Annotated in this window: 48 protein-coding genes, 1 tRNA gene, 5 pseudogenes and 1 riboswitch (2 of these 55 only partly in view); of the genes and pseudogenes, 30 read left to right on the top strand and 24 right to left on the bottom strand. The window is 65.1% G+C overall.

Features of this window, described 5'->3' with window-relative positions; all coding sequences use genetic code 11:
• Together ALC15_RS25310 and ALC15_RS25305 are read right to left on the bottom strand one after the other, a co-directional pair.
• Positions 1-691 carry the 5' portion of an alpha/beta fold hydrolase gene (locus tag ALC15_RS25310; protein ID WP_430649189.1) on the bottom strand. The gene continues 458 nt to the left of window position 1, outside the view, so 691 of the gene's 1,149 nt are visible here — the first part of the coding sequence; the start codon lies at positions 689-691; its stop codon lies beyond the left edge, outside the window.
• Between the two features lie 195 nt (positions 692-886).
• Entirely contained in the window at positions 887-1,951 is a 1,065-nt protein-coding gene (locus tag ALC15_RS25305) for an aromatic ring-hydroxylating dioxygenase subunit alpha (protein WP_050629607.1), read from the bottom strand.
• A gap of 88 nt (positions 1,952-2,039) precedes the next feature.
• Here ALC15_RS25305 and ALC15_RS25300 point away from each other — a divergent pair, with 88 nt between their 5' ends.
• The 9 genes and pseudogenes from ALC15_RS25300 to ALC15_RS25255 all read left to right on the top strand — a co-directional run bounded on the left by ALC15_RS25300 (position 2,040) and on the right by ALC15_RS25255 (position 11,287).
• A complete protein-coding gene (locus ALC15_RS25300) occupies positions 2,040-2,966 on the top strand; it encodes a LysR family transcriptional regulator (protein ID WP_244486251.1) in 927 nt (308 codons plus the stop codon).
• Between the two features lie 108 nt (positions 2,967-3,074).
• On the top strand, positions 3,075-3,437 hold the full coding sequence (locus tag ALC15_RS25295) for a nuclear transport factor 2 family protein (protein WP_050629621.1): 363 nt from the start codon (positions 3,075-3,077) through the stop codon (positions 3,435-3,437).
• 211 nt (positions 3,438-3,648) lie between these two features.
• Entirely contained in the window at positions 3,649-4,440 is a 792-nt protein-coding gene (locus ALC15_RS25290) for a helix-turn-helix transcriptional regulator (protein WP_050629605.1), read from the top strand.
• A 104-nt stretch (positions 4,441-4,544) separates the two neighbouring features.
• Complete coding sequence (locus ALC15_RS25285; protein WP_050629604.1) at positions 4,545-5,714, top strand: cytochrome P450; 1,170 nt, start codon at positions 4,545-4,547, stop codon at positions 5,712-5,714.
• 245 nt (positions 5,715-5,959) lie between these two features.
• The gene (locus ALC15_RS25280; protein ID WP_050629603.1) at positions 5,960-6,352 is read left to right on the top strand and encodes a DUF5132 domain-containing protein; all 393 of its coding nucleotides are present in this window, start codon (positions 5,960-5,962) and stop codon (positions 6,350-6,352) included.
• A gap of 135 nt (positions 6,353-6,487) precedes the next feature.
• Positions 6,488-7,045, top strand: coding sequence for an HMA2 domain-containing protein (locus ALC15_RS25275; protein WP_050629602.1), 558 nt, complete (start codon positions 6,488-6,490; stop codon positions 7,043-7,045).
• 50 nt (positions 7,046-7,095) lie between these two features.
• On the top strand, positions 7,096-9,189 hold the full coding sequence (locus ALC15_RS25270; protein ID WP_244486250.1) for a heavy metal translocating P-type ATPase: 2,094 nt from the start codon (positions 7,096-7,098) through the stop codon (positions 9,187-9,189).
• On the top strand, positions 9,186-10,025 hold the full coding sequence (locus ALC15_RS25265) for an EcsC family protein (RefSeq protein WP_050629600.1): 840 nt from the start codon (positions 9,186-9,188) through the stop codon (positions 10,023-10,025). The genes ALC15_RS25270 and ALC15_RS25265 overlap by 4 nt, the downstream gene beginning before the upstream one ends.
• A gap of 72 nt (positions 10,026-10,097) precedes the next feature.
• Positions 10,098-11,287 (top strand): annotated as a pseudogene (locus ALC15_RS25255) (DUF445 domain-containing protein).
• A 70-nt stretch (positions 11,288-11,357) separates the two neighbouring features.
• Here the strand turns inward: ALC15_RS25255 and ALC15_RS25250 are convergent.
• Positions 11,358-11,558 carry a hypothetical protein gene (locus ALC15_RS25250; RefSeq protein WP_050629597.1) on the bottom strand — a complete coding sequence of 67 codons (201 nt, stop codon included), beginning with the start codon at positions 11,556-11,558 and terminating at the stop codon, positions 11,358-11,360.
• Complete coding sequence (locus tag ALC15_RS25245) at positions 11,558-12,283, bottom strand: hypothetical protein (protein ID WP_050629596.1); 726 nt, start codon at positions 12,281-12,283, stop codon at positions 11,558-11,560. The genes ALC15_RS25250 and ALC15_RS25245 overlap by 1 nt, the downstream gene beginning before the upstream one ends.
• Positions 12,284-12,378: 95 nt before the next feature.
• Between ALC15_RS25245 and ALC15_RS44265 the strand changes: the two genes are divergently transcribed.
• Positions 12,379-12,549 (top strand): hypothetical protein, encoded by a 171-nt coding sequence (locus ALC15_RS44265; protein WP_157860940.1) that lies wholly within the window; start codon positions 12,379-12,381, stop codon positions 12,547-12,549.
• Between the two features lie 258 nt (positions 12,550-12,807).
• Here ALC15_RS44265 and ALC15_RS25240 read toward each other — a convergent pair whose 3' ends face one another.
• A complete protein-coding gene (locus tag ALC15_RS25240; protein WP_050629595.1) occupies positions 12,808-13,737 on the bottom strand; it encodes a dihydrodipicolinate synthase family protein in 930 nt (309 codons plus the stop codon).
• Between the two features lie 38 nt (positions 13,738-13,775).
• On the bottom strand, positions 13,776-14,942 hold the full coding sequence (locus tag ALC15_RS25235) for an NADH:flavin oxidoreductase/NADH oxidase (RefSeq protein WP_050629594.1): 1,167 nt from the start codon (positions 14,940-14,942) through the stop codon (positions 13,776-13,778).
• Positions 14,943-15,231: 289 nt separating this feature from the next.
• On the opposite strand from ALC15_RS25235, the gene ALC15_RS25230 reads away from it, so the two are divergent.
• On the top strand, positions 15,232-16,251 hold the full coding sequence (locus ALC15_RS25230; protein ID WP_050629593.1) for an LLM class flavin-dependent oxidoreductase: 1,020 nt from the start codon (positions 15,232-15,234) through the stop codon (positions 16,249-16,251).
• A 286-nt stretch (positions 16,252-16,537) separates the two neighbouring features.
• Here the strand turns inward: ALC15_RS25230 and ALC15_RS44880 are convergent, their stop codons facing one another.
• The 4 genes from ALC15_RS44880 to ALC15_RS25220 all read right to left on the bottom strand — a co-directional run bounded on the left by ALC15_RS44880 (position 16,538) and on the right by ALC15_RS25220 (position 18,779).
• A complete protein-coding gene (locus ALC15_RS44880) occupies positions 16,538-16,708 on the bottom strand; it encodes a hypothetical protein (RefSeq protein ID WP_167350165.1) in 171 nt (56 codons plus the stop codon).
• Between the two features lie 43 nt (positions 16,709-16,751).
• Positions 16,752-17,003, bottom strand: coding sequence for a DUF3551 domain-containing protein (locus tag ALC15_RS42150; protein ID WP_094194079.1), 252 nt, complete (start codon positions 17,001-17,003; stop codon positions 16,752-16,754).
• Between the two features lie 41 nt (positions 17,004-17,044).
• Positions 17,045-17,117: transfer RNA gene (locus ALC15_RS25225), tRNA-Gly, on the bottom strand.
• 111 nt (positions 17,118-17,228) lie between these two features.
• Positions 17,229-18,779 carry a glycosyltransferase family protein gene (locus tag ALC15_RS25220; RefSeq protein WP_094194078.1) on the bottom strand — a complete coding sequence of 517 codons (1,551 nt, stop codon included), beginning with the start codon at positions 18,777-18,779 and terminating at the stop codon, positions 17,229-17,231.
• A gap of 171 nt (positions 18,780-18,950) precedes the next feature.
• Between ALC15_RS25220 and ALC15_RS25215 the strand changes: the two genes are divergently transcribed.
• The 4 genes from ALC15_RS25215 to ALC15_RS25200 are packed head-to-tail and all read left to right on the top strand — an operon-like array spanning position 18,951 to position 21,238.
• Positions 18,951-19,529, top strand: a complete 579-nt coding sequence (locus tag ALC15_RS25215) for a methylated-DNA--[protein]-cysteine S-methyltransferase (protein WP_050629592.1) — start codon at positions 18,951-18,953, stop codon at positions 19,527-19,529.
• A gap of 9 nt (positions 19,530-19,538) precedes the next feature.
• Positions 19,539-20,378, top strand: coding sequence for a helix-turn-helix transcriptional regulator (locus ALC15_RS25210; protein WP_050629591.1), 840 nt, complete (start codon positions 19,539-19,541; stop codon positions 20,376-20,378).
• A gap of 55 nt (positions 20,379-20,433) precedes the next feature.
• Complete coding sequence (locus tag ALC15_RS25205; protein WP_050629590.1) at positions 20,434-20,793, top strand: VOC family protein; 360 nt, start codon at positions 20,434-20,436, stop codon at positions 20,791-20,793.
• A gap of 28 nt (positions 20,794-20,821) precedes the next feature.
• On the top strand, positions 20,822-21,238 hold the full coding sequence (locus tag ALC15_RS25200) for an SRPBCC family protein (RefSeq protein WP_050629589.1): 417 nt from the start codon (positions 20,822-20,824) through the stop codon (positions 21,236-21,238).
• Between the two features lie 18 nt (positions 21,239-21,256).
• Here the strand turns inward: ALC15_RS25200 and ALC15_RS25195 are convergent, their stop codons facing one another.
• From ALC15_RS25195 to ALC15_RS25185, 3 genes are all read right to left on the bottom strand, one after another.
• A complete protein-coding gene (locus tag ALC15_RS25195; protein WP_050629588.1) occupies positions 21,257-22,699 on the bottom strand; it encodes an MATE family efflux transporter in 1,443 nt (480 codons plus the stop codon).
• A gap of 129 nt (positions 22,700-22,828) precedes the next feature.
• Entirely contained in the window at positions 22,829-23,878 is a 1,050-nt protein-coding gene (locus tag ALC15_RS25190) for a hypothetical protein (RefSeq protein ID WP_050629587.1), read from the bottom strand.
• A 207-nt stretch (positions 23,879-24,085) separates the two neighbouring features.
• A complete protein-coding gene (locus tag ALC15_RS25185; protein ID WP_050629586.1) occupies positions 24,086-25,192 on the bottom strand; it encodes a 2'-deoxycytidine 5'-triphosphate deaminase in 1,107 nt (368 codons plus the stop codon).
• Positions 25,193-25,314: 122 nt separating this feature from the next.
• A riboswitch (SAM riboswitch) is annotated at positions 25,315-25,394 on the top strand.
• A 75-nt stretch (positions 25,395-25,469) separates the two neighbouring features.
• Between ALC15_RS25185 and ALC15_RS25180 the strand changes: the two genes are divergently transcribed.
• Positions 25,470-26,663 (top strand): O-succinylhomoserine sulfhydrylase, encoded by a 1,194-nt coding sequence (locus tag ALC15_RS25180; RefSeq protein WP_050629585.1) that lies wholly within the window; start codon positions 25,470-25,472, stop codon positions 26,661-26,663.
• Positions 26,664-26,730: 67 nt separating this feature from the next.
• Here the strand turns inward: ALC15_RS25180 and ALC15_RS25175 are convergent, their stop codons facing one another.
• The 6 genes and pseudogenes from ALC15_RS25175 to ALC15_RS25150 form a co-directional block, all read right to left on the bottom strand.
• Entirely contained in the window at positions 26,731-27,504 is a 774-nt protein-coding gene (locus tag ALC15_RS25175) for an SDR family NAD(P)-dependent oxidoreductase (RefSeq protein WP_050629584.1), read from the bottom strand.
• A 136-nt stretch (positions 27,505-27,640) separates the two neighbouring features.
• Positions 27,641-28,786 carry a pimeloyl-CoA dehydrogenase small subunit gene (pimD, locus tag ALC15_RS25170; protein ID WP_050629583.1) on the bottom strand — a complete coding sequence of 382 codons (1,146 nt, stop codon included), beginning with the start codon at positions 28,784-28,786 and terminating at the stop codon, positions 27,641-27,643.
• A gap of 83 nt (positions 28,787-28,869) precedes the next feature.
• Positions 28,870-30,059 (bottom strand): annotated as a pseudogene (pimC, locus tag ALC15_RS25165) (pimeloyl-CoA dehydrogenase large subunit).
• A 178-nt stretch (positions 30,060-30,237) separates the two neighbouring features.
• Complete coding sequence (locus tag ALC15_RS25160; RefSeq protein ID WP_050629582.1) at positions 30,238-31,425, bottom strand: acetyl-CoA C-acyltransferase; 1,188 nt, start codon at positions 31,423-31,425, stop codon at positions 30,238-30,240.
• Positions 31,422-33,107 carry a dicarboxylate--CoA ligase PimA gene (gene pimA / locus ALC15_RS25155; protein WP_050629581.1) on the bottom strand — a complete coding sequence of 562 codons (1,686 nt, stop codon included), beginning with the start codon at positions 33,105-33,107 and terminating at the stop codon, positions 31,422-31,424. Before pimA ends, ALC15_RS25160 begins: the two co-directional genes overlap by 4 nt.
• A gap of 249 nt (positions 33,108-33,356) precedes the next feature.
• A complete protein-coding gene (locus tag ALC15_RS25150) occupies positions 33,357-35,453 on the bottom strand; it encodes a 3-hydroxyacyl-CoA dehydrogenase NAD-binding domain-containing protein (RefSeq protein WP_050629580.1) in 2,097 nt (698 codons plus the stop codon).
• A gap of 180 nt (positions 35,454-35,633) precedes the next feature.
• Between ALC15_RS25150 and ALC15_RS25145 the strand changes: the two genes are divergently transcribed.
• From ALC15_RS25145 to ALC15_RS25095, 11 genes and pseudogenes are all read left to right on the top strand, one after another.
• Positions 35,634-36,500, top strand: a complete 867-nt coding sequence (locus ALC15_RS25145) for an IclR family transcriptional regulator (protein WP_050629579.1) — start codon at positions 35,634-35,636, stop codon at positions 36,498-36,500.
• A 69-nt stretch (positions 36,501-36,569) separates the two neighbouring features.
• Positions 36,570-37,364, top strand: a complete 795-nt coding sequence (locus tag ALC15_RS25140; protein ID WP_050629578.1) for an ABC transporter ATP-binding protein — start codon at positions 36,570-36,572, stop codon at positions 37,362-37,364.
• A pseudogene (locus ALC15_RS25135) lies at positions 37,361-38,073 on the top strand (ABC transporter ATP-binding protein). The gene ALC15_RS25140 and the pseudogene ALC15_RS25135 overlap by 4 nt, the downstream one beginning before the upstream one ends.
• Positions 38,074-38,085: 12 nt before the next feature.
• The gene (locus ALC15_RS25130; protein ID WP_021076976.1) at positions 38,086-38,964 is read left to right on the top strand and encodes a branched-chain amino acid ABC transporter permease; all 879 of its coding nucleotides are present in this window, start codon (positions 38,086-38,088) and stop codon (positions 38,962-38,964) included.
• A gap of 2 nt (positions 38,965-38,966) precedes the next feature.
• Positions 38,967-39,983 (top strand): branched-chain amino acid ABC transporter permease, encoded by a 1,017-nt coding sequence (locus tag ALC15_RS25125; protein ID WP_050629577.1) that lies wholly within the window; start codon positions 38,967-38,969, stop codon positions 39,981-39,983.
• Positions 39,984-40,012: 29 nt separating this feature from the next.
• A pseudogene (locus ALC15_RS25120) lies at positions 40,013-41,240 on the top strand (ABC transporter substrate-binding protein).
• Positions 41,241-41,358: 118 nt separating this feature from the next.
• Positions 41,359-42,585 (top strand): ABC transporter substrate-binding protein, encoded by a 1,227-nt coding sequence (locus ALC15_RS25115; RefSeq protein ID WP_050629576.1) that lies wholly within the window; start codon positions 41,359-41,361, stop codon positions 42,583-42,585.
• 241 nt (positions 42,586-42,826) lie between these two features.
• Positions 42,827-44,053, top strand: coding sequence for an ABC transporter substrate-binding protein (locus tag ALC15_RS25110; RefSeq protein WP_050629575.1), 1,227 nt, complete (start codon positions 42,827-42,829; stop codon positions 44,051-44,053).
• Positions 44,054-44,211: 158 nt separating this feature from the next.
• Positions 44,212-45,438, top strand: coding sequence for an ABC transporter substrate-binding protein (locus tag ALC15_RS25105; protein WP_050629574.1), 1,227 nt, complete (start codon positions 44,212-44,214; stop codon positions 45,436-45,438).
• 213 nt (positions 45,439-45,651) lie between these two features.
• Complete coding sequence (locus ALC15_RS25100) at positions 45,652-46,878, top strand: ABC transporter substrate-binding protein (protein WP_050629573.1); 1,227 nt, start codon at positions 45,652-45,654, stop codon at positions 46,876-46,878.
• A 22-nt stretch (positions 46,879-46,900) separates the two neighbouring features.
• On the top strand, positions 46,901-48,184 hold the full coding sequence (locus ALC15_RS25095) for a glycerate kinase type-2 family protein (RefSeq protein ID WP_050629572.1): 1,284 nt from the start codon (positions 46,901-46,903) through the stop codon (positions 48,182-48,184).
• Between the two features lie 154 nt (positions 48,185-48,338).
• On the opposite strand, the gene ALC15_RS25090 is transcribed toward ALC15_RS25095, so the two are convergent.
• Positions 48,339-48,857 (bottom strand): MarR family winged helix-turn-helix transcriptional regulator, encoded by a 519-nt coding sequence (locus ALC15_RS25090; RefSeq protein WP_050629571.1) that lies wholly within the window; start codon positions 48,855-48,857, stop codon positions 48,339-48,341.
• A 178-nt stretch (positions 48,858-49,035) separates the two neighbouring features.
• Between ALC15_RS25090 and ALC15_RS25085 the strand changes: the two genes are divergently transcribed.
• Genes ALC15_RS25085 through ALC15_RS25075 form a run of 3 tightly spaced genes read left to right on the top strand, consistent with a single transcriptional unit; the run spans position 49,036 to position 52,579 of the window.
• Entirely contained in the window at positions 49,036-50,076 is a 1,041-nt protein-coding gene (locus ALC15_RS25085; protein WP_050629570.1) for a branched-chain amino acid ABC transporter permease, read from the top strand.
• A 5-nt stretch (positions 50,077-50,081) separates the two neighbouring features.
• Positions 50,082-51,851, top strand: coding sequence for a branched-chain amino acid ABC transporter ATP-binding protein/permease (locus tag ALC15_RS25080; RefSeq protein ID WP_050629569.1), 1,770 nt, complete (start codon positions 50,082-50,084; stop codon positions 51,849-51,851).
• The gene (locus tag ALC15_RS25075; protein WP_050629568.1) at positions 51,848-52,579 is read left to right on the top strand and encodes an ABC transporter ATP-binding protein; all 732 of its coding nucleotides are present in this window, start codon (positions 51,848-51,850) and stop codon (positions 52,577-52,579) included. The genes ALC15_RS25080 and ALC15_RS25075 overlap by 4 nt, the downstream gene beginning before the upstream one ends.
• Positions 52,580-52,658: 79 nt before the next feature.
• Here the strand turns inward: ALC15_RS25075 and ALC15_RS25070 are convergent, their stop codons facing one another.
• The 4 genes and pseudogenes from ALC15_RS25070 to ALC15_RS25055 form a co-directional block, all read right to left on the bottom strand.
• Positions 52,659-53,810: an ABC transporter substrate-binding protein gene (locus ALC15_RS25070; RefSeq protein WP_050629567.1), complete on the bottom strand. Its 1,152-nt coding sequence runs from the start codon at positions 53,808-53,810 to the stop codon at positions 52,659-52,661.
• A 145-nt stretch (positions 53,811-53,955) separates the two neighbouring features.
• Positions 53,956-54,375, bottom strand: coding sequence for an acyl-CoA thioesterase (locus tag ALC15_RS25065; protein ID WP_050629566.1), 420 nt, complete (start codon positions 54,373-54,375; stop codon positions 53,956-53,958).
• A gap of 63 nt (positions 54,376-54,438) precedes the next feature.
• On the bottom strand, positions 54,439-55,200 hold the full coding sequence (locus tag ALC15_RS25060) for an SDR family NAD(P)-dependent oxidoreductase (protein WP_050629565.1): 762 nt from the start codon (positions 55,198-55,200) through the stop codon (positions 54,439-54,441).
• A gap of 20 nt (positions 55,201-55,220) precedes the next feature.
• Positions 55,221-56,981: pseudogene (locus ALC15_RS25055) on the bottom strand (feruloyl-CoA synthase); it runs 110 nt beyond the window's last position.

Below are 56,981 nucleotides of genomic sequence, written 5' to 3'. Positions count from 1 at the left end.
TGAACGGGGCGCTCCAGACCTGCAACATGTGCTCGCCACTGACGATCCCATGTCCCTGACGCACCATTGCCTCGAAGCCTTGCTGCGGAAGCGAGGCAACCATCCTGGACAGATATGACGGTTCCGAGACGTCGACCGGGCTGCCTGCAAGCACGAGCCGCCGCACCTTGCCGGGAAAACGCGCAGCATAGAGCAGCGACAGCCAGCCGCCCTGACAGAGACCTGCGAGGTCGACGGGTGGCCTGATGGTGTCAATGGCCACGTTGAGATCGGACAGAAAGGTGTCGATCGAGAAATACCGCATCTCCGGCGTCGCCGAGCGCCAATCGGTGAGATAGAGACGTGCAATGCCGGCCTCTTGCAACGCCTCCATCAGGCTGTGGCCGTGTGCAAGATCCGCAATCTTCGCACGGTGCAGCGCATAGGGCGCGCAAACTAACAGCGGTCGACCCTCGACCGCTGTCGAGAAGTCGAGCAAGCGCATCGTCGGTAATTGCAGCGCGACGGAACTAGCCGTCGTCCAGGGCAGCTCCACTTCGTCCGACGCATCCATGGGCTCGGCCGGGCGATCCGGGTACCATTGTGAGGAGATGTCCAGCGCCAATCGCATGGCTTCAAACGGCCATAGCCAAGGGTGCTGCACCCAGTTGGTGCTGCCACTCCGTTCAGAGGGATTCGCCTTTTCGCGCAAGCTCACTCACCGATTGATCGCCGGCGAAGATAGTCAGGCCGGCGCAGGTCGAAACCTTGACCCCGATCAAGAACCGACGAATTAAGGTCGATCACCTTACGTCAACCCGCTGGAACGGCAGCCATGCCGGGAGGTCACGATCTCGCGATCCCGGCGCGACTTGTGGCTAGGCGCGGACGACCATCGTTGCCGCGATCATGCGGCCCGTGCCGTTGCCTTTTCCGCCTCGAGCCTGCGGGCGAACAGCCAGCGGAAATAGGTCAGCGGCGCATCGGCGCCGATCGCGAGCAGCTGATAGTCCGGATCGGCGTCGAGCACCTTCTGCTGCGCCTCGATGAAGTCCTTGTCCTCGTTGAAGGCCTCCTCGAGGGAATGCCGCAGCGACAGCGAAATGTTCGGATTGTCGATGTCGAAATCGTGCAGATAGTTCCAGAAGAAGTGCGTGGACGAGCGCGTCTCCGGTGTCATGAACTGCGCATTGCGATATTGCCGGGTGCCCGGAACCTGAACGCCCTTCTCCGCGCCCTGCCCGGCCGGCGCAAACATCGTGTCGAGCGTGAAGATCCCCGGCACGATCATGCGGCCGACATTGCGGCGATCGACCATGTCGTCGCGGTTGGAGATCACCTTCTTGTGGTAGGGCGGCGCATCGGCGCCCATGTGCCAGCGCTCGACGCGGAAGCCGTCGTCCAGCTTTTCGATCGCGACCGGCTTGGTCTTGTAGGCATATTCCTCGGAGCCGCCGAGCGTGTTGGTGTGCACGAAGGCGAGATGGGCGAAGTCGCTGAGATTGTCGACGATCAGGAGCCAGTTGGCCTTGTAGTGCATGTAGCCCGGCAGGCCGCGCCATTTGGGGTCCTCGAGCGGCGGATAGTCGAGGACCAGCTTCGGATCGGCCTTCTCGGGATCGCCGGTCCAGATGAAGATCATGTTGTAGCGCTCGACCACGGGATAGCTGCGCACGCCGAGCCTGGCTGGGATCGCGTCCTGGCCGGGGATCTGGATGCATTTGCCGTCGGCCGCGAACTTCATGCCGTGATACATGCACCTGATGTCGTCGCCCTCGACCCGCCCCATCGAGAGCGGCGCGGCGCGATGGCAGCAACGGTCGTCGAGCGCGACGACTTTTCCGCTGGCGCCGCGATAGATCACGATCGGCCGCTCCAGGATGGTGCGCGCCAGCTTCTTGCCGTCGATCAGCTCGTGATTCAGCGCCGCCACATACCACGCGTTGCGCAGGAAAATTTCGCCGTCAGCCATCTCACCCTCCCGATGCACTATTGCTTGCAATCAGGTTAGGTGATCCCGGCGATCGGGATAATCCGATTTGGCTGGACACACTGTACCGGTGGATGGACAATCGGCCATGGAGTGGCGCGACTGGGAGCTGTTTTGCGAGGTTGTCGAGCATGGCGGCTTCACCGCGGCTGCGCGCGTGCTCGGGCACCCCAAATCGAGCCTCAGTGCTGCGGTGCAGCGGCTCGAGGCCAATCTCGGGCTGCGGCTGATCGAGCGGACCACGCGGCACCTGCGGCTGACCGATTCCGGCGAGACCATCTATCGCAAGGTCCGCCCGCTGTTCGCGGCGCTGCACGACACCCACAGCGAGGCGCTGGCGATGTCGAGCTCGGTCGCGGGCACGCTGCGCATCAAGGCGCCGTACGAATTCGGCGCGCATCACGCGGGGCCGGTCGCCTGCGCGGTGATGGGCCGCTATCCCGAGCTCGCGATCCGGATCGACGTCGAGCACGACATCGTCAATCCGATCGCGGAGAATTACGACATCGTGTTCGCGATGCTGGAGGCCCCGCTGCCGTCGGCCGGCATCGTGATCCGCCGCGTCTTCACGCTGGAGCGCGGCCTGTTCGCGGCACCGGCGCTGCTGGAGAAGTTCGGCGAACCGCGCACGCTGGACGAGCTGAGACAGCTGCCGCTTCTGACCGGTCCCAGCGATCCGAGATGGGCGATCACCACGCCGGGCGGCGCCGTCGAGCATCTCGCCGTCGACTGCGCGCGTCTCACCTCTTCGAACGCGCATGTCCGCCTGCAGGCGGCGCTCGCCGGCCATGGCGTGCTGCGGGTCACCGCGAGCTACACCCGCGCCGCGGTCGCGGCCGGCCAGTTGCGGCGGCTGCTGCCGGACCATGGCTGCGAGCCGCTCAATGTGCATGCGCTGCTGCCGGCGCGGCAATTCGTCCCGGCCAAGGTGCGCTGCTTCCTCGATGCGATGGAGGCGCACGCGCGCGGCGATCCCGAGGCCTACATCAAACCGTGACCGGCGCATTAGCGACGCGCGATGACCTCGGAGGTAATCGATCGGCGCACGCGAACCTTCGATAGTCCGGACAGCCGCTCAAGTCCGGCACATCAGAAGGAGAGCACCATGACCGACCACGCCACCGTCGCCCGCAACTACATCGCGCTCTGGAACGAGCGGACGCCGAGCCGGCGCCGCGAGATGCTGAGCCAGAACTGGACCGCCGACGCGCGCTATGTCGATCCGCTGATGAGCGGCGACGGCCATGAGGGCGTCGACGCGCTGATCGCCGGCGTGCAGCAGAAGTTTCCGGACTTCACCTTCAAGCTGATCGGCGACCCGAACGGCTTCGGCGACCACGTCCGGTTCTCCTGGGGCCTCGGGCCCGACGGCGTCGACAGCCCGATCAAGGGCACTGACTTCGCCCTGCTGAAGGATGGCCGGATCAGGAGCATCACCGGCTTCCTCGACCAGGTGCCGGGGGCCTGAGGCGATTTCCCCACGGCCGTCATTCCGGGGCAGCCCGACGGGCTGAGCCCGGAATCCATCGGGCCGCGAACTTTGTGGTGGAATGAATTCCGGGCTCGACGCTGCGCGTCGCCCCGGAATGACGCGGGGAAGGTTCAGAACGCCGACGCGTCAGCCGCTTCCACCCCCGTGAAGCCGCTGCTAGTCTTCCCGAAACACAGGGGAGGACACCATGAAGGCAGATCGCGCCTTCAAGACTTCGGTCGTCAGCGACATCACGCCGGCGCTGCTGGCGATCGGCCGCGAGGGCTTTGCGCAGGCCCTGATCGGCGCGCTGCGCCGCGTCGCCGGGGTCGGCCACTGCATGGTGTTCTCGTTCACCGGGCCGCGGTCCGCTGCGTGCCTGCTCGACGTCGGCAACATCCCGACCGGGCGCGACCTCGGGATCGCCTATTCCGAACATTTCCACCAGGCCGACCCGAACCGCGATGCGGTGTTCGAGGGCAAGACGCAGGCGGTGCCGATCGTGCTGCCGACCTTTGCCCGGCGGATGTACAGCGATGGCTACCGCAAGATCTTCTTCGACGATTCCGACATCGTCGACAAATTCGCGTCCGCGATCTGGACCGGCGACACCTGCTTCTACGTCAATTTCTACCAGATCACCGCGCAGGGCCGCTTCAGCCGCGCGCAGATCGCGCGCCTCGCCGCGGTGGCGCCGGCGTTGACCGCAGCCGTGGCGCGGCACTTCCAGCGCGAACCGGACGCCGATCCGATCGCGCGGCTAAAGACCCTGTTTGCGACCGCCGAACCATTGTCCAGGCTGACCGGACGCGAGAGGGAGGTCTGCCTGCGCATCCTTTCGGGCCTCAGCTCCGAAGCGATCGCCGCCGAACTCGGCATCGGGCTGCACTCCGCCCTCACCTATCGCAAGCGCGCCTATGACAAGCTCGGCATCTCCTCGCAGAACGAGCTGTTCGCGATCGCACTGCGGCTGATGGCGTCGGCACGGCAGCTGAACTGAAGCGTCGAAGCGGCCGCTTCCCTTGTCCCCAACGGTAGGGACAGACCGGGCGCGCCTGCCGGCCTATGCTCGGTTCGAAACCCGAGGCAACCCGAGATCACGTCGTGAGCACCGCCCCCCATTTCGACATCGACGTCCCCGCCTTCTGGCAGGACCCCTATCCGACGCTGGCGCGCATGCGCAAGCAGGCGCCGATCGCCTTCGTGCCGCAACTTGGCAGCACGCTGCTGTGCAACCGCGACGACATCTTCGTCTCCGAGAAGCAGATCGACGTGTTCTCGTCGCACCAGCCCGAGGGGCTGATGAACAGGCTGATGGGCCACAACATGATGCGCAAGGACGGCGATGCGCACATGAACGAGCGCAAGGCGATCTTCCCGGCGATCTCGCCGAAGACGGTCAGGTCGCACTGGACTGCGCAGTTCGCGGGACATGCGGCGCGCATCCTCGACGGATTGTCGCCGGACGGCGTGGTCGATTTCGTGCAGGCCTTCGCGCTGCCGTTCTCGGCCGAATGCCTGAAATCGATCACCGGCCTCACCAACATGCGGTTCGAGGACATGAATGCCTGGTCGCAGGGCATGATCGATGGCATCGCCAATTATGTCGGCGACCCCGCGATCGAGGCGCGCTGCCATGCCGCGACCTCGGGCATCGACGCCGCGATCGACGACATGGTGCCGGTGTTGCGCAAGACGCCCGACCTCAGCCTGCTCGGCGTGCTGTTGCAGACCGACATGCCGATGGACAGCGTGCGCGCCAACATCAAGCTCGCGATCTCGGGCGGCCAGAACGAGCCGCGCGACGCGATCGCCGGCACGGTGTGGGCGCTCTTGACCCACCCGGACCAGCTCGCATTGGCAACCAGCGGCGCGATCCCGTGGCTGCAGGTGTTCGAGGAATATGCGCGCTGGATCTCGCCGATCGGGATGTCGCCGCGGCGGATCGCCAAGCCGTGGACGATCCGCGATATCGCGTTTGAGACCAATGAACGCGTGTTCCTGATGTTCGGCTCGGCGAACCGCGACGAGAAGCATTTCGACCGGCCTGACGCGTTCGACGTGCGCCGCGACGCCAGCAAGAGCATCGCGTTCGGCGCCGGTCCGCATTTCTGCGCCGGCGCCTGGGCCTCGCGCGCCATGGTCGCCGACGTCGCGCTGCCCGCGATCTTCGCAAGGCTCAGCAATCTGCGCCTGATCGAAGACCGGTCGCCGCGGATCGGTGGCTGGGCGTTCCGCGGCCTGCTGGACTTGCCGGTGACGTGGGACCGGTAGGGCGCAACGCGCCCCTGCCCTCGGATTTATCTGAGCGCAGACACATCGAGACATAAAGATCGCCCGCCGAGGCTTGCCGCGCCCGATGCGGGCACTCCCACGGTGGGTAGATGCGCGCCCCGTTGCGCCGCGACACCATGCCGCCGCAACCGGTCGGACGACTGTAATCAAACTGTCACGAATCCATTTCAATCCGCCGTTATTGATGAAACTGCAGTTAGTTGTGCGGTCACAAGGGATTTCCGATGAACCCGAACACCAATGGTAGCAGTCACGATACCGCCTTCCACCATGACGCGCCCGAACAGGATTCCGAAGAAGGCGGCGGCATCAACAAGACGGTCGCGGTCGTTGCGGTGGTGGCTGTCGGTGCGGCCGTGTTCGAAGCTGCCTTGCTGCCGGGACTTGCGCTTGGCGTTGCCGCAGTCGCGGCGCCGAAATATCTGCCGAAGCTGGCGGGCGCACTCAATCCGCTGTTCAAGTCCACCGTTCGCGGCACCTACAAGTTCGCGCAGAGGTCGCGCGAGATGTTTGCCGAAGCCCACGAGCAGGTGAACGACATCGTTGCGGAAGTGAAGGCCGAGAGCCAAGCCCAGGAAGGCAAGGCGGCCGACAGCCGGGCTTCGTCCGCGGCCTGAACGGGATCGGACGGGCGGCAAGGCGGCGACGTGCGCCGCCGATCGGCCTTGCGACGCCGGCACGGCGCGCAATCGGATTGACGACGGCATCATTCGCGTCCCGCGCCGGCGTTGGAACGCTGTGAGAGGAATACGATGACCAAGATGAAGCTGCAGATCGCGCATCAGGTGCCGGGCCGGATCCGCATGAAAGTGCCGTCGGCCAAGGAAAACCCCGAGCTTCTCGAACAGATCAAGCAGACCTTCAGCGTCATTCCCGGCATCGAGGACGTCACCGTCAATCCGACCACGGGAAGCGTCGTGCTGCACTACGATGCCGACCGGCACGACGAGTTTCATGGCCGGCTGCAGCATCACACCGGCGGTCACTACAAGCCGCCGGCCAACGAAATCGACGCGCTGGCGACCAAGATCGAGCAGGAGGCCGAGTACCTTGCCGAGCATTCGCATACGGCCAGGATGATCGTCGACTTCTTCAAGGACTTCGACAACGGCATCAAGGTCGCCACCGGAAATGTGGTCGATCTGAAGATCCTGCTCGCCACCGGCATCGCCGGCTTCACCATCTTCGAGGTCGGCGCCAACGCCGCGACGCCGGTCTGGGTCACGCTGGCGATCTTCGCACTCAACCACATGATTCAAGCCAACATGCGCGACGCGGAGCAGGCGGAGCCGGAAGGCGCGGCGGCCTGACCCGCCAGGGGCGAGAGTGCGAATTCATGGACTTCCGCTTCTGCCACTCCATGCCAGGACGCATTCGTCTGAGCATTCCCGCGCTCGGACAAAATCGCAACCTGGGCGAGATCTGCCTCGGCTGGCTGCGAGCGCAGGAAGGCATCAGGACCGCACGGATTAACTACGACTGCGCGAGCCTCGTGCTGGAATACGATCCGGCGCACGAGCAGCGGCTGCTCGCGCTGCTGAACGGCTTCAAGGCCATGAGCCTCGCCGACCTCAAGGCGCTGTGCGCGAGCACCGCACCGGACGCGGCCTCGCCGCGCGCCAGCGTTCCGGAAGTCTCCAAGCGCTCGCCCTTGGCACTGCCGACCCTGTCTTTGTTCATGGCGTTCAGCGCCAATCCGGTGATCACGGCGATCAACATGCCGCTGATGCTCTGGAACGCGATCCCGATCGCCAGGCGCGCCTGGAAGGTCTGGGCCAACGAGAGCCGGCTGAACATCGACGTGCTCGATACGCTCGCGATCAGCGCCTCCGTGCTCCAGGGCAATCCGCTGGCCGGCTGCATCGTCACCTGGCTGATCAAGCTCGGCGACTGGATTCGCGACCTGACCGCGGCGGGCTCGCGGAAAGCGATCAATGAGCTGCTCGAATTCCAGTCGAAGACGGCCTGGCTGCTGCGCGACGGCGAGGTGGTGTCGATCCCGGCCGCCGAGCTCAAGAACGGCGACATCGTCGTGGTGTATCCCGGCGAGATGATCCCGGTCGACGGCGAGATCATCGACGGCTCCGCCACCATCGACCAGAAGACGATCACCGGCGAGGGCCTGCCGGTGCATCGCGGCAAGGGCGAAGCGGCATTCGCCGCCACCGTGATCCGCGAGGGCCAGATCACGCTGCGTGCGCTGCGCGTCGGAACGGCGACCACCGCCGGCCAGATCGTCCGCTTGATCGAGTCCGCGCCGATCGGCGACACGCGCATGCAGAACCATGCCGAACGCTTCGCCGACCGGCTGGTGACCCCGACGCTCGCGCTTGCTACCGGCACCGCGATGGTCTCGGGCGACTTCAATCGCTTCCTCTCGCTCGTCATCGTCGACTACGGCACCGGCATCCGCGTCGCGGCCCCCACCTCGGTGCTGTCCTCGATGACGCTCGCGGCGCGCACCGGCATGATCATCAAGAGCGGCGGTCATATGGAGAAGCTCGCCGGGATCGACACCATGGTGTTCGACAAGACCGGCACCCTCACCCACGGCACGCCCGCCGTGATCGACGTGATCTCCTACCAGAAGCAGATCACGCCGAACCATTTACTCGGGCTCGCCGCCGCCGCCGAAACCAAGCTGCAGCATCCGGTCGCCGAGGCGTTGCGCACGCGGGCCCGGCAGCTCGCGGTGAACATTCCGCCGTGCAACGAGACCACCTACCGCCTCGGCCTCGGCGTCGAGGGCCAGGTCAACGGCTATTACGTCCATGTCGGCAACCAGCGCTTCATGCGCCAGAGCGAAATCGCCGTCGACGCCTCGGCCCTCGATCGCGCGGCGCTCGACCAGCGCGGCTATTCGAGCCTCTATATCGCCGTCGACGGCAAGCTCGCGGGCCTCGTGCCGTATTCCGACGAGATCCGCGAGGAGAGCCGTTCGGTGATCCAGCGGCTGCATACGCTGGGCGTCAAGAACAGCATCATGCTGACCGGCGACAACGGCGTCGTGGCGCGCGCCGTCTGCGAGAATCTGGGCCTCACCGAGCACTTCGCGGACATGTTGCCGGCCGACAAGGCCGGCGTGATCCAGGAACTGCAGCGCCAGGGCCGCAGGGTCGCCATGGTCGGCGACGGCATCAACGATTCGCCTGCGCTCAGCTTCGCCGATGTCGGGATCGCCATGAAGCATGGCGCCGAGGTCACGCACGAATCCGCCGACGTCATCCTGATGGAAGATTCGCTCTGGAAGCTCGTCAAGGCGGTAGAGATTTCGCAAGGCGCCGTCAGCCTGATCAAGCAGAACTACGCCATCGTTGCGGCGCTGAACACACTGGCGCTGGGACTAGCCCTGCCCGGCGGGCTGATCACGCCCGAGGTCACCGCGCTGATCAGCAACGGCTCGGCGATCCTGGCGAGCTTCAACGGCATACGGCCAATTCTCAGGTATCAATGAGCCAGGATGTCGCCCAGCTCGTTGTCCTTCCTCCCGGCGATCACGCCGCGCTCCAAGCCGCAGTCAAGACGCTGGAAAGCTCCAATCTCGCGGCAAGGATCGCCGACTATGCGGGCGTCCCCGTCAACCGGGCCCTCAACCTGCTGCCGAAGGCCGCCAACCGCCAGCTCAGCGGGCTGGTGCGCACCGCAGTCATGAAAGGGCTGGAGGTTGCCGTCGACACGCTCGACGAGAAGCCGCCGCCGTCACCCGCGGTGACCTTCTCGTCGTTTCTCGCAGGCGTAACCGGAGGCGTCAGCGGCCTGTTCGGCTTCGGCGCGCTGGCGATCGAACTTCCCCTGACCACGACATTGATGCTGCGCGCGATCGCCGAAATCGCAAGGCACCAGGGCGAGGATCTCTCCAAGATCGAGGCAAGGCTCGCCTGTCTCGAGGTCTTCGCCTACGGCACCAAGCGAACCGACGACAGCATCGATGTCGGCTACTACGCTGCCCGCGCGCTGATCAGCAAATACACCAGCGACGCAGCCGCCTATATCCTGGAGCGCGGCGCGGTCGATGCCTCGGCTCCCGTGATCTCCAACCTGGTCAGCGAGATCGTCTCGCGGTTCGGGCTGGTGGTCTCGGACAAGGCCGCGGCCGGCGCGGTGCCGATCATCGGCGCGGCGTTCGGCGCGAGCGTCAACGTCATCTTCATGGACCATTTCCAGAAGATCGCGAAGGGGCACTTCACCGTGCGCCGGCTGGAGCGGGCCTATGGCAGCGCGGGCGTCAGGCGACATTATGCGGCGATCGCGGCCCGGCTCGGACTGCGGCGCGGCGTTGCGACGGCATGAGGCGTTTGGCAGCAATTGGACATCGGCGCCGCACATCCGCCTGAGGACACCAGGCTGCGCGACCTTCGTCGCATGCGGGCGCTCGCCACGGCCCTGCTCGTGTTCATGCTGCTGGTGTTCCTGGCGACCTCGATGGCGCAGCCGCACTGGCCGTGGCTGGCCTATCCGCGTGCCTTCGCCGAAGCCGGCATGATCGGCGCATGCGCCGACTGGTTCGCGGTGGTCGCGCTGTTTCGTCATCCGCTCGGCATCCCGATTCCGCACACCGCGATCGTTCCGCAGAGCAAGCAGCGCATCGCGGTCGCGCTCGGCCGCTTCATCGCCAATAACTTCCTGTCGCCCCGCGTGGTCGGCGACCGGATCCGCGACGTCGACATCGCCGGCTGGACGGCGCATTGGATCGAGCGGCCGGCGCACGCCCGCAGCGCCGCCCAGCGCACCGTCTCCGCGGTCCATCAGCCTTGCAGGCGACGCCGAGCGCCGAGATCAACGCCTTTCTGACCCGCCGGACAAGGCAGGGAATCGCCGCGGTTCCCGCAGCCCCGCTCGCTTCGCGCGTGCTGGCGCTGCTATGGGCGCACGGCAACGCCCAAGTGGCGATCGAGCGGTTGATCACGTCAGCGAGCGTTGCACTCGCCAACAACAAGGAAACCATCCGCAAGAAGGTCTCGCAGCGCTCCTACCGGTTCGTGCCGAAATGGGTCGACGGCATGGTGGCCGACCGCGTCATCTCCGGCGTCAGCCAGACGCTCGACGAGATGCGCGAGCCTGATCATCCCTGGCGCGTCGAGCTCAAGGCCGAGATCGAGCGCCTGATCGACCGCCTCGCCACCGATCCCGACTACCTCGCCAGGGGCGAGGAGCTGAAGCAGCAGATGCTCGACAATCCCGCCGTGATCCGGCAGATCGATGCGATGTGGCACGCCATCGAGGCGCGGCTGAACTCGGCGGCGACCTCGGCCGCGATCGCCGACGCGATCGAAACCGCCCTGATCTCGGTCGCTACACGGGTCCGTGACGATGCCGAGATGCGCGACCGCATCAACCGCTGGCTGCGCGTCGCCGCGCTGCGCGCCGTTGCATCGCGACGCCAGGAGATCGCCGCCTTCATCCGCAAGGTGGTCGAGAACTGGGATACCGAAACCCTGATAATGCGGATCGAATTGCAGGTCGGCCGCGATCTGCAATTCATCCGGATCAACGGCACGGTCGTCGGCGGGCTCGTCGGCCTCTTGATCTTCTCCGTCTCGCGCTGGCTGTAACGCCCGGATTCTTTTTTGACGCGTCTTCTTCACGCGAACAGGTGTGCACTTCGCTCGAAAACGCTTTGGATCAGGGAAAACGAATGCGCAGCAGCGGCAACTGCTGCAGCTTGTCGAGCAGGCGCACCACCTGGCTTGCGGCCATGCCGAGGCAGCCGAGGATGAAGCCGCGGCGGGTCAAGCCGCGCTCGCGGTCCGCGAATTCCAGGCGCTGGAGACGCGGTTCGGGAGCAGTGTTCGCACGCAGGGCGGGGAGCGTCGTCATCTGCATCAGCCGATCGGAATCCGGATTTCCGGAGCGGTGGTCATCTGTTCGATCGTCCCGTCGAACGACAGGCAATCCGGATTCTCGCCCGGCATACGGCGCAGTGTCTCCGCCAGTTGCTGCTGCTCCAGCAGGAACGTGCGGCCGTCACGCAGCCGGGCATAGGCCGCCCAGGGCACGAATTTGGTGAACGGAAACGGGAATCCCTCGCGCGGCGACACATCGATGTTGAGGCCGGAAACGAACAGCACGTTCTTGGTCGCAAACGCGGGCTCGCGCAGGATGCTGCGGTAGGTGCGGTCGAACTCGGCCTGGGTGACGTAGCGGGCGGCATCCAGCGCAGGATGCGGCGACGTCACCAAGGCCGGCATGACCGGAGCGAGCGCCGCCTCGAGAAGGTCATGACCCTCGGCACCTTCAGCCAGCGCACGGCGGAAGTGAAACAGGTCGGGTGACAGCGCCGCACCGATCGGCGCCGCCGTCTCGCGAAAGCAGGCGTCGCCGAGCCGTTCGCGGATCGCTGCGCCCGCGCGAAAGACCTTGGACGTGCTCAGCACGGTCAGCGGCTGCAGCGGTGTCTCGACCATGCGGTCGAGTCGCAGAAAGACACCTTCGCTGCGGCCCTCGTCGAGATACTGATTGTCGATCTGGAACACCGGCTCGCCATTGAGCCGGCCGCATTGCACCTGCCGGCAGGCATGGGCGTACTCGTCCTCGTACCAGCGCAGCACGCCGCAGAGCTTGCCGCAGCAATCGCCGAACCGGCAGCCGTCGGTGCGGTGGCGCTGGTAGACGCCGAAACGGCCGTCATCGGGATTGTAGCGACATGGCTGGCCTGGATCAGCACCAGGTCCTCGCCGTGATGGGCATAAGGCCCATGGCGGTTGATCGCGACCTTGCCGCCGACCCGTCCATGGTCGAACGGAAACGTTCCGAAATGCTGGGCCAGCAGCATGACCGGATAGCCCTGGCTCTCATCGGAGCAAAAGGCGCGTGACGGCAGCATATGCTGCCGCTCGAAGCCGAGCGACCGGCAGTAATTGTAGAGCCGCGGCACGAAATGGCCGTAGCGCATCGCAAAACCGCCAACCCGGAAGGTTTCGATCATCCTCTGCCCGAGCGGTCAGACCTATCCAGAGTGCACATTGGGGCAAAATTCCCCGCTCCCCGTACCGGATCGGAACGGTAGATACCGTTGTTGACGGTTATGTGAATGCAGCCGGGAGCGACGATCCGGACGGGCAGCCTGTGACGCTCAGCGCCCCCAGCGCAGCACGACCGGATCGAGCGTGCGCGCGATCTCGATCAGCCCGGCGCGGGTCGCCGGATGCAGCGGCTGCAGCGGGTGCCGTACGGCGTCCGACTTGATGACGCCACCCTCGCGCATCAGCACCTTGCAGGCTTGCAGCCCGCATTGCCGGTTCTCGTAGTTGATCAGCGGCAGCCAGCGCGCATAGGCCTGCACGGCCTCGTCGCGGCGACCGGCGAAGAACGGATCCATGATCTGGCGGATGCCGTCGGGATAGCCGCCGCCGGTCATCGCGCCGGTGGCGCCGGCATCGAGGTCGGCCATCAGCGTGATCGCCTCCTCGCCGTCCCACGGCCCCTCGATCTCGCTGCCGCCCTTCTCGATCAGGCCGCGCAGCTTGTTCGCGGCCATCGGCACCTCGATCTTGAAGTATCTGATGTTGGCCAGCTCCTTCGCCATCCGCGCCAGGAAATCGACCGAGAGCGGCGTGCCCGCGACCGGCGCGTCCTGGATCATGATCGGAATGCTGATAGCATCCGAGACCACACGATAGAACTCATAGATCGCCGGCTCGCCGACGCGGAAGGTCGCGCCGTGATAGGGCGGCATGATCATCACCATCGCGGCGCCGGCGGCCTGCGCCTCGCGGCTGCGCGCGGCGCACACCGCCGAGGAGAAATGCGTGGTGGTGACGATCACCGGGATGCGGCCCGCGACGTGCTCGAGCACGGCATGCATCACGGTCTCGCGCTCGGCATCGGTCAGCACGAACTGCTCGGAGAAGTTGGCGAGAATGCAGATGCCGTGCGACCCGGCATCGATCATGAAATCGATGCAGCGCCGCTGTCCGTCGAGGTCGAGGTTGCCGTTGGCGTCGAAGATGGTCGGCGCGACCGGAAAGACGCCGCGATAGGGGCGCTGGGCCGAACTCGTCATGTCAATCCTCCCTCATGATTCTGTCGCAGCTTGTCGTGTCACGCGCTGCGGAACGGCAACGGCGGGCCTTCGAGCCTGCGCAGGCCAGGCTCGCGGCGCTCCAGCCACCAGCCATACTGCTTCGGCCAGGACGCGAACACTTCGCCGCTCCCGCCGCCCAGCGCAAGCTCCGCGTGCAGCGGCCAGTTCGGATCGAACAGCGCCTCACGCCCGATTGCGACCAGATCGGCCTGGCCGTTGGCGAGAACATCCTCGGCCTGCTGCGGATGCAGGATCAAGCCGACCGCGATGGTGGCGACCTCGGCGGCGCGTCGGATCTCGTCCGCATAGGGCACCTGGAAGCCATAGCCGCGCGGAATCCGCGCCGCGGTTGCCGAACCGAGCAGGCCGCCCGACGAGCAATCAATCAAATCGGCGCCGCGCGCCTTGGCTTCGCGCGCGAACGCGATCTGGTCCTCGAGCGTCAGGCCGCCCTCGACGCCATCGACCGAGGAGATCCGCACCGCCAGCGGCCGCTCGGCGGGCCACGCGGCGCGCACGGTCTCGATGATCTCGAGCGGATAGCGCATCCGCCCGGCGCGGTCGCCGCCATAGGCGTCGCTGCGGCGGTTCGACAATGGCGAGAGGAATTCGTGCAGCAGATAGCCGTGCGCGCAATGCACCTCGACGAATTCGAAGCCGGCCTCCACCGCGCGCAAGGTGGCGCGCCGCCATTGCTCGCGCAGCGCGGCGAGCTCGGCGACATCGAGCGCGTGCGGCATCAGCCAGCCTTCCTCCATCGGGATCGCGCTCGGCGCCACCGTCCGCCACGGCAGATCGCCGCGGGCGCGGTCGGCCTCGTCGAGCGCGGCATTGCCATACCATGGCCGCTGCATGCTGGCCTTGCGGCCGGCATGCGCGAGCTGGATCGAGGGCACCGCGCCGTTGTCCTTCAGGAAGGCCGCGATGCGTTCGAGCGGCGCGATCTGCTCATCATTCCAGATCCCGACGTCGCCATGGGTGATGCGGCCCTCGGCGGCGACCGCCGCGGCCTCGACCATCACGAGCCCGGCGCCGCCCTGGGCAAACTTGCCAAGATGAACAAGGTGCCAGTCATTAGCGAGGCCGTCGGTCGCCGAATACTGGCACATCGGTGAAACCAGGATGCGGTTTCGGGAGGTCACGCCGCGAAGCGTGATCGGCTGAAACAGAAGCGGCTGCGACATCGGGACCTGCGGACACGTGGTGGCGGAAAGAATGGCGGCCGAAAGCTAGGCGGCGCGTCCGGCAATCGCAAGTCGCGCGATGGCGCAGGCGGCAGGACCTGCACGCATGCAGCACCCGGGCAAAGGCACGATCCGCAAAACCCGCGACATTTGCCGCAGGATATTCACGCGGCTGGTAAACACATTCCACTATCCTTTGATGACTTTCAGTCATGCCCGGCTGACTTTCAGTCATGCCGGGATCACCCCACGGATCGCAATTCGGGTCGGACATGCCTACATTGCCGACATGAAAAAAATCGGTTTCCTCTCGTTCGGGCACTGGACGCCCTCCCCGCAATCCCAGGCCCGCTCCGCCGCGGATGTGCTGCTGCAATCCATCGACCTTGCGGTCGCCGCCGAAGAGCTCGGCGCGGACGGCGCGTATTTTCGCGTCCATCACTTCGCGCGCCAGCTCGCTTCGCCTTTCCCATTGCTGGCGGCGGTCGGCGCCAGGACCAGCCGGATCGAGATCGGCACCGCCGTGATCGACATGCGCTACGAAAATCCGATGTACATGATCGAGGACGCCGGCGCGGCCGACCTGATCGCGAAAGGACGCCTGCAGCTCGGCATCAGCCGCGGCTCGCCTGAGCAGGTGATCGATGGCTGGCGCTATTTCGGCTACCAGCCGGGCGAGGGCCAGAGCGATGCCGACATGGGCCGGCGTCATGCCGAGATCTTCCTCGAGCTGCTGCGCGGCGAAGGCTTTGCGCAGCCGAATCCACGGCCGATGTTTCCCAACCCGCCGGGGCTGCTGCGGCTCGAGCCGCTCTCGCAAGGCTTGCGCGAGCGCATCTGGTGGGGCGCCGGCTCGAACGCGACAGCGGTCTGGGCGGCGAAGCTCGGCATGAACCTGCAAAGCTCGACGCTGAAAAGCGACGAGACCGGCGAGGCCTTCCACATCCAGCAGGCCGCGCAGATCCGGGCCTACCGCACCGCGTGGAAGGAGGCCGGCCATACTCGCGAGCCGCGGGTCTCGGTGAGCCGCAGCATCTTCGCGCTGGTCGACGATCGCGACCGTGCCTATTTCGGCAACGGGCAGGAGGAAGACCAGATCGGCTTCATCGACGAGCGGACGCGCGCGATCTTCGGTCGCGGCTACGCCGCTGAGCCGGACAAACTGATCGAGCAGCTCAAGACGGATGAGGCGATCGCGGAGGCCGACACGTTGCTGCTGACCGTCCCCAATCAACTCGGCGTTGCCTACAACGCGCATGTGATCGAGAGCATTTTGACCCACGTCGCGCCCGCGATGGGATGGCGATGAGTGCTCGCGGTCGGGACCCGCGGCGGCCGTCCTCTAGGGGATGTGGTTGAGAGCGGACGACCGGCCGCGGGCTTGAACCGACCATTCTCTGCCGGAGGGTGGCCGGTTCTACATGGCCAATGCCGGAACCCGCTGAAGCGTTCCGGCGGAACTCCGTTCTCAAACGCGGAGAACTACGGAAACATAACTGCGCGTTGTGAGAAGAACAGGTTGAGTACGGTTCGTTAGCCGCGGACGTTGCGTGAACAGATCGCCGTAATATCCCGGGACCATCGCGTGAGACCGCTCAGGAATCCCGGTCGGGATTGCGGCGCGTGAGATCGAGGCGATCGACACGCTCGTCGATCCGCCGGTTCAGTTCCTCGTCTTCGTTCGAATCCCTGCCGCGACGGGCGCGAACGACGTATGCGCATCCCAGCACAGCAATCGCAATGAGCACGTAGAACCACCAGTCCATGCATTGATCTCGAATAAATGCCCGCGCATACGAGCGGAAAAGGTCATCGTCCGGGCCTGTTAGAACGCACCGGTCTTGGCGCGTAGAACGGGTTGACCAGGCAGGTTGCCGGATTCCCCGCTATGCTGGCCTGGCACTGCTGCAACGACGTGAAGATACAATCCATTCGCTCGCCGAGCAGTTCCCCGTAAACATGCATGCAGACGGGATAGCGAGGGTCATACATTTGGGCCGACGCCGGGGTCGCCATGCAAAGCGCGCCGAGCGAGAGCAGCAGCGCTCCAAGCAACCTCACGTCTCGTCTCCTGCTATTGCCGGCGCGAATTTGCCTGAGGCTGGAGCGGGCGAAGGGAATCGAACCCTCGTATGCAGCTTGGGAAGCTGCCGTTCTACCATTGAACTCGCCCGCGATCTCAATTGCTTGAGGTCGAACCCCATGGGGGCGACCGGCCGGACCATAGCCCGGGCGGCGGCCGAGGATCAAGCGTGCATTGACGGAAGGCCGCGGCACCGCGGCCCGCTACTGGCCCATCCTCACGAGCACGTCATTGATGACAAAGGCCGTCGCGGCCGACGCATCACAGTTGCCGCCGCGCGCATAGATACAGGCATCGCTGAAGCCGACGCGGGCACAGCTTTGCTGCGAAAAATCCGCCGGCAGATCGCCTGCGGCCTCGGGCCGCGCAAGGATGCGATTGAAGGCCGGCCTGGTCGCCTGCAGCAGCAGCGGCGGCAGGATCATCTCGGCAACCGGATCGGCGGGCTGCAACGCATAGAGCGGCACCGGGCCGACCAATCGTTCGCGCCCCGGCAGCTGCTGGAAGCGAACGTTGTAAAGCGCAAGGCCGCACATCTGCGGATCGCTGCGCAGTTCGGCGGCGAGCCGCGCAGCGCCGACGCCGCGCGTCCAGTATTCGCGCATGCCTTCGCTGGCACCGGCCAGCGCCACGGACAGCAGCGCCCAGCCGCCGAGGACGGTCGGCAATGCAAAGCGGCGCCACGTGGCTTTCGCGCGCAGCCATTGCACCCAATCGGCCGACCCCATCGCCGCGACGATGGTGAACAGCACCACCGACAGGAAGACGAAGCGGTATTCCTTGTGCACGATCAGGCTGTGGAAGACGAGGTTGACCAGCGCGACGCTCAGCAGCAGCGGCGCGTGCCGCCAGCCGCGCCAGATCGCGGCGAGCGGCAGCAGGATCGCCACCGACCACACGGTCAGGAAGTCGATCAGATAGGCCGAGGGCGGCGAGACGCCGAATTCGACGGCCCGATCGTGGACGAGGTTTTCCTTGATGTTCGCGATCAGCCAGGCGAACGGCACGGCGCCATGTGCAAGATCGATCGCAGCGGCAAGCAACAGCGCAACGAGCCCGCCGGCGACCAGCGGGACGAGGTTTCGCCAGCGCATCCAGCACGCCCCGAGGGTCAGCACGGCGATCGCCGGCGCATACTGGAAGCGGCAGACAAAGGCGAAGGCGAGCAAGGCACCGCCGATCGCGAGACGCCGCTGTGACGGACCATCGGTGATCAAGAGCGCCGCCGGCAGGATCAGCGCCGTCGCCAGCGGCTCGCCCAATGTGTGTGGCGCGAGCATGACCAGTTCGAACCAGGTCGCGGTGGTAAACGCCGCCACGACGGCGTGCGTTCGCGAGACCCGCGCGCCAAAGAACCAGGCGCTGACCACGATCGACAGCGAGGCGCATGCGGCGATCAGACGCGGCACCAGGAAGGCGCCCGCGCCACCAGGCGCGATCGCGTCACCCAGCGCAACCGGCCCTGCCATCAATGTCGGCAGGAACCAGCCGCGAATGCCCTCGCGCCATTCCCACGTCAAAACGCCGTCATGGCCGAGCATCCGCCACGCCGGCTCGAGATACTGAAACACCTCGTCGGGATAGATCACGTTGGGCCAGACGGCGGCCGCGAGGCGGATCGCCAGCGCCAGCAGCAGCAACGCAAACAGCGGATGCAAGCGCCCGCTCGCGCGCCCGACCATGCCCGCACTGCCGGGCGCGGCCTCGGCGCTCGTGCTGGTCATCGTTCCGTCGATCGTCTTCTGGAGCAGCATGCCGGCGACCAGATAGCGGGCAAAGCCTTTAAGATGCGTGACCGGAAGATGCGTGACTGGACGTTGCCGAGGTCACACAGCGCCGGCCGCAACATGCTTAACTAAACCTTAAGATTCCGGATGCGCCGGACCGCGACGATGGTATGCTCGCTCGTGGGGGTTGGTGGCGTCATGGCGGGGCGTGGGTACACCATTTTCGACACGGCAGTCGGCCGATGCGGCATCGCATGGGGCGAAGCCGGCGTCGCCGGTGTCCAGCTTCCCGAGCTCCGCGAGATCGAAACCCGCAAGCGGCTGTTCCAGCTCTATCCCGATGCGCGCGAGATGCGGCCGCCCGAGGAGATCGAGGCCGTGATCGAGGGGATCGCAGCGACCCTGCGTGGCGGCGATGGTGACCTTGCAGGGGTTGCGCTCGACATGAGCGGCATCCCCGCCTTCAACCAGCGCGTCTACCAGACCGTGCGCTCCATTCCCCGCGGCGAGACCCGGACCTATGACGAGGTCGCCAGCGCGCTGCGTGCAACCGGCGCGGTCTACTCGGTGGCGCAGGCGCTCGGCCGCAATCCCTTCATGATCATCGTGCCCTGCCATCGCGTGCTCGAGGCAGGCCACTATCCGGACCGGATCTCGCCGAACGGCGGCAGCGTCTCCAAGCGGCGGCTGCTCTCGATCGAAGGCGCCCAGCCGGCCGCGAGCAAGACCCTGTTCGACGTGCTGCTGCCCGTTGCGCGGCCCCGGCCGCAAGCCTAAATCTGGGATATGACCCGGACCACACTGCTGCAGCGCGATCGCATCACCGTGAACGAGTTTCGCTGCACGGCGGAGCCCGGCGACAAGCCGTTCGTCGAGCAATTCGCCTGCCACTCGGTGTCCTATGTGCGCAGCGGCAGCTTCGGCTGCCATTGCCGCGGCCGCTTCCATGAACTGGTGGCAGGCTCGATCCTGGTCGGCCATCCCGGCGATGAATATACCTGCACGCACGACCATGTGGTCGGCGACGAATGCCTGTCGTTCTTCCTCGACCCGGAGCTGGTCGAGACGATCGGCGACCGCACGGATGTCTGGCAGGTCGGCTCGGTGCCGCCGCTGCCGGAATTGATGGTGATCGGCGAGCTCGCCCAAACGGCGGCAGGTGGCAACAGCGATGTCGGCCTCGACGAGGTCGGCCACATCCTCGCCAGCCGCCTTGTCGAGCTGGTGTCCGACCGCAAGGCAAAGCCGCTCACCGCCGGCCTGCGCGATCGCCGCCGCGCCGTCGAGGCGGCGCTGTGGATCGACGCTAATTCGCGTCACCAGATCGATCTCGACGATGCCGCCGAACAGGCCGGGCTGAGCAGCTTCCATTTCCTGCGGCTGTTTTCCGCCGTGCTCGGCGTGACGCCGCATCAATATCTGGTGCGCTCGCGGCTGCGTCATGCGGCGCGACGGCTGGTCGACGACGACAGCCCGGTCACCGACATCGCCTACGACGTCGGCTTCGGCGATCTCTCAAATTTCGTGCGCAGCTTTCACCGCGCGGCCGGCGCCTCGCCGCTGAAGTTCCGGCAGGCCTCCCGCGGCGACCGCAAGATTCTCCAAGAACGCCTTGCGCTGCAATAGCTAGGTTGCTCCGGTCCGCGCGTCCGTCGACGCGCGCAATGACTGGAGCCTCATCATGTACGACCACATCGGATTGCGCGTCGCCGACCTCGACGCCAGCGTGCGCTTCTACACCGCGGTGCTGGCGCCGCTCGGCTTCGTGCTGTGCTCGCGCGACGACAGCGGCGCCGGCTTCGGCCCGAAGGGTGAACCCGCGCTCTGGCTGCATCTGCACAAGGGCAAGGCGCAAGGCGGCGCGCACATCGCGTTCCGCGCGCCGAGCCACGAGGCGATCAAGACATTCCACGGCGAAGGCCTGAAGGCCGGCGGCAAGGACAACGGCGCGGCAGGCCACCGCAAGGACTACAGCCCGACCTATTACGCTGCATTCCTGCTCGACCCCGACGGCAACAATGTCGAAGCGGTGTCGACCTGAGATCAATTCATAAAAGGACCCAATCCCCATGGCTTCGATTCACAAGGACATTCCGATCGACGCGCCGGCAGATCACGTCTGGGACGCGCTGCGCGATTTCGGCGCGTTGCATACGCGGCTGGTGCCGGGCTTCGTCACCGACACGCAGCTCGACGGCGACGTCCGCACCGTCACTTTCAGTAACGGCACCGTGGCGCGCGAGACGCTGGTCGATTGCGACGACAAGCGGCAACGGCTGGTCTATGCGATCACGAGCGAACGGCTGAAGCAGCATTCCGCCTCGGTTCAGGTGTTCGCCGAGGGCGATGCGCGATGCCTTGTGGTGTGGATCGCCGACGTGCTGCCGCACGAGATCGCGCCCTACATGTCCGCGCAGATGGACCTCGGCGCAGCAGCGATGCAGGCCGCGCAGGCGAAATCTGCCAGGGAGAAGAGCGCGGCATGACGCTGCCGTTCGCGCGTTCTACGACAGCGCCGGCTGCGCCTCGGCGACCGGCGCGGACTTGCCCCAGCGCGTCAGGATCACGCTGAGGCAGGAGAGCACGCCGAGCACACCCATCGAGGCGGCGGCGAGTGCGAAGAAGTTTTGCGCACTCGCCTCGTGGGTCGACAGCCACCAGCCGCCGGTGCCGATGAAGATCAGCCGCGCGGTCTGTGCCAGCACCGGGCCCAGCACTTTGGCGGCGCCCTGCGAAGAGAAATACATCGACATCGCCAGACCAATGAAGGCGTACATCGGCGCGGCGGTCGACAGATATTGATGGCTGGTCGCCCGCACATGCGGATCGCTGGTGAACAGGTTGACCCAGAGGTCGGGGAACACGGCGATGAAGCTGCCGACCACACCGACCGAAAGGAACGACACCGTGCCCGCGGTCCAGGCGATGCGCCGGGCGCGCGCGACGCGCTCGGCGCCGACCGCCATGCCGATCATCGGCACCGAGGCGATGCCGACCGCAAACGCGACCGAGGTCAGCATGAATTCGAGCCGCGCACCGATGCCGTAGCCCGCCAGCACCGCGGTGCCGAACTGCGCCAGCATGTGGGTGAAGATCGAGATCGTCAGGACCGATTGCAGCGGCGAGAAGCAGGAGACCGCGCCGACCTTGAGGATGTCGATGAACATCGCCCACTGCACGCGCAACCCCTTGAGCTTCGGCTTGACGCGGGCGCGGCCCGAGAACAGGTACCAGCCCATCACGCTGATGCTGATCGAATAGGCGATCAGCGAGCCTGCGGCGACGCCGCGCATGCCGAATTGCGGCACCGGGCCGAGGCCGAGCCCGAGCGTGCCGCCGAGGATGATCTGACACACCGCCGAGGACAGGATCATGGTCGACGGCAGCTTCATGTTGCCGGTGCCGCGCAGGATGCCGGCCATCGTGTTCATCAGCCAGGGCAGGATCGCACCACCGAAGAAGACCTGCGTATAGGCGATCGCCTGGGCCAGCACATTGCCGCGGCCGCCGAGCAGTTCGAGCAGGCGCGGACCGAAGATCAGCATGCCCAGCATGAAGGTGACGCCGAAGGTGAGGCCGATCAGCAGCGCATGCATCGCCAGCGTCGAGGCGCGCTCGATCTGGCCGGCGCCGAGCGCACGCGCGATCGCGGATGCGACGCCGCCGCCCATCGCGCCGCCGGACATCGTCATGGTCAGGATCACGCAGGGAAACACCAGCGCCATCGCCGCCAGCGACTCGACGCCGAGCCGGCCGATATAGGAGGTCTCGGCAATGACGACGCAGGTGCCCGCGGAGAGCGCGATCACGTTCGGCCAGGCCAGCCACAACAGCGTGCGCAGAATCGGCCCGTCGAGCAGCGCGTTGCGCGCAGGCTTGGTCACCGGCGGCGGCAGCGGCCGTTCTTGTTCGTCGACAGGTATTTCGGCGAGGCCGAGGTCGGACATTTCAACTCCCACGCGCGATCTGGGGAGCCGCGCCATGGTGTTTCCCTACCATGGCAGCGGCGGATTCCACGTGCGCAGGACGCAAGGGGGGCCTGCGCGATTGCAGGTGAAGCTTGATGAACCTCTGAGCTAGCCGATCGACCAGACGAACGGCGCGCCGGCGGCGCTGTTCGGCTTCAGATGCACCGGAATGTGCCGTCCGCAGCCGGCCGCCAGCCCCTCGAACAGCCCGGTCAGCACGCTGGCGCAGGCCGGATGATAATCGGCGACATCGGCCATCAGCTTCCAGCCCTGCTGGCGGATCTCGAACTGGCCTTCGGACGCGCTGATCTCGGCGACATCATCCTGCGACGCGAAGAGCGTGCGCAGGAATGCGGCAAATTCCGTGGCACGGCCACGGCTGCCGCCGAGCGCCTGCGCGACCTCGTCGAAATACTGCATGCCGATCAGCTTGCCGGTCAGATGCAGCAGATAGCTCGCATCCTCGGGGCCGAACACCTGCACGATGACCGGCGCAGCCGTCTTCACATATTCCATCGCGTAGTTGCGATAGGCCTTCTCCAGCCGCTGACGCGGCCAGCTGTCGACCGGCAGCGCCGGCGCGGTGCTCGGATCAAACAGCGGCGCCTCGAGATGGCGTGCGAACACCAGGCGCTGGTCCAGTTCGAGCGGATGATCGTACTCGCAGTAATAGCCCTCGAGGCCATCTTGCCCGTCGACGCTCTGCTTGGTGCAGACGAAGCCGAGCCTGAGATCGCCGAGCGCGACACCATTGTTGGCGTGCCAGCCGCGCAGCATCGCGCGCGAGACCTCGCCGGGCACGCCGCAGATCGCAGTGCCCTTCCAGATCCAGCGCGGCGGCGGATAGCGGATCCAGGCCTTGCGGTCGGTCTCGTACATGTATTCGACGTGCACGCCGCCGATCCAGTTGGAGAGATAGTGATATTGCGCGGCCGCGACCGCCGGCGGCAGGCCGTCGAGGCCGAGCTTCTTCAGGCCGGGCAGGAAGCGCTCCTGCTGCTGCCGGCGAAACACCCGGAAGACGAACTCGGCGGCGTCGGCAGTGCCGCGCCGCGTGACCACGGTGAGGATCAGCCCGGTGAAGAAGGCGTGATACAGATCGGCGACGCTGCGCCACTTCCGCCACTGCGCTTCGCGCGCGTCTTGCTCTCCGGTCATGCTTGCTCCCGCTTGTTGTTTTACGCGACTGTGTCATCGCCGACGATGCGATGCAACCAACACACACTCGGTGTCATCGCCCGACTTGATCGGGCGATCCAGTATTCCAGAGACAGTTGTAGTCAATCGGAGAGGCCGCGGCGTACTGAATTCCCCGCTTTCGCGGGGAATGACGGCGGACAATGACGCGAAATCCGACTCGCGGAATTACACGCGAAAATGCTTGGAGAGCTTGAGGCCCTGCGCCTGATAGTTCGAGCCGATGCGCTGGCCGTAGAGCGCATCGGGACGCTCGAGCATGCGCTCATAGACGAGACGGCCGACGATCTGGCCGTGTTCGAGAATGAACGGCACCTCGCGCGAGCGCACTTCGAGCACGGCGCGTGCGCCCTTACCGCCGGCGCCGGCATAGCCGAAGCCCGGATCGAAGAAGCCGGCATAGTGGACACGGAATTCACCGACCAGCGGATCGAACGGCACCATCTCCGCGGCGTAGTCAGGCGGCACCTGCACCGCCTCCTTCGACGCCAGAATGTAGAATTCGCCGGGATCGAGGATCAGGCTGCCGTCGGGCCGCGCCTTGATCGGCTCCCAGAAATCGTCGACCGCATAGCCGCCGCGGCGATCGACATCGACCACGCCGGTGTGGCGCTTGGCGCGATAGCCGACGAAGCCGCCCGAGTTCTCGCCGGAGAGATCGACCGAGAGCGCAACGCCATGACTGAGATCGGCCTCGTCGGCGTCGACCAGGCGTTCGGCAGCATGCAGCGCATCGAGCTCGTCGGCGGAGAGCGTCGCCTCGCCGATCCGGAAGCGCACCTGGCTGAGCCGCGAGCCCTCGCGCAGCAGCACCGGAAACGTCTTCGGTGAGATCTCGGCATAGAGCGGGCCGTGATAGCCGGCGCCGATCATGTCGAAGCGGCGGGTGCCGTCGGCGATCACGCGGGTGAAGACGTCGAGCCGTCCGGTCGAGCTCTTCGGATTGGCCGCAGCCACGATCTCCGGCGGCAGCGCGAGGCTCTCCAGCAGCGGCACGATGTAGACGCAATTGGTCTCCAGCACCGCGCCGTCGGACAGATCGATCTCGTGCAGCTTCAGTTGGTCGATCCGCTCGGCGACGGTGGCATCGGGCCCCGGCAGGAAGCTGGCGCGGACGCGGTAGGCGATGTCGCCGAGGCGCAGATCGAGGCTCGCCGGCTGGATCTGGCTCTCGACAAAGTCATAGGCGGGCAGAATGAGGCCGGCCTCCGCCATCTCCGCGATCATGCGGTCGGGCAGAATTCCGTTGGATTCATCTTCCAGCGTGAACGACACGGCAGGGTCCCTCAGGATGGCCCAAAATCATACTCCAGGCGGCCATCAAGCCCCAAAACATGGGCTTTTACGGGTTATCCGATGACCGTCTTGACGGAAAGGGCGCGAGGGAATATCAGCTGCACTTATCCCGTGGTGATTTGAGCCGGCCGGCTTGCAGCCACGTTAAATAAGTCGCTAAACAGGCCGGGGACAGTGTGATCCCGGCTTGTGGAGGTTTCTCCAGGCCGGTTTTTTTGTGTCCATTTCCGAGGGAAATGGCCACTTCGGAGGTCACATGTCTGAATCTGAAGGTACCGCCCGCTTCCGTCCCGAAACCCGCCTCGTCCATGGCGGCACGCTCCGCTCGCAATTCGGGGAGACGTCGGAGGGACTGTTTCTCACCCAGGGTTACGTCTACGACAGCGCCGAGCAATGCGAGGCGCGCTTCAAGGGCCAGGATCCCGGTTTCATCTATTCGCGCTACTCCAACCCGACCATTGCGATGTTCGAGCGCCGCATGATCGAGCTCGAGGGCGCAGAAGCCGCGCGCTCGACCGCGACCGGCATGGCGGCGGTGACCACCGCGATCCTCGCGCCGCTGAAGGCCGGCGACCACGTGGTGGCGTCGAAGGCGCTGTTCGGCTCCTGCCTCTATGTCGTGCAGGATCTGCTGCCGCGCTACGGCATCGAAACGACGCTGGTCGACGGACTCGATCTCGACCAGTGGCAGCGCGCCTTGCGGCCGAATACCAAGACCTTCTTCCTGGAGAGCCCGACCAACCCGACGCTCGACGTGCTCGACATCGGCGCGATCGCCAAGATCGCACACAGCGGGGGCGCCCGGCTGATCGTCGACAACGTGTTCGCGACCCCGATCTGGCAGAGCCCGCTGTCGCTCGGCGCCGACGTCGTGGTCTATTCCGCGACCAAGCATATCGACGGCCAGGGCCGCTGCCTCGGCGGCGTCATCCTGTCGTCGGAAGCGTTCATCGCCGAGCACATCCATAATTTCATGCGCCAGACCGGCCCGTCGCTGTCGCCGTTCAACGCCTGGGTGCTGCTGAAGGGACTGGAGACGCTCGGCGTCCGCGTCCGCGCGCAGACCGAGAACGCGGCGAAGATCGCCGAGGCACTGGCCAACCATCCGAAGGTCACCCGGCTGGTCTATCCCGGCCGCGCGGATCATCCGCAGGCTGCGACGGTGAAGAAGCAGATGGGCGCCGGCTCGACGCTGGTCGGCTTCGAGGTCAAGGACGGCAAGGCCGGCGCGTTCCGCTGCCTCAACGCGCTGAAGATCTCGCGGATCTCCAACAATCTCGGCGATGCCAAGAGCCTGGTCACGCATCCCGCCACCACGACGCATCAGCGCCTGGCGCCGGAAGCGCGCGCCGAACTCGGCATCAGCGAAGGCTTCATTCGCTTCTCGGCCGGGCTCGAGCATCCCGACGATCTGATCGAGGATTTCCAGCGCGCGCTGGAGCAGGTTTGAGGCGAGGCCTTAAAAGCATCATGGCCGGGCTTGGGGCCCGGCCATGATTGAATCCTGCACTTAGAAACTAGGTCGCCGCCGTGGTCACGCCGCCGTCGACCACGATGGTCTGGCCGGTCATGAAGGTCGAGGCGTCGGAGGCGAGATAGGCCACCGCGCCCGCGATCTCGTCGGGCTCACCGATGCGGCGCAGCGGCGTCGACGCGGTGCGGCGCTTCAGATTGTCCGGATCCTCCCACAGCGCGCGGGCGAAATCGGTCTTCACCAGGCCCGGCGCGACGCAATTGACCCGCACGCCCTTCGGCCCCCATTCGCCGGCGAGGCTGCGGCACAGCGCGAAGTCGGCGGCCTTGGAGATGCCGTAGGCGCCGATCACGGTCGAGCCTCGCAAGCCGCCGATCGAGGAGATGATGATGACCGAGCCCTTGCCGCGTTCGGCCATCTGCGGGATCGCCAGCGCGGAAAGCCAGATGTTGCTCTTGACGTTCGAGCCCATGATCTTGTCGAAGGCTTCGTCCGTGATGTCGAGCAGCGGGCCGTAATAGGGGTTCACCGCGGCGTTGCAGACCAGGATATCGATCTTGCCGTAGTGCTTGATCGTGCCGGAGACCAGCGCCTCGACCTCGTTGCGGCGTGCGATGTTGCAAGGGATCACGAGCGCATCGCCGCCGGCCTTCTTGATGCCGTCGGCGACCTCCTGGCAGGCGTCCGCCTTGCGCGAGGAGATCACGACCTTTGCGCCGAGCTTCGCCAGCAGCTCCGCCGAAGAGCGGCCGATGCCGCGGCTCGAGCCGGTGACGACCGCGACCTGGCCGGTGAGATCGAACGGGGTGTTCTTCATTGTTGTTGCCTCCCGGATGGGCCGTCATTCCGGGGCGCGACGCAGTCGCGAACCCGGAATCCATTGGGCCGCATCATTGGTGATGAAATGGATTCCGGGTTCGCCGCGATGCGGCGCCCCGGAAACGTTTGTGAGATCAGGCCAGCAGCCCGCCGCTCTCGCTGACGCGACGGAGGTGGTAGTCGGTGTCGCCGAGCGTGTTCTCGATCATGGTCAACCGCTTGAAGTAATGGCCGATCTTGGCTTCCATGGTCATGCCGATGCCGCCATGCAGCTGGATCGACTGCTGGCCGACGAACTTGAGCGACTTGCCGACCTGCACCTTGGCGGCCGCGACTGCGGACGAACGCTCCTTGGCATCGCTGAAATCCGACGCCATGGTCGCGAACATCGACATGCTGCGTGCCTGCTCCAGCGCCACGAACATGTCGGCGGCGCGATGCTGCAGGCTCTGGAACGTGCCGATCGCAACGCCGAACTGCTTGCGGGTCTTGATGTACTCGACGGTGTCCTTCAGCGACTGATCCATCGCGCCGACCGCCTCCGCGCACAGCGCGGTGCGGGCTTCGTCGGCGACGCGCTCGATCAGCGGCAGGCCGTTCTCGGGATCGCCGATCGCAGCGTCCGCGCCGACCTCGACATTGGTGAAGGTGATGTCGGCCGCATGCAGGCCGTCCTGGGTTGGATAGCCCTTTTTGGTGACGCCCTTGGCATCCGCCGGGACCAGGAACACGCCGATGCCGGTCTTGTCACGCTGGCCACCCTTGGTGCGCGCGGTCACGACAAGCGTGTTGGCATTCTCGCCGTTGAGCACGACGAACTTCTCGCCGTCGATCACCCAGCCGTCGCCCTTCTTCTTCGCCGTGGTCACGATGTCGAACAGGTCGTAGCGCGAGTTCTTCTCGAGCTGGGCAAAGCCGAAGGTCTTGCTGCCGTCGATGATGCCCGGGATGTGCTTGGCCTTCTGCTCGGCCGAGCCGCCATGGCGCAGGAAGCCGCCGGCGACCACGACGGTCGCGAGATAGGGCTCGACCACCAGCGCCTTGCCGAGCGCTTCCATCACGATCATGGTCTCGACCGCACCAGCGCCGAAGCCGCCGTCGGTCTCCGCGAAAGGCAGACCAAGCAGGCCCTGCTCGGCGAGCTTGCCCCAGAGCGCTTTGCTCCAGCCGCCCTTCTCCTTCATGTACTTCTTGCGCGCATCGAAGTCGTAGGCATCCGCCAGCAACCCGTCGACGCTTTCCTTGAGAAGCCGCTGCTCCTCGGACAGATCAAAATCCATGTTCGTTCCCTTAAACTGAAAGTCGTTACCGAAACCGGGACCTCGTCACCTCTCCCCGCAAATGCGGGGAGAGGGAGAGAAAATCAAAGCCCCAGCACGGCCTTGCTGATGATGTTGCGCTGGATCTCGTTGGAGCCGCCGTAGATCGAGCCTTGCGGTTGTTGAAGTAGCTCGGCGCGATCTGCGCGGTCCAATCCATGCTCTCGTTCGAGCCGGCATCGCCGTGCTCGTCATAGGGCGCGGCGAACGGGCCGATGATCTCCATCAGCAGCTCGGTGGTGGTCTGCTGGATCTCCGAGCCCTTGATCTTGAGCACCGAGGAGGCCGGATTCGGCTTGCCCTTGCCGTGCTTGCCTTCGTCGGCGACGACGCGGAGCTGGGTCAGCTCGAGCGCCTTCAGCTCGATCTCGCAGGCGGTGAGCTTTTCGCGGAACGCCGGATCCTCGATGACGGGACGGCCGCCGGACTCGACCTTGGAGGCCAGCGCGCGGATGCGGCGCAGCCGCTCCTTCGAGACGCCGACCCGGGCGATGCCGGTGCGCTCATTGCCGAGCAGGAATTTGGCGTAATCCCAGCCCTTGTTCTCTTCGCCGATCAGGTTTTCGTAGGGCACCTCGACGTCATCGAAGAACACCTCGTTGACCTCGTGGCCGCCGTCGATGGTCTGGATCGGGCGCACGGTGACGCCCTTCGACTTCATCGAGAACACGATGAAGGAGATGCCCATCTGCTTCTTCGCGTTCTTGTCGGTGCGGCAGAGACAGAAGATCATGTCGGCGTGCTGGGCCAGCGTGGTCCAGGTCTTCTGGCCGTTGATGATCCACTTGTCGCCCTTGCGCTCGGCCGTGGTTTTCAGCGAGGCGAGGTCCGAACCGGAGCCCGGCTCCGAGAAGCCCTGGCACCACCAGTCGTCGACACTCGCGATGCGCGGCAGGTATTCCTTCTTCTGCTTCTCATTGCCGAAGGTGTAGATGACAGGGCCGACCATGCTGACGCCGAAGGCAAGCGGCTGCGGCGCGGGATAGGACTGCAGCTCCTCGTTGAAGATGTAGTGCTGCACGGTGGTCCAGCCGGTGCCGCCATATTCCTTCGGCCAGTGGGTGACGCCCCAGCCCTTCTTGTTGAGGATGCGCCACCAGGTGACCATCTCGTCCTTCGACAGATGGCGGCCTTCCTGCAGCTTGCGCCTTGTCTCCGGCGGCACGTTGTTCTTGAAGAACTCACGCACCTCCTCACGAAACGCTATCTCTTCCTTGGTGAAAGCGAGATCCATCGGATCCTCCTTTTGAAGTTCAATTACTCTTCTAACTCTCTCTCGCTGTCGTCCCTGCGAAAGCAGGGACCCATAACCACCGGCCATAGTAACTGGCAAAGCCGGCTGCCGCTCTGCCACTTACAAAGGCCGCGGCGTATGGTCCCGGCTCGCGCTTCGCTTGGCCGGGACGACAATCTTACTGCAACACCTCGAACAGGCCGGCCGCGCCCATGCCGCCACCGACGCACATGGTGACGACGGCGTACTTGGCCTTGCGGCGGCGGCCCTCGATCAGCGCGTGGCCGGTGAGCCGCGCACCCGACATGCCGTAGGGATGGCCGACCGATATCGCGCCGCCGTTGACGTTGATCTTCTCCGGATCGATGCCAAGCTTGTCGCGGCAATACAGCACCTGTACCGCGAACGCCTCGTTGAGCTCCCAGAGATCGATGTCGTCGACCTTGAGGCCGTGGCGCTTGAGCAGCCGCGGCACCGCGAACACCGGGCCGATGCCCATCTCGTCCGGCTCGCAGCCGGCGGACACGAAGCCGCGGAAGATACCGAGCGGCTGCAGCCCGCGCCGGGCGGCTTCCTTGTCGCTCATGATCACCGAGGCGCTGGCGCCGTCCGAAAGCTGGCTGGCATTGCCGGCGGTGATGGTGAAGCCCTCGCCGCGCACCGCCTTGAGGCTCGCAAGCCCCTCGGCCGTGGTCTCGGGCCGCGGGCCTTCGTCCTGCGACAGCGTCACTTCCTTCATCGTGACCGCGCCGGTCGCCTTGTCGGTTACCGCCATCATGGTGGTGATCGGCGCGAGCTCTTCCTTGAACTTGCCGCCCTGCTGCGCGGCCGCGGTGCGGCGCTGGCTTTCCAGCCCGTACTCGTCCTGCTTCTCGCGCGAGATGTTGTAACGTTTGGCGACGATCTCGGCGGTGTCGATCATGGGCATGTAGACCTCGCTCTTGATCTTGAGCAGCGCCGGATCCTGGGCGTGAAACGCGTTCATCTTGTCGTTCTGCACCAGCGAGATCGATTCACCGCCGCCGCCGACCGCGATCTCGACACCGTCGAAGATCACCGAGCGGGCGGCGAGCGCGATCGCCTGCAAACCGGAGGCGCACTGGCGGTCGATGGTGGTGCCGGCAACCGTCACCGGTAGCCCGGCGCGGAGCAGCGCCTTGCGCGCGATGTTGCCGCCGGTCGCACCCTGCTGCATCGCCGCGCCCATCACGACGTCCTCGATCTCCTTCGGATCGACCTTGGCCCGCACCACCGCTTCGCCGATCGCGTGACCGAGCAGCGTTGCGCCTTCGGTGGCGTTGAGCGCGCCGCGATAGGCCTTGCCGATCGGCGTGCGGGCGGTGGAGACGATTACGGCGTCGGTCATGAACGGGATCCTGCAGTCTGTTGTTGAGTGGCTTGGGATGTTTTCGGCTGTTGCTGGCGCAATTCGTGACGCGACAGCTTTCCGACCGGCGTGCGCGGCAGCTCGTCGACGAATTCGACCGCGGCCGGCAATTCGTGCTTGCCGACCTTGCCGGTGAGGAAGGCGCGCAATTCGTCGATCGAGAACGGCTTCTCGCCGTCGCGCAGCTTGATGAAGGCCTTGGCCGCCTCGCCGCGGTAATCGTCGGGAATCCCGATCACGATCACCTCCTGCACGGCGGGATGGGTGTAGATCGCCTGCTCGATCATCTGCGGATAGACGTTGAAGCCGCCGGAGATGATCATGTCCTTCTTGCGGTCGACCAGGTAGAAATAGCCGTCGGCGTCCATGTAGCCGATGTCGCCGGTGAGGAAGCGGTCGCCGACGAAGGCCTCCGCGGTCTCCGCGGGCCTGTTCCAGTAGCCCTTGGTGACGTTCGGGCCGCGGATGCGGATTTCGCCGACCTCGCCGACCGGCATCACCTTGGTGGAATCCTCCAGCGACACCACGTCCATCTCGATGCCGGGCAGCATCAGCCCGATCGAGCCCGGCTTCTCCGGCCCTTCCTTGGGATGGCCGGTGCCGGGCGAGCAGGTCTCGGTCATGCCCCAGCCGCTCTTCAACTTCATGCCGACGCGGCGCTCGAAGATCTTGGCGACCTCGACCGGCAGCGGCGCGCCGCCGGAGCCAGCGACCACCAGCGAGGAGAGATCGCGCTTGTCGAGATCGGGCAGCGAGGCGATCGCGATCCACATCGTCGGCACGCCGGGAAACACCGTCGCGCGTTTGACCTCGATGTCGCGCATCACGGCCTCGACGTCGAAGCGCTGGTGCAGCGAGATCAGATGGCCGCGCCGGATCACCGACAGCAGCACGACGGTCAGCGCATAGATGTGGAACAGCGGCAGCACGCAGATCACGCGCTCGATCGCGTTGCGCTCCAGCCGTCCGGGCTTGCCCCAGACGTCGTAGATCGACACCGCCGCGGTGAGATTGCCGTGGCTGAGCATGGCGCCCTTCGGCAGGCCGGTGGTGCCGCCGGTGTATTGCAGCAGCGCGACGTCCTCGACGTCGACCGCGGGCCATTGCGCCGGCCTGGTCGCACCGTCGATGAACTGCTTGTGGGTGATGATCTTGGGATTGCCGGGCAGCGCGGTCTGCGGCGTACCGACCTTGCCCCAATTGTCGTCCTCGCAAACGATCAGACGATCAAGCAAGCCCTTGTCGAGAAACTTCAGCGCGGTCGGCAACAGCGCCGAGAGATTGCTGGTGACCAGCACGCGCGCGCCGGAGTCCGAGAGCTTGTGCGACAGCGCGATCTCGCCGTCGAGCGGCGACAGATGCACGACGCGGGCGCCGGCCTTCAGCGCGCCGAAGAAATTGATCGGATGATCGGGCGAATTGCCGAGGAACAGGGCGACCGAGGTGCCCTTGCCGTAGCCGGCCCGCATGAAGGCGGCAGCCGCGGTCTCGACCAGGGCCTCAAGTTCGCTGTAGCTGATCTGGCGGTCGCGGAATTCAAGTACCGGGCGCGCGCCGAACTCGGCGGCAGCGTTGGAGAGCAGATCCGGCAGCGTGCCGCGCGTGATCTCGTCGCTCCACTTCACGCCGGGTGGATAATATTGTTCGCCGGGATAGGTCATCGATGCCTTCGCTGGGACTCCAGATCATGATGCAAACCGCATCATGATCTCATCTCCTTGTTTGAGCATGATCTTTTCGGAAAACCGGTTTCCACCCTTCCGGATCATGCTCTAGACGTCGTCATTCCGGGACGGCCCGAAGGGCCAGGCCCGGAATCCATCAGGCGGCACGCGCCGGGGCACCATGGGTTCCGGGTTCATCGCTTACGCGATGCCCCCGGAACGACACATGGTGAGGCCTTCGACCAATCACGCCGCCTTCGACGCCGCGGCGAGCGAAGCGAAGGTCTTGCCTTCGTCGGCGAGCTTCTTGAGCAGCGGCGCCGGCTCGAGCGAGGGATCGTTGGTCTCTTTGGCGTAGAACGCCAGGCGATCGGCGATGTGCTTGAGGCCGACGCTGTCGGCCCAGAACATCGGGCCGCCGCGATAGATCGGCCAGCCATAGCCATAGAGCCAGACCACGTCGATATCCGACGGACGCGCCGCGATGCCCTCGGCGAGGATCTTCGCGCCTTCGTTGATCATCGGGTACATCATGCGCTCGAGGATCTCGTCGTCGGTGACGACGCGCTTCTTGCGGCCGAGGCGCGCCAGCGTCTCGTCGATCAGCTTCTCGACTTCCGGATCGGGCAGCGCCGCGCGCGAGCCCTGCTCATACTTGTAGTAGCCCTTGCCGGTCTTCTGGCCGAAACGGCCGGCTTCGCAGAGCGCGTCGGCGATCTCCGACTTGATGCCGCGGTCCTTACGCGAGCGCCAGCCGATATCGAGGCCGGCGAGATCGCCCATCGCGAACGGGCCCATCGGCATGCCGAATTTGGTGACGACCGCGTCGACCTGCTGCGGCAGCGCGCCTTCGAACAGCAACTTCTCGGACTGCTTGCCGCGCTGCGCCAGCATGCGATTGCCGACGAAGCCGTCGCAGACGCCGACCACGGCCGGCACCTTGGCGATCTTGCGGGCGATAGACACCGCGGTCACCAGCGCATCGGGCGCGGTCTTGTCGGCGCGCACGATCTCGCACAGCTTCATGACGTTGGCCGGCGAGAAGAAGTGCATGCCGAGCACGTCCTGCGGACGCTTGGTCGACTGCGCGATCTCGTCGATGTTGAGATAGGAGGTGTTGGAGGCCAGCACGGCGCCCGGCTTGGCGTACTGATCGAGCTTGCCGAACACTTCCTTCTTGACCGCCATGGTCTCGAACACCGCCTCGATCACGAGATCGGCGTCGCCGACGTTCTCGATGCCGACGACACCGTTGATCAGCGCCATGCGCTTGGCGGGGGCGTCCGCCGGGATGCCACCGCGCGCGGCGGTCGCCTCGTAGTTCTTCTGCATGATGCCCATGCCGCGCTTGAGCTGCTCCTCGCCGGTCTCGATCAGCGTGACCGGGATGCCGGCATTGGCGAACGACATCGCGATGCCGCCGCCCATGGTGCCGGCGCCGAGGATGGCGACGCGCGCGACGTTACGGCCCTTGGTGCCTTCGGGCACGCCAGAGACCTTGGCCGCCTCGCGCTCGGCGAAGAAGGCGTAGCGCTGCGCCTTGGACTGGTCGCCGTTCATCAGCTTGAGGAAGCCCTCGCGCTCCTTCTTCAGGCCCTCGTCGAACGGCAGGTCGATCGCGGCGCCGACGGCATCGGCAGCGGCGAACGGAGCCTCGAGGCCGCGCGACTTCTTGGTCAGCGCAGCGACCGCATTGGTGAAGATCGAACGATCGGCCTTGGCCGCGGCGAGCTTGCTGTCGTCATCGCGCAGCTTGCGCAGCGGACGCTTCTCGGCGACCACCTTGCGCGCAAATGCCTCACCGCCCGACGCCGGACCTTCTACGATCTCCTCGATCAGGCCGGCCTTGAGCGCCGCGTCGGCGCTGATCGGATCGCCGCCGACGATCATCTTGACCGCGAGCTCCGGGCCGACCGCGCGCGGCAGGCGCTGGGTGCCGCCGGCGCCCGGCAGCAGGCCGAGCTTTACTTCGGGCAGACCGAGCTTGGCGTCCTTGGTGGCGACCCGATAGTGGCAGGCCAGCGCAACCTCGAGGCCGCCGCCGAGCGCGGTGCCGTGGATCGCGGCAACGATCGGCTTCGGCGAGCTCTCCATCAGGCTCAGCACTTCGGCGAGACCGGGCGGCTTCGGCGGCTTGCCGAATTCGGTGATGTCGGCGCCGGCGATGAAGGTGCGGCCGGCGCAGGTCAGCACGATGCCCTGGACCTGCGCGTCATCGATCGCAGCCTTGATGCACTCGAAGATGCCGCCGCGCACCGCAGCGCTGAGCGCATTCACGGGCGGACTGTTAACCGTGACGACGGCAATATTGTCATGACGTTCGAGCTTGACGACTTCACTCACCGGGACTCTCCCTGGATGCTTGTTCTTGAACTTGTGTTGAGTAGCTGCACGACTTGCGTTGAGCCGCTACGATTAGACCAATTTCGCACTGCGAAATTTAATTCCACATCTTGACACGGAGGGTTATTTTGAAGCACGAGCCTTGTCAACGAGCATAACAAGGGCAGGACAAGGATAGGGATGAAGCGCGCTGGCAAGAAGGTAGCGACCGATCGCAATTTCGTCGTCGCGCTTTCCCGCGGACTGGACGTCCTGCGCGCATTTCAACCCAATGACGGGCTGCTCGGCAATCAGGAGATTGCCGCCCGCACCAAGTTACCGAAGCCAACCATTTCCCGGCTGACCTACACGCTGACCAAGCTGGGATACCTTACACCTGTACCGAAATTCGAGAAGTACCAGCTCGCGCCGTCGGCGATGGCGCTCGGCTATGCCGCGCTCGCCAATCTCGGCGTTCGGCATTTGTCCGAGCCCTATCGAGAAGAAGTGATGCGCGCGACCGGCGGCGCCGTCGCGGTCGGCGGCCGCGATCGGCACAGCATGATCTATTTCGGTCAGAGCCGGAACGGCCTGGCGCTCGGCGTGCAACTCGACGTCGGCTCGCGGGTGCCGATCGCAACCACCGCAATGGGACGTGCCTATATTTGGGCATTGCCACCCGAAGAGCGTGCGGCTTTATTACGCGAGCTGCGCGATCACTATGGCAGCCGCTGGGCCAAGATGCGCGACGGCATCGAGCGCTCCGGCGAGACGGTGGCGAAGCACGGCTTCACCATGTCGACCGGCGACTGGCAGAACGACGTCGCCGCGGTTGGCGTTGCATTGAGATTGAACGACGGAACCGGTCCTTACGCCTTCAATTGCGGCGCGCCGGCATTCCGCTTCACGGAAGATAGATTGCTCAACGACATTGGACCTCGTCTTGTCGCGATGGTAAGGAACATCGAGCAGGCGCTCGGTGGAATGGCGCCGCAATCCAAAAAAGAAGAACGCAAAAAGACCAGAGTAGGAGGGAAAGTTGCACGTTTGGCCGAGGGGATCAGATAGCCTCCATCACGTCCAGCGAAACGCATCGCAGGACCGCTCGCACCGCTCGAAGACGGCGGGCGAGACGAGATGACGCAGGCACAGCTCGCGCAGGGGAATGATCCCCTGCTCGCGGTTCGCGACGTCAGCGTCGTGTTCGGCGGCATCATCGCACTGAATGGCGTGTCATTCGACATGCGCCATGGACAGATCCTCGGCCTGATCGGGCCGAACGGCGCCGGCAAGACGACGCTGTTCAATTGCCTGTCGCGGCTCTACCAGCCGTCGTCCGGCGACATCCTGATGGAAGGCAAGAGCATCCTTTCGCGGCCGCCGCACCGGATCGCCGAGATCGGCATCGGCCGCACCTTCCAGAACGTCGCGCTGTTTCCCAACCTGTCCGTGATCGACAATGTGCGCGTCGGCGCGCATGCGCGCACCTCGAGCGACATCGTCAGCGACTCGCTGCGCCTCGCTGGGTCGCCGCGCGAGAACGACATGAACAAGAAGGTGCACGACATCCTCGGCTATCTCGATCTCGAGGACGTCGCCCACACCGTGGTTTCGGGACTTCCGTTCGGCACCCAGAAGCGCGTCGAGCTGGCACGCGCCCTGGCCGCAGATCCGAAGATCCTGCTGCTCGACGAGCCGGCCGGCGGCCTCAATCACGAGGAAGTCTATGTGCTCGGCGATTTGATCCGCAAAATCCGCGATGACCGTAAAATTACGGTGCTGCTGGTCGAGCATCACATGGGTCTCGTGATGTCGATCGCCGACCACGTCGTCGCGCTCAATTTCGGCCGCAAGCTGGCCGAAGGCACGCCGGCCCAGGTCCAGGCCGACCCCGACGTCATCAAGGCCTATCTGGGGAGCAAGGACCAATGACCGCGATGCTCAACGTCAAGGACCTGCGCGCCTATTACGGCCAGGTCCAGGCCCTGCACGGCCTCAGCTTCTCCCTGAACGAGGGCTCGCTGACCACGCTGCTCGGCGCCAACGGCGCCGGCAAGACCACCACGCTGCGGGCGATCTGCAACATGGTGCGCTCGACCGGCGCGATCGAGTCGAGGGCAAGCCGATCGGCACGCGCTCGACCGAGAACGTGGTCCGCCTCGGCATTGCCCACGTGCCGCAGGGCCGCGGCACCTTCACCAACATGACGGTGGAGGAAAACCTGCAGCTCGGCGCCATCAGCCGCTCCGACACCAAGGCGATCGGCTCCGACATCGAGCGGATGTACGAGCATTTCCCGGTGCTGAAGCAGCGCTACACCCAGCAGGCCGGCACGCTGTCCGGCGGCGAGCAGCAGATGCTCGCGGTGGCTCGTGCGCTGATGCTGCGGCCGCGCCTGATGCTGCTCGACGAGCCGTCATTCGGCCTCGCACCGCTGATCGTGCGCGACCTGTTCCGCATCCTCGGCAAGATCAATCGCGAGGAGAAGGTGACCATCCTGGTGGTCGAGCAGAATGCGCAGCTCGCGCTCGAGCTCGCCGACCAGGCCTATGTAATCGAAACCGGACGGATCGTGATGTCGGGCAATGCCAAGGACATCGCGAACAACGAAGACGTCCGTAAATCCTATCTCGGCTACTGAGGAGCTGGCACAATGGAGCTTTTTGCCAACCAGGTCCTGGCCGGCATCGCCACGGGCGCGATCTATGCCTGCATGGCGCTCGCGGTCGTGATGATCTACCAGGCCATCGACCATCTGAACTTCGCCCAGGGCGAAATGGCGATGTTCTCGACCTTCGTGTCCTGGCAGCTGATGCAATGGGGCGTGCCGTATTGGGGCGCCTTCGTGCTCACCGTCGCCTTTTCGTTCGCCGCCGGCATCGTCATCGAGCGGCTGTTGTTCAAGCCGCTGGCCAAGGCGCCGATCCTGACCAACGTCGCCGGGTTCATCGCGCTGTATGCGATCATCAACTCGGTCGCCGGTCTGATCTGGGACTTCACCATCAAGCAGTACCCGACGCCGTTCGGCTCCTCGCCGTTCCTCGGCAGCCAGCTGATCTCGACCCACCAGGCCGGCATGATCGGCATCACGCTGTTGATGCTGCTTCTGCTGTTCTTCTTCTTCCGCTTCACCCGGGTCGGTCTTGCGATGCGCGCAGCCGCCTCGCTGCCTGAATCGGCCCGGCTGGTCGGCATCAATACCTCGTGGATGATTGCGCTCGGCTGGGGCATGGCGTCCGCGATCGGCTCGATCGCCGGCATGATGATCGCCCCGGTGGTGTTCCTCGAGCCCAACATGATGCTCGGCGTGCTGATCTACGGCTTTGCCGCAGCCGTGCTCGGCGGCCTGACCTCGCCGTTCGGCGCCGTGATGGGCGGCTTCCTGGTCGGCATCTTCGAGAACCTGGTCGGCACCTACATCCCCGGTGTCGGCAATGAGCTGAAACTTCCGATCGCGCTTGCGCTGATCATCGTCGTCCTGGTCGTGAAACCGGCAGGCCTGTTCGGCCGCGCCATCGTCAAGCGAGTTTGATCATGAGCGCCGCTGAAGAAATCGTCACAGAAGCCCCCGCCGTCGAGGCCGTGCCCAAGCGTGCCATGACGCTCGGCTACGGCACCTCGCTCGCCGTGCTCGCCGCGCTGATCATCATCCCGCTGTTCGTGAAGAACTTCATCATCTTCCAGATGACGATGCTTCTGATCTACGCGCTCGCGGTGATGGCGCTCAACATCCTGACCGGCGGAAGCGGCCAGTTCTCGCTCGGCCAGAGCGCATTCTACGCCGTCGGCGCCTATACGTCGGCGATCCTGATGGAGCATGCGGGCATGAACTATGCCCTCACGCTACCGATCGCCGGCATCATCTGCTTCGGCTTCGGCTTCCTGTTCGGCCAGCCGGCGCTGCGGCTAAGCGGCGTCTATCTGGCGCTCGCGACCTTCGCGCTCGCCACGGCAATGCCGCAGCTGCTCAAGCTCGGCTATTTCGAGCACTGGACCGGCGGCGTGCAGGGTCTCGTGGTGACCAAGCCGGACGCCCCGTTCGGGCTGCCGCTGTCGCAGGACATGTGGCTCTACTACTTCACACTGGCGGTCTCGATCGCGATCTACCTCGCCTCGGTGAACCTGCTGCGCTCGCGCTCCGGCCGCGCCTTCATGGCGATCCGCGACAACGAGATCGCGGCGTCCGCGATGGGCGTCGACGTCGCGCTGTACAAGACGCTGGCGTTCGGCGTCTCGGCCGGCATCACCGGCGTTGCCGGCGGTCTCGGCGCCATCGCGGTGCAGTTCGTGGCGCCCGACGGCTACACCATCCAGCTCGCGATCTCGCTGTTCCTCGGCATGGTGGTCGGCGGCGTCGGCTGGCTGCCCGGCTCGATCGTAGGCTCCGCCTTCATCATCTTCGTACCCAACATTGCCGAAGGCATTTCCAAGGGCCTCTCCGGCGCTGTGTTCGGCGTGCTGCTGTTCCTCGTCATCTTCCTCGTGCCGCACGGCGCCAGGCAGGTTGCGATCGTTGCCCAGCAACTGGCCGCAAAGCTCAAGAAAAACTAAGAATCTTTAGAACCAAACCAGGAGACATTATGCTTTCTACCGTACGGATCGCCGCGATTTCCGCGGCGATCACGGCTGTTGCCGTGACGTCCACCGCCGCATTCGCCCAGAAGAAATACGACACCGGCGCAAGCGATACCGAGATCAAGGTCGGCAACATCATTCCCTATTCGGGACCAGCCTCCGCTTACGGCGTGATCGGCAAGACCGAAGAAGCCTATTTCAAGATGATCAACGACCGCGGCGGCATCAACGGCCGCAAGGTCAATTTCGTCAGCTATGACGACGCCTATTCACCGCCCAAGGCGGTCGAGCAGGTGCGCAAGCTGGTCGAGAGCGACGAGGTGCTGCTGGTCTTTAATCCGCTCGGCACGCCGTCCAACACCGCGATCCAGAAATACCTGAACTCCAAGAAGATTCCGCAGCTGTTCGTCGCCACCGGCGCCACCAAGTGGAACGATCCGAAGAACTTCCCGTGGACCATGGGCTGGCAGCCGAGCTACCAGAGCGAAGCGCAGATCTACGCCAAGTGGCTGATCAAGGAGAAGCCCGACGCCAAGGTCGCGATCCTCTATCAGAACGACGACTTCGGCAAAGACTACCTCAAGGGCACCAAGGACGCTTTGGCGCCAAGGCCGCCACGAGCATCGTCGTGGAGGAGAGCTACGAGATCTCCGAGCCGTCGATCGACAGCCACATCGTCAAGATCAAGGCCGCCAATCCGGACGTGCTGCTGATCTACACGACGCCGAAATTCGGCGCCCAGACCATCAAGAAGACCGCCGAGCTCGCTGGAAGCCGCTGCAGATCATCACCAACGTGTCGGCCTCGGTCGGCAGCGTGATGCAGCCGGCCGGCTTCGACAACGCCCAGGGCGTGCTGTCGGCAGCCTATGCCAAGGACGGCGCCGATCCGCAGTGGGCCAACGATCCGAACATGAAGAAGTGGGCCGAGTTTCTCGACAAGTACATGCCGGGCGCCGACAAGACCGACGGCGGCTACGTCTACGGCTATGGCGCCGCGCAGACGCTCGCCAAGGTGCTCGAAATGTGCGGCGATGATCTCACCCGCGCCAACGTCATGAAGCAGGCGGCGAGCCTGAAGGACTTCACGCCCGATACCCTGTTGCCCGGCGTCAAGATCAACACCTCGGCCACCGACTTCGCCCCGATCGCCCAGCTGCAAATGCAGCGCTTCAAGGGCCAGAAGTGGGAATTGTTCGGCGACATCATTTCCGGCGATGTCCCCTCAGAGTGACGTTGCACTGCGGGAATAAACGACAGGCCTCCGCGATCCCCATCGCGGGGGCTTTTTGTTGACGCCCTGCGCCGATGGTATTGAATACTGCAGACGAAGAACCCGAGGTGGGGAAGCCATGACTGCCGCACGTCCGTCCCTGACGGCGCTCCTGACCGCATTCGCTCTGATCCTGACGAGCTGCAACGTCGCGCTGGCGCAGAAGACCTACGACACCGGGGCCAGCGACACCGAGATCAAGATCGGCAACATCGTGCCCTACAGCGGTCCTGCCTCGGCCTATGGCGTGATCGGCAAGACCGAGGCGGCCTACTTCAAGATGATCAACGAGGCCGGCGGCATCCGCGGCCGCAAGATCACGTTCATCACCTATGACGATGGCTATTCGCCGCCCAAGACGGTGGAGCAGGCGCGCAAGCTGGTCGAGAGCGACGGGGTGCTGCTGCTGTTCGGCTCGGTCGGGACCGCAAGCAATGCGGCGATCCGGAAATACATGAACGAGAAGCAGGTGCCGCAGCTGTTCATCGCCTCCGGCGCCTCCAAGTGGAACGACCCCAAGAACTATCCATGGACCATGGGCTGGCAGCCGTCCTACCAGGACGAGGCGCGGGTCTACGCAAAGTACATCATGAAGCACAAGCCTGATGCCAAGGTCGCCGTGCTCTACCAGAATGACGATTTCGGCAAGGACTACCTCAAGGGATTGAAGGACGCCTTCGGCGACAGGGCATCGATGATCGTCGCCGAGGAGGCTTATGAGACCTCCGAACCCGCGATCGACAGTCACATCGTCAAGCTGAAGGCGGCCGGAGCCGACACCTTCATCAGCATCACGTCGCCGAAATTCGCGGCGCAGGCGATCAAGAAGGCCGCCGAGATCGCCTGGACGCCATTGCAGATCCTCACCAACGTCTCGGCTTCGGTCGGCGGCGTGATCCAGCCGGCCGGCTTCGAGAATTCGCAGGGCATACTGTCCGCGGCCTACCTCAAGGACGGCGCCGACCCGCAATGGGACAAGGATCCCGGCATGCAGAAATTCCTCGCTTTCCTCAAGCAGGATTATCCTGACGCCAACAAGCTCGACGGCGCCACCTCGTTCGGTTACGCCGCTGCGCAGACCATGGCGAAGGTGCTGGAGATGTGCGGCGACGACCTCACCCGCGCCAATGTGATGAAGCAGGCCGCGAACCTCAGGGACTATGTCCCCGATACGCTGCTGCCCGGCATCAGCATCAACACCTCGGCAACCGACTTCGCGCCGATCAAGCAATTGCGCTTGATGCGGTTCAAGGGCGAGAAGTGGGAGCTGTTCGGCGACATCATTTCGAGCAATCTGAGCAACTGATCTTCGCGGATTGCCGTCGGCATCCGCGCGCTCAACTCAACAGCGTCGCCAGAACTCGCCGCAATCTCCACGGTTGTCTCGGACGGATCGGCGAGCGCGACTAAAGACGCAGCCCCTGCGGCCATGCCGCGGGGGCTTTTCGTTGAGACGCCCCAGGTAAGATGATAGCCTTCGCAGACAACAATGAGCCCTCGAAACAGGGGGCCGCGACACATCATCTGCTATCAGGGAGAGAAACCGCATGTCTGCAATACGACATCTGGCGGCAACTGCCGTTGCGCTCGCGCTCGTCTCCGCATCCTGCAGCACGGCGCTTGCCCAGAAGAAATACGACACCGGCGCCAGCGACACCGAAATCAAGATCGGCAACATCATGCCCTATAGCGGCGCGGCGTCCGCCTATGGCGTGATCGGCAAGACCGAGGACGCCTATTTCCGCAAGATCAATGCCGAGGGCGGCATCAACGGCCGCAAGATCACCTTCATCAGCTATGACGACGCCTACACGCCGCCGAAGACCGTCGAGCAGGCGCGCAAGCTGGTCGAGAGCGACGAAGTGCTGATGATCTTCAATCCGCTCGGCACGCCGCCGAACTCGGCGATCCAGAAATACATGAACCAGAAGAAGGTGCCGCAACTGTTCGTCGCGACCGGCGCCACCAAATGGAACGACCCGAAGGAGTTTCCCTGGACGATGGGCTGGCAGCCCAACTACCAGAGCGAGTCGATCATCTATGCGAAGTACATCCTGAAGAACAAGCCGAACGCAAAGATCGCGGTGCTCTACCAGAACGACGATTACGGCAAGGACTATCTGAAGGGCTTCAAGGACGGGCTCGGCAGCAAGGCGGCGTCGATGATCGTCGCCGAGGACAGTTACGAGGTGACGGAGCCGACCATCGATTCCCACATCGTCAGGCTCAAGGCCTCCGGCGCCGATGTGTTCTTCAACATCACGACGCCGAAATTCGCGGCGCAGGCGATCAAGAAGAACGCCGAGCTCGACTGGCATCCGCTGCACTTCCTCAACAACGTCTCATCCTCGATCGGCAGCGTGATCAAGCCGGCGGGCTTCGAGGCCGCCCAAGGCATCATCTCGTCGCAGTACATCAAGGACCCGACCGATCCGCAGTGGAAGACCGACAAGGGAATGATCGCCTGGAACAAATTCCTCGATAAGTATTATCCTGACGCAAACCGCGCCGACGCGTCGGTGATGTACGCCTACACCGTTGCGCAGGGCCTCGAGCATGTGCTGCGGGCGTGCGGCGACAATCTGACGCGCGAGAACATCATGAAGCAGGCCGCCAGCATCCGCGACCTCGAGCTCGACGGGTTGCTGCCGGGCGTCAAGGTCAACACCTCGGCGACCGATTTCGCGCCACTTTCGCAACTGCAACTGATGCGCTTCAAGGGCGAGACCTGGGATCGCTTTGGTGAAATTTTGAGCGGCGACGTCGGCGGTTAACCCCGAATTGTCGACTAAAGACGCGGCCCCTGCGGCGTTGTCGCAGGGGCTTTTCATTGAGACGGCCCGGCTAAGATGGTATTTTCACCGAATAACAAGAGAGCCCCCGAAACAGGGGGCCGCGACACATTCGTCTGACAACAGGGAGAGAAATATAGATGTCCGTTACCACCAGACTTGCGGTCCTCGGGGCCGCGCTCGCGCTCGTCGCGACATCGGGCAGCGCTGCGCTGGCACAGAAGAAATACGACACCGGCGCGAGCGATACCGAGATCAAGATCGGCAACATCATGCCCTACAGCGGACCCGCCTCCGCCTACGGCATCATCGGCCGCACCGAGGCCGCCTATTTCAAGAAGATCAACGACGCCGGCGGCATCAACGGCCGCAAGATCAACTTCATCTCCTATGACGACGCCTACTCGCCGCCGAAGGCCGTGGAGCAGGCCCGCAAGCTGGTCGAAAGCGACGAGGTGCTGCTGATCTTCAACTCGCTCGGCACGCCGTCGAACTCGGCGATCCAGAAATACATGAACTCCAAGAAGGTGCCGCAGCTGTTCGTCGCCACCGGCGCCACCAAGTGGAACGACCCGAAGGACTTCCCCTGGACCATGGGCTGGCAGCCCAACTACCAGAGCGAGACCCAGATCTACGCAAAATACATCCTGAAGAACATGCCGAACGCCAAGATCGCGGTGCTCTATCAGAATGACGATTACGGCAAGGACTACCTGAAGGGTCTGAAGGACGGCCTCGGCCAGAAGGCCGCCAGCATGATCGTCGCCGAGGAGAGCTTCGAGACCTCCCAGCCGACCATCGACAGCAACATCGTCAAGCTGAAGGCCAGCAACGCCGACGTGTTCGTCAACATTGCGACGCCGAAATTCGCGGCGCAGGCGATCAAGAAGGTCGCCGAGATCGGCTGGAAGCCGACGCACTTCCTCAACAATGTGTCGGCCTCGGTCGGCAGCGTGATCAAGCCGGCCGGCTACGAGAACGCGCAGGACATCATCTCCGCCGCTTATCTGAAGGACGCCTCCGACAAGCAGTGGGACAACGATCCCGGCATGAAGGAATTCTACGCTTTCATGGCCAAGGACTTCCCCGAGGGCGACAAGCTCGACGGTGGCACCGTGGTCGGCTTCGGCGTGGCGCAGACGCTGGTCCAGGTGCTCAAGCAGTGCGGCGACAACCTCACGCGCGAGAACATCATGAAGCAGGCCGCGAGCCTGCAGGACTTCCGCACCGAAGTGCTGCTGCCCGGAGTCAAGATCAATACCGCTCCGAACGATTTCGCCCCGATCAGCCAGCTGCAGCTGATGAAGTTCAAGGGCGAAAAATGGGAACTGTTCGGCGACGTCATCAGCGCCGACGTCGGCGGCTGAGAACTTTCCCGCATCGTGAAAAATCTGGCCCCTGCGACCCGATCGCAGGGGTTTTTCTTTGCCTTTCGTTCGCCATCGCTCTATCCGGAAAACCGAAGGACACGGGCCGTTTACACTTCGGCGGACGATACGCTAGGTATCGAGGCGGCAGAGCCAACAAGAAGCCGAGCGCCCCCGCTGGGCGCGCAAGAACAGGAGATCCGCAAATTGTCCATGCCCGTCCTTCACCGTGCCGCGACCGCCCTCTTCGGCCTGGCCCTGCTCGCGGCAAGCGGCAGCGCCGCGCTGGCGCAGAAGAAATACGACACCGGAGCGAGCGATACCGAGATCAAGATCGGCAATATCGTGCCCTATAGCGGCCCGGCATCGGCCTACGGCGTGGTCGGCAAGGCGATGGCAGCGGTGTTCAAGAAGGTGAACGACGACGGCGGCATCAACGGCCGCAAGATCAACTTCATCTCCTATGACGATGCCTATTCGCCGCCGAAGGCCGTCGAGCAGGCCCGCAAGCTGGTCGAGAGCGATGAGGTGCTGTTCCTGTTCGGCACGCTCGGCACCGCCTCCAACACCGCGATCCAGAAATATCTCAACGCCAAGAAGGTGCCGCAGCTGTTCGTCGCGACCGGCGCGACCAAATGGAACGATCCGAAGGCGTTCCCGTGGACCATGGGCTGGCTGCCGAGCTACCAGAGCGAGTCGCGGATCTACGCGAAATACCTGCTCAAGGAGAAGCCCACGGCCAAGGTCGCGGTGCTCTACCAGAACGACGATATGGGCAAGGACTACCTGAAGGGCCTGGAAGACGGCTTCGCCGGCGATCCCGCCCGGATCGCCGCCAAGGAGAGCTACGAGGTCGCCGAACCCACCATCGATTCCCACGTGGTGCGGCTGAAGTCCTCCAACCCCGACGTCATCATCTTCTTCACCACGCCGAAGTTCGGCGCCCAGGCGATCAAGAAGCTCGGCGAGATGAACTGGAAGCCGGTGACCATCGTGTCCAACGTCTCGGCCTCCACCGCGACGGTGATGCGCCCGGCCGGGCTCGACAATGCGCAGGGCGTGATCTCGGCGGCCTACGCCAAGGACGCCAGCGATCCGCAGTGGAAGGACGACGCCGGCATGAAGGCGTTCGACGAGTTGCTCGCCAAATACATGCCCGACACCAACCGCGTCGATGCCTCGGCGATGACCGGCTACAACATGGCGACCACCATGGTCGAGGTGCTGCGCCGCTGCGGCGACGACCTCACCCGCGCCAATGTGATGAAGCAGGCGGCGAGCCTGAAGCAGTTTGCGCAGGGCGGCCTGCTGCCCGGCGTGACGCTGTCGACCGGGCCCAACGACTTCCAGCCGATCGAGCAATTGCAGCTGATGCAGTTCAAGGGCGAGCGCTGGCAATTGTTCGGCGACGTCATCAGCGGCGAAACTGGCGGCAACTGATCCGTCTCACAAAGGTACAGCCATGACCGACCGTCGTCCCTTCCTGCGTTCGATTTTCGATGCCGCGGTGGCGGCTGCGCATCCCGATGTCGTGCTGGCGTCGCGGCTGCGGCCGGCACCGAAGGGCCGCGTGATCTGCCTCGCGGCCGGCAAGGGCGCCGGCGCCATGGCCGCGGCGGCGGAGCGGCACTATCTCGACACGCTCGGCCTTGAGCCACAGCGGTTGGTCGGCATCGCCACCACCCGCCACGGCCATGGCGTGCCGACCCGCCGCATCAAGGTGGTCGAGGCCGGCCACCCCGTGCCCGATGAAGCCGGCCTGCGCGCGGCCGACGATACGCTGCGGCTGGCAGCGGAAGCCACGCCCGACGACCTGCTGCTGGTGCTGCTGACCGGCGGCGGCTCGGCAAACTGGATCGCGCCGGTCGAGGGCGTCAGCTTTGCCCAGAAGCAGCAGGTCAACCGCGCGCTGCTGCGATCGGGCGCGCCGATCGGCGAGATGAACATCGTCCGCAAGCACCTGTCGCGGATCAAGGGCGGGCGGCTGGCACGCGCCGGCCAGCGCGCCGCCGAAATCGTCACGCTGGCGATCTCGGACGTGCCGCATGACGATCCCTCCGCAATCGCCTCGGGACCGACGGTGCCGGATCCGACCACGCTGGCGGATGCCCGCGCTTTGGTCACCAAGTACAACCTCTCCGTCGATGACACAGTGCGCCGCGCGCTCGACGATCCCAGGAATGAGAGCTGCAAGCCCGGCGATCCCGCCTTTGCGCGGGCGACATTCGAACTGCTGGCGAAGCCGAAGGCCTCGATCGACGCCGCGGTAAAGGTCGCGCAGGACGCCGGCTACGAGACGATCGCACTCGGCGCCGATCTCGAAGGCGAGGCGCGCGAGGTCGCGGCCGCGCACGCACGGCTTGCGCTCAAGGCGCGCAGCGAGGGCAAGCGCGTTGCGATCATATCCGGCGGCGAGCTCACGGTGACCGTACGCGGCAACGGCCGCGGCGGCCCCAATCAGGAATACGCGTTGACGCTGGCCGACCTGCTCAGGGAAACACCCGACGTCTCGGCGCTCGCCGCCGACACCGATGGCGCCGATGGCGGCGCCGGCAGCGCGAGCGACCCCGCAGGCGCGGTGATCGACCAGGCGACCTTCGCGAAGATGAAATCGCTCGGCCTCGATCCCAAGGCCTATCTCGAGAACAACGATGCCACGGGGTTCTTCGCGCAGACCGGGGATTTGCTGCTGACCGGGCCGACGCTGACCAACGTCAACGATGTCAGGGTGATTTTGGTGGATTGACGCCCTCGCCTCGTCATTGCGAGGAGCGTAGCGACGAAGCAATCCATACGTCCGCGTACGCCGCACGATGGATTGCTTCGCGGAGCTTGTCATCGGGCGCGCGTACGCGCGACCGGTTGGCTCGCAATGACGTGGAAGGCCCGTGGCCAGGCGCTCAAAACTCCTGCGCGAGCTTGGCCAGCATCTCCAGCAGCGCAGCGTGGTTGGCCGGGCCGAGCACCTCGATCAGCCGCGCCTCGTGCTTGTTGGCTACCAGCTTCTTGGCGCGCGCCAGCACGGCGCGGCCCCGGTCGGTCAGGACCAGGATGTGGGAGCGGCGGTCGTTGGTCGAGCGCATCCGCGCGCAAAGGTCGCGGCTCTCCAGCGCGTCCAGCATGGCGACGAAATTCGGCCTGAGGATGCCGAGCGTATTGGCGATCTCGGTCTGGTTGCGGCCCGGATTCTTGTCGAGCAAGAGCAGCACCGAGAATTGCGCCGGCGTCAGCTGCAGCGGCGCGACGCAGCGCAGGAAGTCCTCGAATACCCTGAGCTGCGCGCGCTTGAGCGAATAGCCGAGCAACCCGGACAGTTCGCCCAGTTGCAGCATGCTGTCGTCCCCGGCAGGATCGACGGGTTCCCTGCGCAGCGCGCGCGACGAACGGACGGCATCGGAGGCGGTCTTGGAAACAGTCATCGCTCCAGGCTCGCAATCCCGGTACAAAACCCCGCGGGACACTCGGGGACCTTGAGATTATATCTAATAATTGTTATACGCCATATCTAATATCGGCGACTATCAACAGCCGATATCGGCCGACCCGACCGGCGCAGCCGGCTGTGGCGGCCCGACGCTTGAGGGGGAGCGCTGGGCCTTGAACACGACGATCATGCTGTTCCTGCTGCAGGACGGCATCACCAATGGCGCGATCTACGCACTGCTGGGGCTGGCCCTGGTGCTGGTGTTCGCGGTGACGCGGGTGATCCTGATCCCGCAGGGCGAATTCGTCACCTACGGCGCGCTCAGCTATGCCATGCTGGCGACCGGCCAGGTGCCCGGCACGGCGCGGCTTGCGGTCGCGATGGGGCTCGTCGCCTTCGCACTCGACCTGTTCTTCGCGCGCAAGGCGCTGCACGCGCGGCTGGTGATCCGCTCGGTCGCGCTCAACATCGTCTTTCCCACCGCGTTGCTCGGCCTCGTCTATGCGCTGGTCAGTCCGCACACGCCGATCGCCGTCAACATCGCGCTCGCGCTCTTGATCGTGGCGGCGATCGGGCTGTTCCTCTACCGCATCGCGTTCCAGCCGATCGCGCACACCTCGGTGCTGGTGCTCCTGATCGCCTCGGTCGGCTGCCATCTGGCGCTGCAAGGCCTCGGCCTCGTGTTCTTCGGCGCCGAAGGCCTGCGCGGCCCGGCACTGTCGAATGCCGCGGTGACCGCAGGTCCGCTGCGCTTCACCGGCCAGAGCCTTGCCGTCTACGGCCTGACGGTCGGCTTCATCGTCGCCCTGTGGCTGTTCTTCGGCTACACCAAGACCGGCAAGGCGCTGCGCGCCACCGCGGTCAATCGACTCGGCGCCCGCCTGGTCGGCATCCGCACCACGCTGTCGGGCCAGATCGCATTCCTGCTCGCCTCCGTCATCGGCGCGATCTCCGGCATCCTGATCGTACCGATCACCACGCTCTATTACGACACCGGCTTCCTGATCGGCCTGAAGGGCTTCATCGCCGCCATCATCGGCGGCCTGGTCAGCTATCCGCTGACCGCGGTCGCGGCCATCGTGGTCGGCATCGTCGAGGCCTTCTCGTCGTTCTACGCCAGCAACTTCAAGGAAGTCATCGTGTTCACGCTGATCCTTCCCGTCCTGGTGCTGCGCTCGCTCGCGGCGCCCCAGGTCGAAGAAGAGAAGGACTGAGCGCGATGACGCAGCGGCTTCCCCTCATCATCTTCGCGCTCGTGATGGCGGTGATCCCGCTGCTCCCGGGCATCCCGCCGTTCTGGATCGTGCTGCTCGACAATATCGGCCTCGCCGCGCTGGTCGCGATGGGGCTGGTGTTGCTGACTGGCGTCGGCGGCCTCACCTCGTTCGGACAGGCCGCGTTCTGCGGCTTCGGCGCCTACACCACCGCGGTGCTGACCACCGCCTACGGCGTCTCACCATGGCTGACGCTGCCGGCCTCGCTGCTGGTCAGCGGCATTGCAGCGGTGCTGCTCGGCCTCGTCACGGTGCGGCTGTCAGGCCACTACCTGCCGCTCGGCACCATCGCCTGGGGCATCGGGCTGTTCTATCTGTTCAGCAAGCTGGAATTCCTCGGCCGCAACGACGGCATTTCGGGCATTCCGCCGCTGTCGATCGGCGCGTTCAAGATGCTGAGCCCGGACACGATCTACTACGCGATCTGGGTCGCGGTGCTGCTCGCGGCGCTATTGACCATGAACCTCTTGGACTCCCGCACCGGGCGTGCGATCCGCGCGTTGCGGCGCGGCCATGTCGCGGCCGAAGCCTTCGGCGTGCAGACGCCGCGCGCCAAGCTCCTGGTGTTCATCTATGCCGCGGTTCTGGCCGGCCTCTCCGGCTGGCTCTATGCACATTTCCAGCGCGCCGCCAACCCGACACCGTTCGGCGCACAGGCAGGCATCGAGTATCTGTTCATCGCGGTGGTCGGCGGCGCCGGTTACGTCTGGGGCGGCGTGCTCGGCGCCGCTATCGTCGTGATCCTGAAAGAGGTGCTGCAGAGCTATTTGCCCTACATCTTCGGCGGTCAGAGCCAGCTCGAGACCATCGTGTTCGGCATCATGCTGGTGCTGCTGCTCCAGCTCGCGCCGCAGGGCGTCTGGCCCTGGCTGATGTCGAAGCTGCCGTTCAAGCCGACCCGAAAGACGCCGGACACATCGGTGAAACTGGAGCACCGTGAGCGGGCACCGGGATCGTCACCGGTGCTGCTGCACATCGAGAAGGCGCGAAAACAGTTCGGCGGCGTGCTCGCGGTGAACGACGTCTCATTCGACGTCAACGCCCGAGAGATCGTCGCGCTGATCGGCCCCAACGGCGCCGGCAAGAGCACGACCTTCAACCTGATCACCGGCGTGCTGGCCGCAACCAGCGGCAAGATCGCCGTGCTCGGCAACGAGGTCGCGAACGCGCCGCCGCAGGAGGTGGTCAAGCTCGGCGTCAGCAGGACATTCCAGCACGTCAAGCTGGTGCCCGACATGACCGTGCTGGAGAACGTCGCGATCGGCGCGCATCTGCGCGGCAATTCCGGCGCGATCTCCAGCATGCTGCGGCTCGACCGCGCTGATGAGGCGAAGCTGCTGGCGGAAGCCGCGCGGCAGATCGAGCGCGTCGGCCTGTCCGAACAGATCGACCAGCTCGCCGGCTCGCTGTCGCTCGGGCAGCAGCGCATCGTCGAGATCGCGCGTGCGCTGTGCGTCGATCCGATGCTGCTGCTGCTCGACGAGCCGGCCGCCGGGCTGCGCCACATGGAGAAGCAGCGGCTCGCCGCGCTGCTCCGGCAGTTGCGCGACGGCGGCATGTCGGTGCTGCTGGTCGAGCACGACATGGGATTCGTGATGGATCTCGCCGACCGCATCGTGGTGCTCGATTTCGGCACCAAGATCGCCGAGGGCACGCCGGCCGCGATCAAGCGCAATCCCGATGTGATCAAGGCCTATCTCGGAGCCGCCGCATGAGCGCGCTATTGAAGGTGACCGACGTCCATATTGCCTACGGCAAGGTCGAGGCCGTGCGCGGCGTCTCGCTCGACGTCGCCGACAACGAGATCGTCACCATCATCGGCGCCAACGGTGCCGGCAAGACCACGTTGCTCAACGCCATCATGGGCGTGCTGCCGCTGAGGGGCCGCACCACCTTTGCCGGCATCGACATGGCCCCGCTCGACATCGAGGACCGCGTCGCGACAGGCCTGAGCCTGGTGCCCGAGCATCGCGAGCTGTTCGGCACGATGAATGTCGAGGACAATCTCGAGCTCGGCGCCTTCAGGATCGCGAAAGCGGTCGCGGCCACCTCTCTGGAGCGGGTCTACACGCTGTTTCCGCGGCTCAAGGAGCGCCGCAAGCAGCTCGCCGGTACGCTGTCCGGCGGCGAGCAGCAGATGCTGGCGATGGGCCGCGCGCTGATGGGCGCGCCGAAACTCCTGATGCTCGACGAGCCGAGCCTCGGCCTCGCCCCGATCATCGTCGCCGACATCTTCCGCATCGTCGGCGAGCTTCGCGCAGCCGGCGTCTCCGTGCTCTTGGTCGAGCAGAACGCCCAGGCCGCACTGCAGATCGCCGACCGTGCCTATGTGATGGAGCTCGGCGAGTTCGTGCTGTCAGGCACGGCCAAGGACATCGCCGCCAACAAGGGCGTCGCCGCGAGCTATCTCGGCTTCCAGCACGAGGGCGAGAGCGCGATTTAGTGTCGCTGACGCGTGTGGCTAACGAAAAAGCCGGCCCCTATCGGGACCGGCTTGTTCATTTCGCGGGAACGCGACCGGCTCACATCGCCGGGACGTACTTCCCGTCCTTGACCGTCAGCAGGATGCGCGAGCGGTCGTCGAGGCCGTAGCGGTCCTTTTCGGTCCAGTTGTAGACGCCCTGGGACGCGACGATCTCCTTCTCGGAGAGGAAGGCCTGGCGGATCGCCTCGCGGAATTCCGGCGTGCCGGGCTTGGCGGTCTTCAGTGCGGTCGGGATGATGCGCTTCAGCACCTCGAAGGCGTCGTAGGAGTGGCCGGCGAACTGGCTGCGGCTGTTGGCGCCATACTTGGCTTCATAGGCCGCGTTCAGCGTGAGCCCGGGCTTCTTGGTCAGCGCGCTGTCCGGTTGGGTTTCCGGCGACATGACCGGACCAGCCGACATGATGACGCCTTCCGCCGATGCGCCCGCGATGCGGATGAAGTCCATCGTGGCGGCACCGTGGGTCTGGTAGATCAGGCCCTTGTAGCCGCGCTCGCGCAGCGCGGTCTGCGGCAGCGCCGCGGCGGTGCCGGAGGCACCGACCAGGATGGCGTCGGGATTGGCAGCGACGAGCTTCAGCACCTGGCCCGCCACCGAAGTATCCGGACGCGCGAAGCGCTCCTCGTCGGTCATGGTCAGGCCCATCGGCACGGCCTGCGCCTTGAAGTCGTTGACCCAGAGATCGCCGTAGGAATCCGAATAGCCGATATAGCCGACGGTCTTGATGTTGTGCGCCTTCATGTGCTCGTAGAGCACCTTGCCCATGATCGGGATCGACTGCGGCAGGTCGACCGACCATTTCGCGCGGGCGTCGTTGATCGGGAACGGCGCGAGGCCGAGATGCGGGATGCCGGCCTCGTTGGCGACCGTCGACACCGCGATCGTGGTCGGCGTGATGCAGGAGCCCATGATGATGTCGGCCTTGGACTCGGTGACGAAGCGCCGCGTGTTGGTGGTTGCCGCCGTCGGATCACCGGCGTCGTCGAGCACGATCAGCTTCAGCGGTACGCCGCCGATCTCCTTCGGCACGAAATCGAGCGCGTTGCGCTCGGGGATGCCGAGCGCCGCGGCGGGGCCGGTGGTCGAGATCGAGATGCCGATGGTGATTTCACTGGTCTGCGCCAGTGCGGGCGCGCCCGGCAGCGCGATGACAGCTGCGAGCGCCGCGGCGGCGAGAGTGGCCTTCCTCATTCATTCCTCCCTGCGGATAAGTTTTTTGGTTTAATCCGGTTTTGCGGGCCAATTCAGCCCCTTCTTTAGAGCATGATCTGGAAAAGTGGAAACCGGTTTTCCGAGAAGATCATGCTCCAAAAGTCGAGTCATGAGGGGTCGCAAGTCAGCCCTTCATGAAGCGGTCGATGATCTCCTGCGGAAATGGCGCCGATTTCAGCCGGGCCGGATCGTCCGGATGGCGGCCAACCAGCACCCTGGTCTCGAACGCCTCGATCGCCAGCGCCTCGCCCTTGAACACGCGGTGCACCACCTCGAAGCTCGAGCGCTTGATGCTCTCGATCCGGCTCTCGATGGTAATCCAGTCGCCGTGGGTCGACGGGATGTGAAATTTCGCCCGCGTGTCGACCATGGGAATGCCGACCAGGCCGTATTTGTGAACCAGGTCCTGCTTCGAGCAACCGGCCGCTTCGAACATGATCGAGGTCGAGTCGTCGAACATCGCGAAGTAGCGCGGGTAATAGACGATGTTGGCAGGGTCGCAATCGCCCCACTGGATCTGCACGTCACGCCGATTGACGAACATGGTTTATCCTCGATTGAGCATGGGCGATCCGGAGGCGCGCCTCATGCGCCTCCGGATCATGCGTCAGCGCGGCGCCATCCGGAGCGCGGCATCGAGCCGCACCACTTCGCCGTTCAGATAGGGATTGCCGATCATGTGCAACGCCAGCGAGGCGAACTCGTCGGCCTGGCCAAGCCGGCGCGGGAACGGGATCGCGGCGGCGAGCGAATCCTGTGCTTCCTGCGGCAGGCCGGCCAGCAAGGGCGTCATGAACAGGCCGGGCGCAATCGTCAGCACGCGGATGCCGAATTGCGCGAGCTCGCGCGCGATCGGCAGGGTCATCGCGACAATGCCGCCCTTCGAGGCCGAATACGCCGCCTGCCCGATCTGGCCGTCATAGGCCGCGACCGAAGCCGTCGAGATCACGACGCCGCGTTCGCCGGTCGCGAGCGGTTCGAGCTTCGACATCTCGGCAGTCGCAAGCCGCAGCATGTTGAAGGAGCCGATCAGATTGACCTTGATAACCTTGTCGAAGTCGGCGAGCGCCATGGGCCCCTCACGGCCGATCACGCGCTTTGCAACGCCGATGCCGGCGCAATTTACCAGCACGCGCGCAGGGCCGTGCGCCTTGGCGGCGGCTGCGACGGCAGCCTCGGCGGCCGCGGCATCGGCGACGTCGCAGACAACGGCAATGCCGCCGATCTCGGCCGCGACGCTCTCGGCAAGCTTGGCGTTGAGGTCGCAGACCGCGACCTTGGCGCCCTGCGCGGCCAGAAGGCGCGCGGTCGCCGCGCCCAATCCCGATGCACCGCCGGTGACGATGGCGGCCAGATCCTTCAATTGCATGACGTGCTCCTCTTCGAGAGTCAGACTGACGTGATCACCGATGCCGGCGGCACCGGCGCATAAAGCGCTTCGATTGTTTCAGTGCGATGCTCCAGCACCGCGCGCTGGTTGATTGAGCCCTTGTCGGTGACCTCGCCGCGATCGATCGACAGCGGCGTGTCGAGCAGGATTGCCCGCGCGATCCGGTTCGACGAGCCGGTGGCGCTCGCAAGCACACGCGCGAAGCGCTCGCGGAAGGCGGCACGCACCAGCGGATCGTTGGCCGCGGCCGCGATGTCGTTGCCGGCAAGCTTCGGATTGATCAGGCGGCAGCATCGAGATCGAGAATCACGATCGCCGCGAGCTCGTCGCGATTGATTCCCGCGATCACGACGTCACGCACCAGCGGCGCGCAGGTACCGACGAAGCGCGCCCGCAACGGCCCGACGCTGACCCAGGTGCCGCTCGCCAGCTTGAAATCCTCGGCGATGCGGCCATCGAAATCAAAGCCGGCATCAAGATCACCGGGGTTGGCGGGCTTCAACGCATCGCCGAACTTGTAGAAGCCCTCCTCGTCGAACGCCTTGGCGGTCAGCTCGGGCTGCCGCCAGTAGCCCGGCGTCACGTTCGGGCCCCTGGCGCGGACCTCGAGCTTGCCGTTGTTGGGCACCAGCTTCGCGTCATTGCCCGACACCGGCAAGCCGACATGGCCGGAGCGGCTGGTATCGGGACGTACCGACATGAAGAACGGCGAGGTCTCGGTGGCGCCGAGCCCGGTCAGCATGGGCACGCGATAGCCCTTCTCCTGCACCGCGAGCGCGTCGAGGCTGTTCCAGACGAATGGCGACAGCGCGGCGCCGGAGAAGAACATGGCGTGCAGCCGGTGGAAGAATTTCGCGCGCAAGTCGGCGTCGTCACGCAGATAGGGCAGCAGCGTTTCATAGCCCTTGGGCACGTTGAAATAGACCGTCGGCGATATCTCGCGCAGGTTTCGTACGGTCTCCTCGATGCCGCCGGGCATCGGCTTGCCCTCATCGAGATACATCGAGCCGCCGTTGAACAGCGTCAGCCCGACATTGTGGTTGCCGCCGAAGGTGTGATTCCACGGCAGCCAGTCGACGATGACAGGCGGCTCGTCCTTGAGGAACGCCAGCGTCTCGCGCAGCATCACCTGGTTGGCGCAGATCATGCGCTGGGTATTGATGACGGCTTTGGGATTGCCCGTCGATCCCGAGGTCAGCAGGAATTTCGCGATCGTATCCGGACCGACGGCCGCGTGGGTCGCGTCGAGGCCGCCGTCTTCCGGCGTCGCCATGAGATCGGCGAGCCGCGTCACGTCGCGGCCAGGCACCGCGCCGCGGCTTGCCGCGATCTCGACATCGGGTCCGACGTTGGCGCGCAGTGCTTCGGCGAATCTGTCGGCGTCGTCGACGAAGACGAGGCCGGGCGTCAGCAGCTTGATGACGAAGCTGAGCTTGCCATAGTCGCGCGACACCAGCGAGTAGGCCGGCGAGACCGGGCAGAACGGAATGCCGGCATAGAGCGCGCCGAGCGCGATCAGCGCGTGATCGATCGAATTGCCCGACAGGATCACGATCGGCCGCTCGCTCGACAATCCGCGCGCGAGCAGCGCGGAGGCGATGCGCCGCGTGGCCTCGAACAGCTGCGCGTAGGTGATCTGGCGCCAGCCGCCATCGGCAGCACGCTCGGCCATGAACACGCGGTTCGGCTCGGTCGCCGCCCAGTGATGCAGCCGGTCGGTGAGGCGCACAGGAAAGTCGGCGAGCCTGAGCTTGGGACGG

Origin of the sequence: Bradyrhizobium viridifuturi, assembly GCF_001238275.1 — a bacterium.
Classification (GTDB): domain Bacteria; phylum Pseudomonadota; class Alphaproteobacteria; order Rhizobiales; family Xanthobacteraceae; genus Bradyrhizobium; species Bradyrhizobium viridifuturi.
This window is presented reverse-complemented; position numbering and strand designations above follow the sequence as displayed.

What these genes read in the sequence shown, in the direction of transcription:
- ALC15_RS25195 (WP_050629588.1), bottom strand. Translation starts at nt 22,699, where the DNA reads ATGTCCGACCTCGGCCTCGCCGAAATACCTGTCGACGAACAAGAACGG.
- ALC15_RS25215 (WP_050629592.1), top strand. Translation starts at nt 18,951, where the DNA reads ATGGCGGGGCGTGGGTACACCATTTTCGACACGGCAGTCGGCCGATGC.
- ALC15_RS25140 (WP_050629578.1), top strand. Translation starts at nt 36,570, where the DNA reads ATGACGCAGGCACAGCTCGCGCAGGGGAATGATCCCCTGCTCGCGGTT.
- ALC15_RS25075 (WP_050629568.1), top strand. Translation starts at nt 51,848, where the DNA reads ATGAGCGCGCTATTGAAGGTGACCGACGTCCATATTGCCTACGGCAAG.
- ALC15_RS25065 (WP_050629566.1), bottom strand. Translation starts at nt 54,375, where the DNA reads ATGTTCGTCAATCGGCGTGACGTGCAGATCCAGTGGGGCGATTGCGAC.
- ALC15_RS25235 (WP_050629594.1), bottom strand. Translation starts at nt 14,942, where the DNA reads ATGTCGCAGCCGCTTCTGTTTCAGCCGATCACGCTTCGCGGCGTGACC.
- ALC15_RS25090 (WP_050629571.1), bottom strand. Translation starts at nt 48,857, where the DNA reads ATGACTGTTTCCAAGACCGCCTCCGATGCCGTCCGTTCGTCGCGCGCG.
- ALC15_RS25180 (WP_050629585.1), top strand. Translation starts at nt 25,470, where the DNA reads ATGTCTGAATCTGAAGGTACCGCCCGCTTCCGTCCCGAAACCCGCCTC.
- ALC15_RS25270 (WP_244486250.1), top strand. Translation starts at nt 7,096, where the DNA reads ATGCCAGGACGCATTCGTCTGAGCATTCCCGCGCTCGGACAAAATCGC.
- ALC15_RS25205 (WP_050629590.1), top strand. Translation starts at nt 20,434, where the DNA reads ATGTACGACCACATCGGATTGCGCGTCGCCGACCTCGACGCCAGCGTG.
- ALC15_RS25145 (WP_050629579.1), top strand. Translation starts at nt 35,634, where the DNA reads ATGAAGCGCGCTGGCAAGAAGGTAGCGACCGATCGCAATTTCGTCGTC.
- ALC15_RS25115 (WP_050629576.1), top strand. Translation starts at nt 41,359, where the DNA reads ATGACTGCCGCACGTCCGTCCCTGACGGCGCTCCTGACCGCATTCGCT.
- ALC15_RS25230 (WP_050629593.1), top strand. Translation starts at nt 15,232, where the DNA reads ATGAAAAAAATCGGTTTCCTCTCGTTCGGGCACTGGACGCCCTCCCCG.
- ALC15_RS25240 (WP_050629595.1), bottom strand. Translation starts at nt 13,737, where the DNA reads ATGACGAGTTCGGCCCAGCGCCCCTATCGCGGCGTCTTTCCGGTCGCG.
- ALC15_RS25210 (WP_050629591.1), top strand. Translation starts at nt 19,539, where the DNA reads ATGACCCGGACCACACTGCTGCAGCGCGATCGCATCACCGTGAACGAG.
- ALC15_RS25305 (WP_050629607.1), bottom strand. Translation starts at nt 1,951, where the DNA reads ATGGCTGACGGCGAAATTTTCCTGCGCAACGCGTGGTATGTGGCGGCG.
- ALC15_RS25100 (WP_050629573.1), top strand. Translation starts at nt 45,652, where the DNA reads ATGCCCGTCCTTCACCGTGCCGCGACCGCCCTCTTCGGCCTGGCCCTG.
- ALC15_RS25060 (WP_050629565.1), bottom strand. Translation starts at nt 55,200, where the DNA reads ATGCAATTGAAGGATCTGGCCGCCATCGTCACCGGCGGTGCATCGGGA.
- ALC15_RS44265 (WP_157860940.1), top strand. Translation starts at nt 12,379, where the DNA reads ATGGCTGGCCTGGATCAGCACCAGGTCCTCGCCGTGATGGGCATAAGG.
- ALC15_RS25280 (WP_050629603.1), top strand. Translation starts at nt 5,960, where the DNA reads ATGAACCCGAACACCAATGGTAGCAGTCACGATACCGCCTTCCACCAT.
- ALC15_RS25125 (WP_050629577.1), top strand. Translation starts at nt 38,967, where the DNA reads ATGAGCGCCGCTGAAGAAATCGTCACAGAAGCCCCCGCCGTCGAGGCC.
- ALC15_RS25265 (WP_050629600.1), top strand. Translation starts at nt 9,186, where the DNA reads ATGAGCCAGGATGTCGCCCAGCTCGTTGTCCTTCCTCCCGGCGATCAC.
- ALC15_RS25250 (WP_050629597.1), bottom strand. Translation starts at nt 11,558, where the DNA reads ATGCAGATGACGACGCTCCCCGCCCTGCGTGCGAACACTGCTCCCGAA.
- ALC15_RS25110 (WP_050629575.1), top strand. Translation starts at nt 42,827, where the DNA reads ATGTCTGCAATACGACATCTGGCGGCAACTGCCGTTGCGCTCGCGCTC.
- ALC15_RS25200 (WP_050629589.1), top strand. Translation starts at nt 20,822, where the DNA reads ATGGCTTCGATTCACAAGGACATTCCGATCGACGCGCCGGCAGATCAC.
- pimA (WP_050629581.1), bottom strand. Translation starts at nt 33,107, where the DNA reads ATGACCTATCCCGGCGAACAATATTATCCACCCGGCGTGAAGTGGAGC.
- ALC15_RS25095 (WP_050629572.1), top strand. Translation starts at nt 46,901, where the DNA reads ATGACCGACCGTCGTCCCTTCCTGCGTTCGATTTTCGATGCCGCGGTG.
- ALC15_RS25275 (WP_050629602.1), top strand. Translation starts at nt 6,488, where the DNA reads ATGACCAAGATGAAGCTGCAGATCGCGCATCAGGTGCCGGGCCGGATC.
- pimD (WP_050629583.1), bottom strand. Translation starts at nt 28,786, where the DNA reads ATGGATTTTGATCTGTCCGAGGAGCAGCGGCTTCTCAAGGAAAGCGTC.
- ALC15_RS25220 (WP_094194078.1), bottom strand. Translation starts at nt 18,779, where the DNA reads ATGCTGCTCCAGAAGACGATCGACGGAACGATGACCAGCACGAGCGCC.
- ALC15_RS25070 (WP_050629567.1), bottom strand. Translation starts at nt 53,810, where the DNA reads ATGAGGAAGGCCACTCTCGCCGCCGCGGCGCTCGCAGCTGTCATCGCG.
- ALC15_RS25290 (WP_050629605.1), top strand. Translation starts at nt 3,649, where the DNA reads ATGAAGGCAGATCGCGCCTTCAAGACTTCGGTCGTCAGCGACATCACG.
- ALC15_RS25080 (WP_050629569.1), top strand. Translation starts at nt 50,082, where the DNA reads ATGACGCAGCGGCTTCCCCTCATCATCTTCGCGCTCGTGATGGCGGTG.
- ALC15_RS25295 (WP_050629621.1), top strand. Translation starts at nt 3,075, where the DNA reads ATGACCGACCACGCCACCGTCGCCCGCAACTACATCGCGCTCTGGAAC.
- ALC15_RS44880 (WP_167350165.1), bottom strand. Translation starts at nt 16,708, where the DNA reads ATGGACTGGTGGTTCTACGTGCTCATTGCGATTGCTGTGCTGGGATGC.
- ALC15_RS25175 (WP_050629584.1), bottom strand. Translation starts at nt 27,504, where the DNA reads ATGAAGAACACCCCGTTCGATCTCACCGGCCAGGTCGCGGTCGTCACC.
- ALC15_RS25160 (WP_050629582.1), bottom strand. Translation starts at nt 31,425, where the DNA reads ATGACCGACGCCGTAATCGTCTCCACCGCCCGCACGCCGATCGGCAAG.
- ALC15_RS25190 (WP_050629587.1), bottom strand. Translation starts at nt 23,878, where the DNA reads ATGACCGGAGAGCAAGACGCGCGCGAAGCGCAGTGGCGGAAGTGGCGC.
- ALC15_RS25130 (WP_021076976.1), top strand. Translation starts at nt 38,086, where the DNA reads ATGGAGCTTTTTGCCAACCAGGTCCTGGCCGGCATCGCCACGGGCGCG.
- ALC15_RS25105 (WP_050629574.1), top strand. Translation starts at nt 44,212, where the DNA reads ATGTCCGTTACCACCAGACTTGCGGTCCTCGGGGCCGCGCTCGCGCTC.